The organism is Pseudomonas sp. WC1 (assembly GCF_050586565.1).
In the GTDB taxonomy this organism is placed as follows: Bacteria; Pseudomonadota; Gammaproteobacteria; order Pseudomonadales; family Pseudomonadaceae; genus Aquipseudomonas.
Genome location: NZ_JBOBDQ010000004.1, coordinates 111404 through 167456, shown reverse-complemented (window position 1 = coordinate 167456; position 56053 = coordinate 111404). Strand labels below are relative to the sequence as shown.

Below are 56053 nucleotides of genomic sequence, written 5' to 3'. Positions count from 1 at the left end.
CGTCACCACCATCGTCATGACCGTGACGATGACGATCGCCAGTACCGTGACCGCTACTACCGCTGAAGCGTCCTTGCAACCCTGACTTGCCGCGACCGTGCGGCAATCCCCCCCTGATGACTCCCCTGAGGTTCATAACATGCGTCTGACTCTGCCTTCCCTCGCCCTCGGCCTGCTGCTCTGCCAGGGCGCTTTCGCCGGTGACGGCACCGCGGCCATCGGCGGCGGCCTGGGTGGCGCCCTGGGCAACGTCGTGGGCAAACAGATCGGCGGCAGCACCGGTGCGGCCATCGGCGCCGGTCTCGGTGGCGCGGCCGGCAGCGCGGTCGGCGCGCGCAAGGGCAACCGTACCGAAGCGGCCATCGGTGGCGGCCTGGGCTCGGCGGGCGGTTCGCTGATCGGCGGCAAGCTTGGCGGCTCCAACGGTTCGACCATCGGTGCCGGCCTGGGCGGCGCGGCCGGTGGCGCCATCGGCAACCACATGGGTGACAGCAACCGCAAGCACAAGCGTCGCCACTGACCCCAACGGTCGAAGGCTCGAAGCGAAACAGCAAAAGGCGGCTGCCCCTTAAGGGACAGCCGCCTTTTATCTTGGCGCGATTCCAGCAAGCAGGCGGCGTAGGCAGGCCCCGCATAATTTCATGACTCAAAGGAATGACAGCAATCCAATAAATCGTTTGCGGATACCCCCGGCACGCTTCGATATTCACGCCATCGAATCACAGGCGCCGCGCACATGAATCAGCCAAGCATCAGCCAGTCCATTGCCATCGTTCACCCGATCACGCTTTCCCATGGTCGCAATGCCGAAGTCTGGGATATCACCGGCAAGCGCTACATCGACTTCGTCGGCGGCATCGGCGTGCTCAACCTGGGCCACTGCAATCCCGCAGTAGTCGAAGCGATCCAGCAGCAGGCCACGTGCCTGACCCACTACGCCTTCAACGCCGCGCCCCACGGCCCCTACCTGAAGCTTATGGAGCGCCTGCGTGAATTCGTCCCGGTCAACTACCCGTTGGCCGGCATGCTCACCAACAGCGGCGCGGAAGCGGCGGAAAACGCTTTGAAGGTCGCCCGCGGAGCCACCGGCAAGCGCGCTGTCGTCGCCTTCGACGGCGGCTTCCATGGCCGCACCCTGGCCACCCTCAACCTCAATGGCAAGGTTGCCCCGTACAAGCAACGCGTGGGGGAACTGCCAGGCCCGGTCTATCACCTGCCCTACCCCAGCCCGGACACCGGGGTGAGCTGCGAACAGGCGCTCAAGGCCATGGAACGCCTATTCAACGTGGAGTTGGCGGTGGAGGACGTGGCGGCGTTCATCTTCGAGCCGGTGCAGGGTGAAGGTGGTTTCCTCGCCCTCGATCCGAGCTTTGCCCAGGCCTTGCGCCGCTTCTGCGACAGCCACGGGATACTGATCATCGTCGACGAGATCCAGTCCGGTTTCGGCCGCACCGGGCAGCGTTTCGCCTTCCCGCGACTGGGGATCGAGCCGGACCTGCTGCTGCTGGCCAAGAGCATCGCCGGTGGCATGCCCCTGGGCGCGGTGGTCGGCCGCCGGGAGATCATGGACTCGCTGCCCAAGGGCGGCCTGGGCGGCACCTACTCGGGCAATCCGATCGCCTGTGCGGCGGCCTTGGCGAGCCTTGCGCAGATGACCGACGCCAACCTCGCCACCTGGGGCGAACGCCAGGAACAGGCCATCGTCGCACGCCATGCACGCTGGAAAGCCGCAGGCTTGTCCAGTTCGCTCGGCCGCCTGACCGGCGTCGGCGCCATGCGCGGGCTGGAGTTCGTCAACGGCGATGGCAGCCCGGCACCGGCGCAACTGGCCAAGGTGTTGGAGGCGGCGCGTGCCAAGGGGTTGCTGCTGATGCCCAGTGGCAAGGCGCGGCATATCATCCGCCTGTTGGCGCCGCTGACCATCGAGGCCGAGGTGCTCGAGGAAGGGCTGGATATCCTCGAGCAGTGCCTGGCTGAACTGGGGTAAGGCTTACAGGCCCAGCTCTTCGGGGGTGGGCATGTCGCATTCGAAGGCGATCCAGCCGCCTTCGAGTTCGGCATGACCGTTGACGATCAGGCCGTAGTAAGTAAGGCCATTCTCCAGCGTGACGCAGATGTGCGTGGCGCCTTTTTCCGGTGCCGCGAGCGTACCGACAAAATGCACCTTCTTCAGCACTTCGGTTACCGCCTCGAGGCCCACGCGCATGTTGCTGTTTTCCGAAGCCTCGGTGTCGCCCCCACGGTCTTCGGCGCTGACGGTCACGGTGGCGATGTAGGGGTACTTGCTGCTCAAGCGGGGTTACCTCGGGGTAGGGTGCGAAAATTGGCGCTAGGGTACGGCAGACGGTGGTTGTTGTCTCTAGCGGCCTCATGGATGGTACGGCATGGCCTCCCCCGCCCCGATCTGTTAGGGTGCCCGCCGATGCACGCCACACCACGCGAGGATACCGAGTGAGCGCAGAACTTCCCCTGATCGCCGACCTGTTCGAGGTCGACAAACGCCTGACCCTCAAGCCCGTCGTGGACTTCAATGCCTACCTGCGCAACGCTTTCGGCGACGGCCCCTGCCGCTGCCACCGCTGCATTGAGGGCAATGGTGACGAGAGCAGCTATAGCCACCGCCACAGTTTCGAACTGGAAGGCCGCACCTTGCACCGACGCTTCGCCAGCACCGCCGGCAGCGACGTGTTGATGGTGCTGAAGAAGGCCTGGCTGTCCTACACCAAGGCCGAACTGATCACCGTCGGCGCGCTGGACATGGCCACCCTCAAGGCCTTCACCGACGCGGCCCTGCACGAACGCCTGCTGGCCCTGTTGCCGGCCAGCGGCCTGGCGCGTGAAGCCGAGGGCCAGTGGCAGCTGCAGGTGCTCGCCGACTGACGGTCGCCCCGGCAGGATTCTCCCGCTCTGCTACCTTGGGAGAATCCTCACCCGCAGGTGACCCGCCATGGCCCGCACGACTCCCATCGAGCTGTACCGCAATATCGGCATTGTCGCTCACGTGGATGCCGGCAAGACCACCACCACCGAACGGATCCTGTTCTACACCGGGGTCAACCACAAGATGGGCGAGGTGCACGACGGCGCCGCGACCATGGACTGGATGGCTCAGGAGCAGGAGCGTGGCATCACCATCACCTCGGCAGCCACCACGGCCTTCTGGCAGGGCTCGACCAAGCAGTTCGAGCACAAGTACCGCTTCAATATCATCGACACCCCAGGCCACGTCGACTTCACCATCGAGGTGGAGCGCTCGCTGCGCGTGCTCGATGGCGCGGTGGTGGTGTTCAGCGGCGCCGATGGGGTCGAGCCGCAGTCCGAGACCGTGTGGCGCCAGGCCAACAAGTATCATGTGCCGCGCCTGGCCTACATCAACAAGATGGACCGCCAGGGCGCGGACTTCCTGCGTGTGGTGAAACAGATCGACCAGCGCCTGGGCCACCACCCGGTGCCGATCCAGCTGGCCATCGGCAGCGAGGAGAACTTCATCGGCCAGATCGACCTGGTGAAGATGAAAGCCATCTACTGGAACGATGCCGACCAGGGCACCAGCTACCGCGAGGAAGCGATCCCCGCTGAACTGCAGGCCCTGGCCGACGAGTGGCGTGCCCATATGCTGGAAGCGGCGGCGGATGCCAGCGAAGCACTGACCCTGAAGTACCTTGAAGGTGAGGAATTCACCACCGAGGAAATCAAGGCCGCCCTGCGCCAACGCACCATCGCCAACGAAATCGTCCCGACCATCCTCGGCTCGTCATTCAAGAACAAGGGCGTGCCGCTGATGCTCGACGCGGTGATCGACTACCTGCCCGCCCCGTCCGAAATCCCGGCGATCAAGGGCACTGACCCGGACGATGAAGACAAGCACCTGGAACGCCACGCCGACGACAAGGAGCCGTTCTCGGCCCTGGCCTTCAAGATCGCCACCGACCCGTTCGTCGGCACCCTGACCTTCGCCCGGGTATATTCGGGAGTGCTCAGCTCGGGCAATGCGGTGCTCAACTCGGTGAAGGGCAAGAAGGAGCGCATCGGCCGCATGGTGCAGATGCACGCCAACCAGCGCGCCGAGATCAAGGACGTGTGCGCCGGCGATATCGCCGCACTGATCGGCATGAAGGACGTGACCACCGGCGACACCCTGTGCGACATGGACAAGCCGATCATCCTTGAACGCATGGATTTCCCCGACCCGGTGATCTCGGTGGCGGTGGAGCCGAAGACCAAGGGCGACCAGGAGAAGATGGGCATCGCCCTGGGCAAGCTGGCCCAGGAGGACCCGTCGTTCCGGGTCAAGACCGACGAGGAAACCGGCCAGACCATCATCTCCGGCATGGGCGAGTTGCACCTGGACATCATCGTCGACCGCATGCGCCGCGAGTTCAACGTCGAAGCCAATATCGGCAAGCCGCAGGTGGCCTACCGCGAGAAGATCCGCAACACCTGCGAAATCGAAGGGCGTTTCGTGCGCCAATCGGGCGGACGCGGCCAGTATGGCCATTGCTGGATCCGCTTCGCCCCCGGCGACGAAGGCAAGGAAGGGCTGGAGTTCGTCAACGAGATTGTCGGCGGCGTGGTGCCGCGCGAATACATCCCGGCGATCCAGAAAGGCATCGAGGAGCAGATGAAGAACGGCGTGCTTGCCGGCTACCCGCTGATCAACCTCAAGGCGGCGGTGTTCGACGGCTCGTACCATGACGTCGATTCCAACGAGATGGCCTACAAGATTGCCGCCTCCATGGCCACCAAGCAGCTGTCGCAGAAAGGCGGCGCGGTGCTGCTGGAGCCGGTGATGAAGGTCGAGGTGGTGACGCCCGAGGAGTACCAGGGCGATATCCTCGGCGACCTGAGCCGGCGCCGGGGCATGATCCAGGATGGCGACGAAACCCCGGCCGGCAAAGTGATCCGTGCCGAGGTGCCTTTAGGCGAGATGTTCGGCTACGCCACCGCGATGCGCTCGATGACCCAGGGCCGGGCGAGTTTCTCGATGGAGTTCACCCGCTACGCCGAGGCGCCGGCGAGCATTGCCGACACCATCGTCAAGAAAAACCGCGGGGAGTAAGCCTTTCTCCTATAACGGCCCTATCGCCGGCAAGCCGGCGATAGGGCCGGTGCAGGCAACCATTGCCTTCAATGCTGCTCCCCTGCCCGCTTCAACAGCTTCTTGCAGCGCTCGGAAAGATGCACCACCCGCAACTGCTTGCCCGCCTTGGCATAGCGCTCGCGCAGGGTCTTGAGCGCCGCGATCGCCGAATAATCGACAAAGCTCAGGTGCTGGCAATCCAGCGTCACCTTGGCCGGGTCGTTGACCGGGTCGAACTGGTTGAGGAACGGCGTGGTCGAGGCGAAGAACAGCGTGCCGTGCACCTGGTAATGCTTGCCCCCCTCGGCGTCCTCATGACTGTCGGCATACAGCTCGCGCGCGTGCTGCCAGGCAAAATTGATGGCCGCGATGACGATACCGAACAGCACCGCCGTGGCCAGGTCGGTGAACACCGTGACCACGGTCACGGCGATGATCGCCAGCACATCGCTCACCGGCACCTTGTGCAGCACCCGCAGCGATGCCCAGGCGAAGGTCTGCTGGGCCACCACGAACATCACCCCGACCAGCGCCGCCAGCGGAATACGCTCGATCAACGGCGACAGGAACAGCACGAACAGCAGGATCATCACCCCCGCCACCACGCCCGACAGTCGGCCACGGCCATTGGAGCTGAGGTTGATCACGGTCTGGCCGATCATCGCGCAGCCGCCCATGCCGCCGCACAGGCCCGAGACCATGTTGGCCGCGCCCAAGGCCATGCACTCGCGGTCCGGGTAACCACGACTCTCGGTGACCTCGTCGGTGAGGTTGAGGGTCAGCAGGGTTTCCAGCAGGCCGACCATGGCCATCAGCACCGCGTAAGGCGCGATGATCTTCAAGGTCTCAAGGTTCCAGGGGATGTCCGGCAGCGCCAGTCTTGGCAGGCCGCCGGCGATGTGCGCCATATCGCCGAGGGTGCGGGTTGGAAGGCCAAGCAGGTAGACCAGCAGGCCGACGCCGAGGATCGCCACCAGCGCCGGCGGCACGGCGCGGGTCAGCCTGGGAAGCACGTAGACCACCAGCATGGTCAACGCCACCAGGCCGATCATCAGGTACAGCGGCGCGCCGCTGAGCCAGTGCTCGCCTTCCTTGAAGTGCTCCAGCTGGGCCAGGGCGATGACGATAGCCAGGCCGTTGACGAAGCCGAGCATCACCGGGTACGGCACCAGGCGCACCAGCTTGCCCAGGCGCAGGGCGCCGAACAGGATCATCACCAGCCCGCCCAGCAGCACCGTGGCCAGCAGGTACTGGACGCCGTGCTGCACCACCAGGGCGACGATGACCACCGCCATCGAACCGGCGGCGCCGGAGATCATCCCCGGGCGGCCGCCGAACAGCGCGGTCAGGGTGCAGATGATGAAGGCGCCGTACAGGCCCATCAGCGGGTTGAGGTGGGCCACCAGGGCGAAAGCGATGCACTCCGGTACCAGGGCGAACGAAGTGGTGAGGCCGGCGAGCAGGTCGGCGCGTAGGCGTGCGGGTTTCATGGAGTTCCTGTAAACAACCCCGGCATTACGCTGCGTGGGAGCGTAATACCGAGGGAATGAGCTCGAAATCGAGGATCGGGATGTTACGGAATTTGCCTGACTGCAACCACTGAAAAGCCGACCTGTGCATGCCGCTGTGATCCACAACCAGCAAGATGCCGACAAATTTGCCATCATGTCCATTCCACCCGCGGAGATCATGGACATGCCGCTACGCCCCCTCCTCGCCTCGCTGCTGCTGGCCGCCAGCCTTACGGCCCAGGCCGCCACCGAGGTCATTCCCTTGCAACACCGCAGCAGCGCCGAACTGCTGCCCGCCGCCCAGTCCTTCCTGGGCAAGGACGGCAGCGTCAGCACCTTCGAGGACAAGCTGATCGTCAACGCCAGCCAGGAACGCATTGACGATCTGCGCGCCCTGCTGCAACAGCTCGACACCGCGCCCAAACGCCTGCTGATCAGCGTCGACAACAACGACAGCAACTTCCAGGACAACCGCGGCAATGCCCGCGTGATCCGCTACGGCACCGCCAACCGCGAAGGCGGCATGCAGCAGGTACAGGCCAGCGACGGCCAGCCGGCACTGATCCAGGTGGGCCAGAGCATCCCCGTCACCAGTACTTCCACCGACGGTTACGGGCGCATCCAGAGCAACACCGAATACCGCAACGTTACCCAGGGCTTCTACGTCACGCCACGCCTGAGCGGTGATAACGTTCGCCTGCAAATCAGCACCAATAACGACCGAATGAGCCAGGAACGTGCCGATGTAGTGAAAGTGCAGAGCACCGACACGACCGTCACCGGCAAGCTCGGCGAGTGGATCACCCTGGCCGGATTCAACCAGCAGAGTCAGTCCGATCGCAGCGCGTCAAGCCTCAGTTACAGCACCCAGCGCGGTGAAAACATGACTTTGCGGGTCAAAGTCGACCTTCTCGACTGAACCCAGGCAATTCAAGGGCTCGACCAAGGGCCTTGAAACTGACCGCCAAGTCGCATTAGACCAAAGATGTAGTAAGCCTAAAAAAGCACTACAAAATGTTTGACAGGCTCTTTTCGCCAAGGGCATGATGGCCTCGCTCCCGCTAATCAGAGGCCCTGGCAAGGGTCTTCGAGGTGCGCTCCTCCCACCGTGGAGGCACCTCGTGTCCATACGGCCCACAAGGCGGTTCGACGGGATTGCGACTGCAACGAAGAAGTTGTCCCGAGGGACGGAAGCGCATCACCGCAGTTCTGGCAATCGCGTCGCACCGCAGCAAGGCATCCACGAGCCAACCTGCAGGGCACACCTTCGCCTGGCCTGCCCACCCTTCCCCTTCGCACTTCCCCGTTCGCCGCCGCACTCCCCCGGACAGCACAGCCTGGCCCTCTGACCCGCGTATCCGAGCATCAGCACAATTACACTCAAGATCGATGCGACGAGGTTTATTTCCATGGCACTGACACGCGAACAGCAAATTGCAGCCCTCGAGAAAGACTGGGCCGAAAACCCGCGCTGGAAAGGCGTGACCCGTACCTACACCGCCGCCGATGTCGTTCGCCTGCGTGGCTCGCTGCAACCAGAGCACACCCTGGCTCGCCAGGGCGCGGAAAAACTGTGGAAGCTGGTCACCCAAGGTGCCCACCCGTCCTTCCGCCCAGAAAAAGATTTCGTCAACTGCATGGGCGCCCTGACCGGCGGCCAGGCAGTGCAACAGGTCAAGGCCGGCATCCAGGCCATCTACCTGTCCGGCTGGCAGGTTGCCGCCGACAACAACTCGGCCGAGTCGATGTACCCCGACCAGTCGCTGTACCCGGTGGATTCGGTACCGACCGTGGTCAAGCGCATCAACAACTCGTTCCGCCGCGCCGACCAGATCCAATGGAAAGCTGGCAAGAACCCAGGTGACGAAGGCTACATCGACTACTTCGCACCAATCGTGGCTGACGCCGAAGCCGGTTTCGGCGGCGTACTGAACGCCTACGAACTGATGAAGAACATGATTGAAGCGGGCGCCGCTGGCGTGCACTTCGAAGACCAGCTGGCCTCGGTGAAAAAATGCGGCCACATGGGCGGCAAGGTACTGGTACCGACCCAGGAAGCCGTACAGAAGCTGGTGGCTGCCCGTCTGGCCGCCGACGTTGCCGGTGTACCGACCATCATCCTGGCCCGTACCGACGCCAACGCCGCTGACCTGCTGACCAGCGACTGCGACCCGTACGACCAGCCGTTCGTGATCGGCGACCGCACCCGTGAAGGCTTCTACAAAGTCCGCGCCGGCCTCGACCAGGCGATCTCCCGCGGCCTGGCCTACGCGCCGTATGCCGACCTGATCTGGTGCGAAACCGCCAAGCCGGACCTGGACGAAGCCCGTCGCTTCGCCGAAGCGATCAAGAAGGAATACCCGGACCAACTGCTGTCGTACAACTGCTCGCCTTCCTTCAACTGGAAGAAGAACCTGGACGACGCCACCATCGCCAAGTTCCAGCGCGAGCTGTCGGCCATGGGCTACAAGCACCAGTTCATTACCCTGGCCGGCATCCACAACATGTGGCACGGCATGTTCAACCTGGCGCACGACTACGCCCGCAACGACATGACCGCCTACGTGAAGCTGCAAGAGCAGGAATTCGCCGACGCCAGTAAAGGCTACACCTTCGTGGCGCACCAGCAGGAAGTCGGCACTGGCTACTTCGACGACATGACCACCGTGATCCAGGGTGGTGCATCGTCGGTAACCGCACTGACCGGTTCGACCGAGGAAGAGCAGTTCCACTGAGTCTGGTGAACTGAACAGAAAGCCCAGGTTCCGCAAGGTTCCTGGGCTTTCCGCTTTTTTTAGGGCGGCTTTAGCCGCGATGCAGGCAACGCGGTATCTGGCACCCGCTTCGCGGGTGATCGCGGCTGAAGCCGCTCCTACAGCAATCGCGTCGCACCAGCAAAGTTGCAGATCAGGTCTAAGCTTGTGGCTACCCCATAGCAAGGACTGCCCATGCCCCGCCCTGGCCACCTGCTCACCATCGCCGTCGCAGCCGCCACCTGCTATCTATATGCACTGGCGAGCGACAATGCCCTGCTTGGCCTGCTGGTCAAACCCATTCCGGTACTGGCACTGATCGCCTGGCTTAGGACCATGCCCACCACGCCCTACCGTCGCTGGATCATGATCGGACTGGCCTTCTCGGTACTGGGCGACATCCTCCTGGCCATCCCCCGCGATCTGTTCGTGTTCGGCCTGGCCGCATTCCTTTGCGCCCACCTGGCGTACCTTCGCGGTTACTGCAGCCTGACCCAGCGCCCGGGCTACCCGTCACTGGCCCTCGCACTGCTGGTGGGCGCCTCGCTGTTCGGCCTGCTCGCCAGCCACGGCCTGGGCCCACTGCTGATCCCGGTGGCGCTGTATGCCCTGGCGATCGGCTGCATGCTCTGGCGCGCCTTGGCCTGCGGCGGTGTCGCCGCACTGGGTGCCTGCGCCTTCGTCTTCTCCGACAGCCTGATCGGCATCGACCGCTTCGTCAGCCCGTTTGCCGCTGCCGAGTACCTGATCATCCTGTCCTACTGGCTTGGCCAGTGGCTCATCGCCGCGTCGGTCAGCCGCAGCACAAACGACAAAGCATTGATCCAGAGCGGTACGCGCTGCGCCGGAAGCTGCTAGAACGAGAGTTTTTCGCATTTGCAAGTGGGCAGATCGGCTGATGAACTTTGCAAGGCCCAGAACAGCTAAAACAATACAGCTCAGGTTAAATGATATTAATTATCATTACGCAACTAGCCAGTCATTACGCGAGGTAAGAAACATAATTAACAAATCCACGTGCAATGCCCGAAACTCAAGGCTTTCAGCCAGTTACGAAAGATTTTTGTTCTTAAACCTACGAATAAATTTGCAACGGAAATTTTACTTGCACTGGGTTTACCCATAAAATCAGCGCGATTGATTCAGCTGCGACATTTGGTCACTGCGTCTGCGACACCACGTCGCCGCTCTACTTATTTCAGACTGCAGAGCTGGGTCTCTGTATAAGGATTTCTAGCATGTCCGATTCGGCAGGACTCATCGCCCACAACTGGGGCTTTGCCATCTTCCTCCTGGGTGTCGTCGGCCTGTGTGCCTTCATGCTCGGCCTGTCCAGCCTGCTCGGTAGCAAGGCCTGGGGTCGCGCCAAGAACGAACCCTTCGAATCCGGCATGCTGCCCGTCGGCAGCGCCCGCCTGCGCCTGTCCGCCAAATTCTATCTGGTCGCGATGCTGTTCGTGATCTTCGATATCGAAGCCCTCTTCCTGTATGCATGGTCTGTGTCCGTCCGCGAAAGCGGCTGGACCGGATTCGTCGAAGCACTCGTTTTCATAGCAATTCTGTTGGCAGGTCTTGTCTACCTATGGCGCGTCGGGGCGCTCGATTGGGCTCCCGAAGGTCGCCGCAAGCGGCAAGCGAAGCTGAAACAATGAGGCTTTGGCATGCAATACAATCTCACCAGAATCGATCCGGACGCACCTAACGAGCAGTATCCGGTCGGTGAACGGGAAACCGTCACCGATCAACTGCTGGAAGACCAGGTCCACAAGAACATCTACATGGGGAAACTCGAAGATGTGCTGCGTGGCGCGGTCAACTGGGGTCGCAAGAACTCCCTCTGGCCGTACAACTTCGGCCTTTCCTGCTGCTACGTGGAAATGACCACGGCCTTCACGGCGCCCCACGACATCGCCCGCTTCGGCGCCGAAGTCATCCGGGCCTCGCCGCGTCAGGCCGACTTCATGGTCATCGCCGGTACCTGCTTCGTGAAGATGGCGCCGATCATTCAGCGCCTGTACGAGCAGATGCTCGAACCCAAGTGGGTCATCTCCATGGGCTCGTGCGCCAACTCCGGCGGCATGTACGACATTTACTCGGTCGTTCAGGGGGTCGACAAGTTCCTCCCCGTGGACGTGTACGTGCCTGGCTGCCCACCGCGCCCCGAGGCGTTCCTGCAAGGCTTGATGCTGCTGCAGGAGTCGATCGGCCAGGAGCGACGCCCGCTTTCCTGGGTGGTTGGCGATCAAGGCATCTACCGTGCCGAGATGCCCGCCCAGAAAGACCTGCGTCGCGAACAGCGTATCGCGGTAACCAACCTGCGCAGCCCCGACGAAGTCTGATCCAGCGACCTGCCGCCCGCTCCCCCAGGAGCCGGCGGCCTGGCTTCATTCTTAACGTTGACCCAAAGCGACCGAGACCATGACAGCGGACAACGCTATTTATATTCCGCCTTACAAGGCTGACGACCAGGATGTGGTCGTCGAACTGCACAACCGATTCGGCGCCGACGCTTTCGTCGCCCAGGAAACCCGTACCGGCATGCCGGTACTGTGGGTAAAGCGTGCCCAGCTCAAGGAAATCCTCACCTTCCTGCGCAACGTCGCCAAGCCGTACAGCATGCTGTACGACCTGCACGGCGTCGACGAGCGCCTGCGCACTCAGCGCCGCGGCCTGCCGGCCGCCGACTTCAGCGTGTTCTACCACCTGCTGTCGGTCGAGCGTAACAGCGACGTGATGATCAAGGTGTCGCTGAGCGAAGGCGACCTGAACCTGCCCACCGTGACCGGCATCTGGCCCAACGCCAACTGGTACGAGCGTGAAGTCTGGGACATGTTCGGCATCGACTTCGCCGGCCACCCGCACCTGAGCCGCATCATGATGCCGCCGACCTGGGAAGGTCACCCGCTGCGCAAGGACTACCCGGCCCGCGCCACCGAATTCGACCCCTACAGCCTGACCCTGGCCAAGCAGCAGCTTGAAGAGGAATCGGCACGTTTCAACCCGGAAGCCTGGGGCATGAAGCGTTCGGGCGCCAACGAGGACTACATGTTCCTCAACCTCGGCCCCAACCACCCTTCGGCCCACGGTGCCTTCCGTATCGTCCTGCAGCTGGACGGCGAAGAGATCGTCGACTGCGTCCCGGACATCGGCTACCACCACCGTGGCGCCGAGAAGATGGCCGAGCGTCAGTCGTGGCACAGCTTCATCCCCTACACCGACCGTATCGACTACCTCGGCGGGGTGATGAACAACCTGCCGTACGTACTGGCGGTGGAAAAGCTGGCCGGCATCCAGGTGCCGCAGAAGGTCGACGTGATCCGCATCATGCTCGCCGAATTCTTCCGCATCACCAGCCACCTGCTGTTCCTGGGTACCTACATCCAGGACGTCGGCGCCATGACCCCGGTGTTCTTCACCTTCACCGACCGCCAGCGCGCCTACACCGTGATCGAGGCGATCACCGGTTTCCGCCTGCACCCGGCCTGGTACCGCATCGGTGGCGTCGCCCACGACCTGCCGCGCGGCTGGGACAAGCTGGTCAAGGACTTCGTCGAATGGCTGCCCAAGCGCCTCGACGAATACACCAAGGCTGCCCTGCAGAACAGCATCCTCAAGGGCCGTACCATCGGCGTTGCCGCGTACAACACCAAGGAAGCCCTGGCCTGGGGCACCACCGGTGCCGGCCTGCGCTCCACTGGTTGCGACTTCGACCTGCGCAAGGCGCGCCCCTACTCCGGCTACGAGAACTTCGAATTCGAAGTACCGCTGGCCCACAACGGCGATGCCTACGATCGCTGCATGGTCCGTGTCGAGGAGATGCGCCAGAGCATCCGCATCATCGACCAGTGCCTGCGCAACATGCCGGAAGGCCCGTACAAGGCGGATCACCCGCTGACCACGCCGCCGCCGAAAGAGCGCACCCTGCAGCACATCGAGACCCTGATCACCCACTTCCTGCAAGTCTCGTGGGGCCCGGTCATGCCGGCCAACGAGTCGTTCCAGATGATCGAGGCGACCAAGGGCATCAACAGTTACTACCTGACGAGCGATGGCGGCACCATGAGCTACCGCACCCGGATCCGTACCCCGAGCTACCCGCACCTGCAGCAGATCCCTTCGGTGATCAAAGGCAGCATGGTCGCGGACCTGATCGCGTACCTGGGCAGTATCGACTTCGTTATGGCTGACGTGGACCGCTAAGCATGAACAGCACGCTTATCCAAACCGACCGTTTCGCCCTGAGCGAAACCGAGCGCTCGGCCATCGAGCACGAGATGCACCACTACGAGGACCCGCGCGCGGCGTCCATCGAAGCCCTGAAGATCGTGCAGAAAGAGCGCGGCTGGGTGCCGGATGGCGCCATCTACGCCATCGGCGAAGTGCTGGGCATCCCCGCCAGCGACGTCGAGGGAGTGGCCACCTTCTACAGCCAGATCTTCCGCCAGCCGGTCGGCCGCCACATCATCCGCGTATGCGACAGCATGGTCTGCTACATCGGCGGCCATGAGTCGGTGGTCAGCCAGATCCAGAGCGAGCTGGGCATCGGCCTCGGCCAGACCACCGCGGACGGGCGTTTCACCCTGCTGCCGGTGTGCTGCCTGGGCAACTGCGACAAGGCCCCGGCGCTGATGATCGACGACGACACCTTTGGCGACGTGCAACCTGCCGGCGTCTCCAAGCTGCTGGAGGGTTACGTATGACCATCACTTCCTTCGGCCCGGCCAACCGCATCGCGCGCTCGGCCGAAACCCACCCGCTGACCTGGCGCCTGCGCGACGACGGCGAGCCGGTCTGGCTGGCCGAGTATGAATCGAAGAACGGCTATGCCGCCGCGCGCAAGGCGCTGGCCGACATGTCCGCCGACGACATCGTGCAGAGCGTCAAGGACTCCGGCCTCAAGGGCCGTGGCGGCGCGGGCTTCCCCACTGGCGTGAAGTGGGGCCTGATGCCCAAAGACGAATCCATGAACATCCGCTACCTGCTGTGCAACGCGGACGAAATGGAGCCCAACACCTGGAAAGACCGCATGCTGATGGAGCAACAGCCCCATCTGCTGGTCGAGGGCATGCTGATCAGCGCCCGCGCGCTGAAGGCCTACCGTGGCTACATCTTCCTGCGTGGCGAATACACCACCGCGGCGAAGAACCTCAACCGCGCCATCGATGAAGCCAAGGCCGCCGGCCTGCTGGGCAAGAACATCCTCGGTTCGGGCTTCGACTTCGAGCTGTTCGTGCACACTGGTGCCGGGCGTTACATCTGCGGTGAAGAAACCGCGTTGATCAACTCCCTCGAAGGCCGTCGCGCCAACCCGCGCTCCAAGCCGCCCTTCCCGGCCGCCGTCGGCGTGTGGGGCAAGCCGACCTGCGTGAACAACGTCGAGACCCTGTGCAACGTGCCGGCCATCGTCGCCAACGGCAACGACTGGTACAAGTCGCTGGCCCGCGAAGGCAGCGAAGACCACGGCACCAAGCTGATGGGCTTCTCCGGCAAGGTGAAGAACCCGGGCCTGTGGGAGCTGCCGTTCGGCGTCACCGCCCGCGAGCTGTTCGAGGACTACGCCGGCGGCATGCGCGACGGCTTCAAGCTCAAGTGCTGGCAGCCTGGTGGCGCCGGTACCGGCTTCCTGTTGCCCGAGCACCTCGATGCGCAGATGTATGCGGGTGGCATCGCCAAGGTCGGCACCCGTATGGGTACCGGCCTGGCCATGGCGGTCGACGACAGCGTCAACATGGTGTCTTTGCTGCGCAACATGGAAGAGTTCTTCGCCCGCGAATCGTGCGGCTGGTGCACCCCTTGCCGTGACGGCCTGCCGTGGAGCGTGAAGATGCTGCGCGCACTGGAAAACGGCCAGGGCCGCGCCGAAGACATCGAGACGCTGCTGGGGCTGGTCAACTTCCTCGGCCCAGGCCGTACCTTCTGTGCTCACGCACCAGGTGCCGTCGAGCCGTTGGGCAGTGCCATCAAATACTTCAGGTCCGAGTTCGAGGCCGGTGTCGCGCCAGCAACTGCTACCGACACTCTGCGCCCGAACCTGGCGAAGCCGATTGTGGTCGGCGCATAAAAAGATAGAACGCGGGTGGTCCGTGCCACCCGCCAGCCTGCAGGCCGGCCCGCATGAAGCGTGGCGTGCCACAGGCGTACAGATTTCCATTAGCCACGCCCGCTCATGCGGGCCAACGAAGAACTTTGAACAATGGCCACTATCCACGTAGACGGCAAAGCGCTCGAAGTCAACGGTGCGGACAACCTGTTACAGGCCTGTCTGTCACTCGGCCTCGACATCCCCTATTTCTGCTGGCACCCGGCGCTCGGTAGCGTCGGTGCCTGCCGGCAGTGTGCGGTCAAGCAGTACACCGACGAGAACGACACCCGTGGTCGTATCGTCATGTCCTGCATGACCCCTGCCTCCGACGGCACCTGGATCTCCATCGAAGACGAAGAGTCCAAGGCGTTCCGCGCCAGCGTCGTCGAATGGCTGATGACCAACCACCCGCACGACTGCCCGGTGTGCGAGGAAGGCGGTCACTGCCACCTGCAAGACATGACGGTAATGACCGGCCACAACGAGCGCCGCTACCGTTTCACCAAGCGTACCCACCAGAACCAGGACCTCGGCCCGTTCATCGCCCACGAGATGAACCGCTGCATCGCCTGCTACCGCTGCGTGCGCTACTACAAGGACTACGCCGGCGGCACCGACCTGGGCGTGTACGGCGCCCACGACAACGTGTACTTCGGTCGCGTCGAAGACGGCGTGCTGGAAAGCGAGTTCTCCGGCAACCTCACCGAGGTCTGCCCGACCGGTGTGTTCACCGACAAGACCCACTCCGAGCGCTACAACCGCAAGTGGGACATGCAGTTCGCCCCGAGCATCTGCCATGGCTGCTCCAGCGGTTGCAACATCAGCCCCGGCGAGCGCTACGGCGAACTGCGCCGCATCGAGAACCGCTTCAACGGCTCGGTGAACCAGTACTTCCTGTGCGACCGCGGCCGCTTCGGCTACGGCTACGTCAACCGCAAGGACCGCCCACGCCAGCCACACCTGGCCGATGGCACCAAGCTGTCCCTCGACGCCGCGCTGGACAAGGCCGCCGACCTGCTGCGCGGCCGCACCATCGTCGGTATCGGCTCGCCACGCGCCAGCCTCGAGAGCAACTACGGCCTGCGCGAGCTGGTCGGTGCCGAATACTTCTACTCCGGTATGGAAGCTGGCGAACTGGCCCGCGTGCGCCTGGCGCTGAACGTGCTGAACGACAGCCCGCTGCCGGTGCCGACCCTGCGCGACATCGAAGACCACGACGCCGTGTTCGTGCTCGGCGAAGACCTCACCCAGACCGCCGCCCGTGTTGCCCTGGCCGTGCGCCAGGCCACCAAGGGCAAGGCCGAGGCCATGGCCGACGCCATGCGCGTGCAGCCTTGGCTGGACGCCGCGGTGAAGAACATCGGCCAGCACGCGCTGTACCCGCTGTTCATCGCTTCGCTGGCTGAAACCAAGCTGGACGACGTGGCCGAAGAGTGTGTACACGCCGCACCTGCGGACCTCGCCCGCATCGGTTTCGCCGTGGCCCACGCCATCGACCCAAGCGCCCCTGCCGTCGAAGGCCTGGACACTGAAGCCAAGGCCCTGGCCCAGCGCATCGCCGACGCCCTGGTCGCTGCCAACCGCCCGCTGGTGGTCGCCGGTACCTCGCTGGCGGATCCTGCGCTGATCGAAGCCGCCGCCAACATCGCCAAGGCCCTCAAGCTGCGCGAGAAGAACGGTTCGCTGAGCCTGGTCGTGCCTGAGGCCAACAGCCTGGGCATGGCGATGATGGGCGGTGAGTCCGTCGACGCGGCGCTGGACGCCGTGATCAGCGGCAAGGCCGACGCCATCGTCGTGCTGGAAAACGACCTGTACGCCCGCGTACCGGCCGCCAAGGTCGACGCAGCCATGGCCGCGGCCAAGGTGGTGATCGTCGCCGACCACTCGAAAACCCCAACAGTCGACCGCGCCCACCTGGTGCTGCCAGCCGCCTCGTTCGCCGAAGGCGACGGCACCCTGGTCAGCCAGGAAGGCCGTGCCCAGCGCTTCTTCCAGGTGTTCGACCCACAGTACCTGGACAGCAGCATCCAGATCCACGAAGGCTGGCGCTGGATGCACGCCCTGCGTGCGACCCTGCTGAACAAGCCGGTGGACTGGACCCAACTGGACCACGTCACCAGCGCCTGCGCCGAAGCCGCCCCGCAACTGGCCGGCATTGTCAACGCAGCGCCAAGCGCCGCATTCCGCATCAAGGGCATGAAACTGGCCCGCGAGCCGCTGCGCTACTCTGGCCGTACCGCCATGCGCGCCAACATCAGCGTGCACGAGCCGCGTACCCCACAGGACAAGGACACCGCGTTCGCCTTCTCCATGGAAGGCTACTCGGGCTCGGCCGAACCGCGCCAGCAGGTGCCGTTCGCCTGGTCGCCGGGCTGGAACTCGCCGCAAGCCTGGAACAAGTTCCAGGACGAAGTCGGTGGCCATCTGCGTGCCGGTGACCCGGGCGTGCGCCTGATCGAGTCGCAAGGCGATCGCCTGAGCTGGTTCAGCGCCATCCCGGGCGCGTTCAACCCGGCTCGCGGCACCTGGACCGCGGTACCGTTCTTCCACCTGTTCGGCAGCGAAGAGTCCTCCTCCCGCGCCGCCCCGGTGCAGGAGCGCATTCCGGCCGCCTACGTCGGCCTGGCCAAGTCCGAAGCCGACCGCCTGGGCGTCAACGACGGTGCGATGCTGAGCCTGAACGTGGCCGGCGTGTCACTGCGCCTGCCGCTGCGTATCAATGAAGAACTGGGCGCTGGCCTGGTTGCGTTGCCCAAAGGCCTGGCCGGCATTCCGCCCGCCATCTTCGGTGCAGCCGTCGAAGGCCTGCAGGAGGCAGCACAATGAGCTGGTTCACCCCCGAAGTGATCGATGTGATCATTCAGGTCGTCAAGGCCATCGTGGTGCTGCTGGCCGTGGTGGTCTGCGGCGCGCTGCTCAGCTTCGTCGAGCGTCGCCTGCTGGGCTGGTGGCAGGACCGCTACGGCCCGAACCGCGTCGGCCCGTTCGGCATGTTCCAGATCGCCGCCGACATGCTGAAGATGTTCTTCAAGGAAGACTGGAACCCGCCCTTCGTCGACAAGATGATCTTCACCCTGGCGCCTGTGGTGGCCATGAGTGCGCTGCTGATCGCCTTCTCGATCATCCCGATCACCCCGGGCTGGGGCGTGGCCGACCTGAACATCGGCCTGCTGTTCTTCTTCGCCATGGCCGGCCTGTCGGTCTACGCCGTGCTGTTCGCCGGCTGGTCGTCGAACAACAAGTACGCCCTGCTCGGCAGCCTGCGGGCCTCGGCGCAGACCGTGTCGTACGAAGTGTTCCTGGGCCTGGCGCTGATGGGCGTGGTAGTGCAGGTGGGTTCGTTCAACATGCGCGACATCGTTGACTACCAGGCCCAGAACCTGTGGTTCATCATTCCGCAGTTCTTCGGCTTCTGCACCTTCTTCATCGCTGGCGTCGCCGTGACCCACCGTCACCCGTTCGACCAGCCGGAAGCGGAACAGGAACTGGCCGACGGCTACCACATCGAATACGCCGGCATGAAATGGGGCATGTTCTTCGTCGGTGAGTACATCGGCATCATCCTCATCTCGGCGCTGCTGGTGACCCTGTTCTTCGGTGGCTGGCACGGCCCGTTCGGCCTGCTGCCGCAGGTACCGTTCCTGTGGTTCGCCCTGAAGACCGCGTTCTTCATCATGCTGTTCATCCTGCTGCGCGCCTCGATCCCGCGCCCACGCTATGACCAGGTGATGGACTTCAGCTGGAAGTTCTGCCTGCCGCTGACCCTGATCAATTTGCTGGTGACCGCTGCGATCGTGCTTTACAACACGCCAGCCGTCGCGGCCCAGTGAGGATTTGACCCATGTTCAAGTATATCGGCGACATCGTTAAGGGCACCGGCACCCAGCTGCGCAGCCTGGCAATGGTGTTCTCCCACGGGTTCCGCAAGCGCGACACCCTGCAGTACCCCGAAGAACCCGTGTACCTGCCGCCGCGCTACCGTGGCCGCATCGTCCTCACCCGCGACCCCGACGGCGAGGAGCGCTGCGTGGCGTGCAACCTCTGCGCGGTGGCCTGCCCGGTCGGCTGTATCTCGCTGCAGAAGGCCGAGACCGAGGACGGCCGTTGGTACCCCGAGTTCTTCCGCATCAACTTCTCGCGCTGCATCTTCTGCGGCCTGTGCGAAGAGGCGTGCCCGACCACCGCGATCCAGCTGACTCCGGATTTCGAAATGGCCGAGTTCAAGCGTCAGGACCTGGTGTACGAGAAAGAAGATCTGCTGATCTCCGGCCCCGGCAAGAACCCTGACTACAACTTCTACCGTGTTGCGGGTATGGCGATCGCTGGCAAGCCGAAGGGCTCTGCACAGAACGAAGCCGAGCCGATCAACGTGAAGAGCTTGCTCCCATAAGGACAGAAAGATGGAATTCGCTTTCTACTTCGCATCCGGTGTCGCCGTTGTCTCCACGCTGCGCGTGGTGACCGGCACCAACCCGGTGCACGCCCTGCTCTACCTGATCATCTCGCTGATTTCCGTGGCGATGATCTTCTTCTCCCTCGGCGCCCCCTTCGCCGGTGCCCTGGAAGTGATCGCCTACGCCGGTGCCATCATGGTGCTGTTCGTCTTCGTGGTGATGATGCTCAACCTCGGGCCGGCCTCGGTCGCCCAAGAGCGTGGCTGGCTCAAGCCGGGCATCTGGGCGGGGCCTGTGATCCTCGCCGCCCTGCTGCTGCTGGAGCTGCTCTACGTGCTGTTCGTCACCCCGTCGGGCGCCGCCATCAGCGGTACCACCGTCAGCGCCAAAGAGGTCGGCATCAGCCTGTTCGGGCCGTACCTGCTGGTGGTCGAACTGGCGTCGATGCTGCTGCTCGCGGCAGCCGTCACCGCCTTCCACCTGGGCCGCAACGAGGCGAAGGAGTAAATCATGGGTGCTATCCCTCTCGAGCATGGTCTGGCGGTCGCCGGCATCCTGTTCTGCTTAGGTCTGGTTGGCCTGATGGTCCGCCGCAACATCCTCTTCGTGCTCATGAGCCTGGAAGTCATGATGAACGCCGCTGCCCTGGCGTTCATCGTCGCCGGTGCCCGTTGGGTCCAGCCCGACGGCCAGGTGATGTTCATTCTGGTGATCAGCCTGGCAGCCGCCGAGGCCAGCATTGGCCTGGCGATCCTGCTGCAGCTGTATCGCCGCTTCCACACTCTCGACATCGATGCTGCCAGTGAGATGCGCGGATGAACCTTATCTTCCTGACGTTCGTATTCCCCCTGATCGGCTTCCTGCTGCTGTCGTTCTCGCGCGGCCGCTGGTCCGAGAACCTGTCGGCGCTGATCGGCGTCGGCTCGGTCGGTCTGTCGGCGGCCACCGCCGCCTACGTGATCTGGCAGTTCAACGTCGCCCCGCCTGAAGGCGGCGCTTACAGCCAGCTGCTATGGCAGTGGATGTCGGTGGACGGCTTCGCGCCGAACTTCACCCTGTACGTGGATGGCCTGTCGGTCACCATGCTGGGCGTGGTCACCGGCGTGGGCTTCCTGATCCACCTGTTCGCCTCCTGGTATATGCGTGGCGAAGCCGGCTACTCGCGCTTCTTCTCGTACACCAACCTGTTCATCGCCAGCATGCTGTTCCTGGTGCTGGGCGACAACCTGCTGTTCATCTACTTCGGCTGGGAAGGCGTGGGCCTGTGCTCGTACCTGTTGATCGGTTTCTACTACAGCAACCGCAACAACGGTAACGCGGCACTGAAGGCATTCATCGTCACCCGCATCGGCGACGTGTTCATGGCCATCGGCCTGTTCATCCTGTTTGTCCAGCTGGGTACCCTGAACGTGCAGGAACTGCTGGTACTGGCGCCGCAGAAGTTCCAGGCCGGTGACACCTGGATGGTCCTGGCGACCCTGATGCTGCTGGGTGGCGCGGTCGGTAAATCGGCCCAGCTGCCGCTGCAGACCTGGCTGGCCGACGCGATGGCCGGCCCGACCCCGGTTTCGGCACTGATCCACGCCGCCACCATGGTGACCGCCGGCGTGTACCTGATCGCCCGTACCAACGGCCTGTTCCTGCTGGCGCCGGACGTGCTGCACCTGGTTGGCGTCGTGGGCGGCGTGACCCTGGTCCTGGCCGGCTTCGCCGCCCTGGTGCAAACCGACATCAAGCGTATCCTCGCCTACTCGACCATGAGCCAGATCGGCTACATGTTCCTGGCCCTGGGCGTCGGCGCCTGGGACGCGGCGATCTTCCACCTGATGACCCACGCCTTCTTCAAGGCCCTGCTCTTCCTTGCCTCCGGTGCGGTGATCGTCGCCTGCCACCATGAGCAGAACATCTTCAAGATGGGCGGCCTGTGGAAGAAGCTGCCGCTGGCTTATGCCAGCTTCGTGGTCGGTGGCGCCGCCCTGGCCGCCCTGCCGATCCTGACCGTGGGCTTCTACTCCAAGGACGAGATCCTCTGGGAAGCTTTCGCCAGCGGCAACAGCGGCCTGCTGTACGCCGGCCTGGTCGGCGCATTCATGACCTCGCTGTACACCTTCCGCCTGATCTTCATCGCCTTCCACGGCGAAGCCAAGACCGAAGCCCATGCCGGCCACGGCATCAGCCACTGGCTGCCGCTGGGCGTGCTGATCGTGCTGTCGACCTTCGTCGGCGCCTGGATCCACCCGCCACTGGCAGGCGTGCTGCCTGAAAGCGCCGGCCACGCCGGTGGCGAAGCCAAGCACTCGCTGGAAATCGCCTCGGGCGCCATCGCCATCGCCGGTATCCTGCTGTCGGCCCTGCTGTTCCTGGGCAAGCGTCGCCTGGTCACCGCGATCGCCAACAGTGGTATCGGTCGCGTCCTGTCGGCCTGGTGGTTCGCCGCCTGGGGCTTCGACTGGATCTACGACAAGCTCTTCGTCAAACCTTACCTGCTGATCAGCCACATCCTGCGCAAGGATCCGGTTGACCGCAGCATCGGCCTCATTCCTCGCCTGGCTCGCGGCGGTCACGTCGCCATGAGCAAGACCGAGACCGGCCAGCTGCGCTGGTACACCGCTTCGATCGCCGTCGGTGCCGTACTGGTACTCGGTGCCGTGGTAGTGGCCGCGGTATGACCATGAATCTTGCGACTTTGCCAAAGGAAACCAACCCGTCATGATTTTGCCTTGGCTGATCCTGATCCCCTTCATCGGCGGCTTCCTGTGCTGGCTGGGTGAGCGCTTCGGCTCCACCCTGCCGCGCTGGATCGCGCTGCTGACCATGTCCCTGCTGCTCGGCATCGGCCTGTGGCTGTGGGCGAACGGCAACTACACACTGGCCCCGGCGCCGGGTGCCGAACCGGCCTGGGCCCTCGAATACAAGGTCGAGTGGATCAAGCGCTTCGGCATCAGCATCCACCTGGCCCTCGACGGCCTGTCGCTGCTGATGATCCTGCTCACCGGCCTGCTCGGCGTGCTGTCGGTGCTGTGTTCGTGGAAAGAGATCCAGCGCCACGTCGGCTTCTTCCACCTCAACCTGATGTGGATTCTCGGCGGCGTGGTCGGTGTGTTCCTGGCCCTGGACCTGTTCCTGTTCTTCTTCTTCTGGGAAATGATGCTGGTGCCGATGTACTTCCTCATCGCGCTCTGGGGTCACAGCTCGTCGGACGGCAAGAAGACGCGGATCTACGCGGCGACCAAGTTCTTCATCTTCACCCAGGCCAGCGGCCTGATCATGCTGGTGGCGATCCTCGGTCTGGTGCTGGTCAACTACAACAGCACTGGCATAATCACCTTCAATTACAGCGACCTGCTCAAGGCCGAACTGCCGGCCGGCGTCGAGTACATCCTGATGCTGGGCTTCTTCATCGCCTTCGCGGTGAAACTGCCGGTGGTGCCGTTCCACTCCTGGCTGCCGGACGCCCACGCCCAGGCGCCGACCGCCGGTTCCGTGGACCTGGCCGGTATCCTGCTGAAGACTGCGGCCTACGGCCTGCTGCGCTTCGCCCTGCCGCTGTTCCCGAACGCTTCGGCCGAGTTCGCGCCGATCGCCATGACCTTGGGCCTGATCGGTATCTTCTACGGGGCCTTCCTGGCCTTCGCGCAAACCGACATCAAGCGCCTGGTGGCCTTCTCCAGCGTCTCGCACATGGGCTTCGTGCTGATCGGCATCTACTCCGGCAGCCAGCAGGCCCTGCAGGGCGCGGTGATCCAGATGCTGGCCCACGGCCTGTCGGCCGCCGCGCTGTTCATCCTGGCCGGCCAGCTGTACGAGCGCCTGCACACCCGTGACATGCGCGAGATGGGTGGCCTGTGGCACCGCATCGCTTATCTGCCAGCCATCAGCCTGTTCTTCGCCGCCGCCTCACTGGGCCTGCCGGGTACCGGCAACTTCGTCGGCGAGTTCCTGATCCTGATCGGCAGCTTCGCCCACGTCCCATGGATCACCGTGATCGCCACCACCGGCCTTGTGTTCGGCTCGGTGTACTCGCTGATCATGATCCACCGCGCCTACTTCGGCCCGGCCAAGGCCGACACCGTGCTGGCCGGCATGGACAGTCGCGAGCTGATCATGGTGCTGGGCCTGGCTGGCCTCTTGATCCTGCTGGGCGTGTATCCGCAGCCGTTCCTCGACACCTCTGCCGCCACCATGAGCGGTGTGCAGCAGTGGCTCGGTTCCGCTTTCACTCAACTCGCTTCGGCCCGGTAAGAGCGCTATGGAATTCACCACTCAACACTTCATCGCATTGGCGCCGATGCTGATCACCACCATCACCACGGTGGTGGTGATGCTGGCGATCGCCTGGAAGCGCAACCACTCGCAGACCTTCCTGCTGTCCACCGTGGGCCTTAACCTGGCCCTGCTGTCGATCCTGCCGGCGCTGAAGGTCGCGCCCCTGGCGGTGACCTCGCTGGTGACCATCGACAAGTTCGCCTGCCTGTACATGGCGATCATCCTGGTGGCCACCCTGGCCTGCGTCACCCTCGCCCACGCCTACCTCGGCGAAGGCTCCAAAGGCTTCCCAGGCAACCGTGAAGAGCTGTACCTGCTGCTGCTGATGTCGGCACTGGGTGGCCTGGTGCTGGTCAGCGCCAACCACCTGGCCGGCCTGTTCATCGGCCTGGAGCTGCTGTCGGTGCCGGTCTACGGCCTGGTGGCGTATGCGTTCTTCAACAAGCGCTCGCTGGAAGCCGGCATCAAGTACATGGTGCTGTCGGCCGCCGGCTCCGCCTTCCTGCTGTTCGGCATGGCGCTGCTGTATGCCGACGCCGGCGCCCTGACCTTCGACCAGCTGGGCAAGGCCCTGGCCGCTACCAGCATGCCGAGCCTGCTGGCGCAGCTGGGCCTGGGCATGATGCTGGTGGGCCTGGCCTTCAAGCTGTCGCTGGTACCGTTCCACCTGTGGACCCCGGACGTGTACGAAGGCGCCCCGGCGCCGGTCGCCGCGTTCCTGGCCACCGCCAGCAAGGTCGCGGTATTCGCCGTGGTCGTGCGCCTGTTCATGCTCTCCCCCGCCGCCAGCAGCGGCGTGCTGAGCACCGTACTGGCAGTCATCGCCGTGGCGTCGATCATCATCGGCAACCTGCTGGCGCTGACCCAGAGCAACCTCAAGCGCCTGCTCGGTTACTCGTCCATCGCCCACTTCGGCTACCTGGTCATCGCCCTGGTCGCCAGCAAGGGTCTGGCCCTGGAAGCCATGGGCGTGTATCTGGTCACCTACGTGATCACCAGCCTCGGCGCCTTCGGCGTGATCACCCTGATGTCCTCGCCATACGCCGGCCGTGACGCCGACGCCCTGTACGAGTACCGCGGCCTGTTCTGGCGCCGTCCGTACCTGACCGCGGTACTGACCGTGATGATGCTGTCGCTGGCCGGTATCCCGCTGACCGCAGGCTTCATCGGCAAGTTCTACATCATCGCCACCGGCGTCGAGTCGCACCTGTGGTGGCTGGTCGGCGCCCTGGTGATCGGTAGCGCCATCGGCGTGTACTACTACCTGCGTGTCATGGTCACCCTGTACCTGGTCGAGCCGAACTTGCGTCGCCACGACGCCCCGCTGAAGTGGGAACAGCGCACCGGCGGCGTAATGCTGCTGGCCATCGCGATCCTTGCCTTCGTGCTGGGCGTGTACCCGCAGCCGCTGCTGGAGATGGTGCAGCAGGCTGGATTGCAACTGATCGGTTGATCGGCTGACAGCAACACAAGACACCCCGCCTCGGCGGGGTGTTCTTTTTTGGGGCCGCTTTGCGGCCCTTTCGCCGGCAAGCCAGCTCCCACAGAACAACAGCGATCCCTGTGGGAGCCGGCTTGCCGGCGAAAGGGCTGCAACGCAGCCCCATGGCTATTACAGATCGACCACTGTGCTTCGTCTGCCCTTTGCAGCGTCAGACTCCCGCACCCGATCTGGAACCTCGTCCCCATGCGCCCCACCCTGCCCTACTCCCTGCTGGCCCTGTTCGTCGCCAGCTCCGCCCAGGCCGCCAACCGCGTCGAACTCGACCAGGTGCTGATCCAGGACCATCAACAGTCCGAGTTGGAAGCCGCCGCCGATCACCTGCGTGAAATCCCCGGCGCCAGCAACCTGGTGGACATGGACAAGGTGGGCCAGGGCCGGGTGGCGACCAATCAGGATGTGCTGGCCTACCAGCCGGGAGTGTTCGCCCAGTCGGCGGGCAACGACGGCATCAAGCTGTCGATCCGTGGTTCGGGCATCAACCGTGCGCCGGGTGCCCACGGTTCGGGCGTCTACACGATGTTCGACGGCCTGCCGCTGACAGGTCCCGGCGGCACGCCCTATGAGCTGTTCGAACCGCTGTGGCTGAGCCGCGCCGAAGTGCTGCGCGGTGCCAACGGTTTCGCCCAGGGCTCGCTGGCGCTGGGCGGCGCGATCAACTACGTGACCCACACCGGCTACGATGCCGCGCCCTTGCAGGTGCGCTACGAAGTCGGCAGCCGTGGCTACCAGCGCCGGCACATCAGCTCCGGGCAGGTGCTGGGCAACCTCGACTATTACGTAGCGCTTACCGACGCCGAGTACGACGGCTTCCAGCGGCACAGCAGCGGCAGCGCCAAGGGCATCGCCGCCAACGTCGGTTACCGCTTCAACCCGAACCTGGAGACGCGCTTCTACCTGCGCTACCGCGAGACCGAGAACGACCTGGCCGGGCGCCTGACCAAGGACCAGATCAAGCACGATCCGCGCGCGGCAAACCCGGCCTACCTGGCCCGCGATGACAGCCGCCCGCAACCGGGCAGCACCTGGGTGGGCAACAAGACCACCTTTTTCCTGGATGACGACTCGCGCCTGGAGGCGGGGCTGGTCTATCACGACTACCCGATGGACCTGCGTGAAGGTCCGATGCGCCTGAAGGTCGCCTACACCGATGTCAGCGGCACGCTGAACTACTTGCGTCGTGACACCCTGTTTGGCCATGAGAGCAAGACCACGCTAGGCTGGCGCACCACCAAGCACCTGCCCAACAGCGGCGCCTCGCAGTTCGCCCGCCCCGGCGGCGACAACTTTGGCGCCCGCACCCGCGACTTCAGCTACCAGGGTTCAGATACCGTGCTGCATGCAGGCAACGACCTGGAGCTGATTCCGAACCTGTGGCTGAGCACGGGCCTGGCGATGATCTACACCCGCCGCGAAAGCGACGTAACCTACCCATCCAGTGGCGGCAAGGTCAGCCAGCATGACTGGGACTACGCCCCACGCCTAGGCCTGCGCTACGACATCCGCCCGGACCTGCAGGTCTACGGCAACCTCAGTCGCTCGGTGGAGCCACCACACCCGTGGTCGCTGGTCTGGAGTGCGCCAGTCGCCAACCAGCCGATGAAGATGCAGAACCAGACCGCCACCACCCTGGAACTGGGTGCCCGCGGTGATTCGGCGCTGGGGCGCTGGGACCTGGCCTGGTACTACGCCCAGGTACGTCATGAGCTGCTGAACGTTGAAGTCGTACAAGGTTTGCCGTTCAAGGAATTCAATGCCAGCCCCACCGTGCACCAAGGTATCGAAGCCGGCCTGGACAGCCTCCTCTGGGATCAACCCGGCACCGGCAAGCTCAGCCTGCGCCAGGCCTACACCTTCAGCGATTTCCACTACCGCGACGACGACCGCTTCGGCGACAACCGCCTGCCCGGCATCCCCATGCACTACTACCAGGCCGAACTGCGCTACGACTGGCCGGCGGGCTTCTACGCGGGGGTGAACACGCAGATGGCCTCCAAGGTGCAGGTGGACTATGCCAACAGCTACCACGCCGACGCCTACGCCCTGCTCGGCGCGCGGCTGGGCTGGGACTCGCCCAAGCGCGACTGGCAGACCTGGCTGGACTTGCGCAACCTGACCAACAAGCGTTACGCGGCGACGGTGACGCCGGGGTACAACGATGCCGGGCAGGACATCGCCCGCTCGACGCCGGGGGAAGGGTTCGGGGTTTATACCGGGGTTTCCTACAGCTTCCGTTGACCCCGGGGGGGCGCCTTGCGCCCCATTCAAGACGGCAACTGCACCTGCGGCTTGGTCGAGGCGAAGATCGCCCAACTGGAAATGAACAGCGCCGCGATCAACGGCCCGATCACAAACCCGTTGAGCCCGAACACCGCCAACCCGCCCAGGGTCGAAACCAATACCAGGTAATCCGGCATGCGCGTGTCCTTGCCCACCAGGATCGGTCGCAGAAGATTGTCCACCAGGCCGATCACCAGCACACCGAACGCGGTCAGCACGATCCCTTGCCAGATCGCCCCGGTCAGCAGAAAGTACAGCGCCACCGGCCCCCAGACGATCCCCGCGCCCACTGCCGGCAGCAATGACAGGAACGCCATCAGCACCGCCCACACCAGCACGCTGGGAATGCCCAGTATCCAGAAGATCAGCCCGCCCAGCGCACCCTGGGTGATCGCCACCAGCAGGTTGCCCTTGACCGTGGCCCGCACCACGCGCTTGAACTTCAGCTGCAGACGGCGTTTCTGCTGCTCGGGCAGTGGCACCGCCTGGCGCACCTTGCGCGCCAGCTCCGCCCCCTCGCGCAGGAAGAAGAACAGCAGGTAGAGCATGATGCCGAAGCTCACCAGGAACTCGAAGGTGCCCTGGCCGAAGCTGAACGCCTGGCCGGCGAGGAACTGGCTGCCCTGGGTCGCCCACTTGGTGATCTTGTCGCGCAGGCCATCGAGGTTGCCCATGCCCATGCGGTCGAGGAAATGCTGGGCATAGGCCGGCAACATGTCCTTGCCCCGTTCGATATAGCCGGCGATATCCAGCTGGCCACTCTCGATGCGCTGGTACAACGCTGCCCCCTCCTGCACCAGCAGGGCGCTGATGATGATCACCGGCAGCACCGCCACCAGCAAGCAGGTGGCCAGGGCCAACGCCGTCGCCAGGTTGCGTCGCCCGCCACAGCGCAGCAACAGGTGGCGTTGCAGCGGTGCGAAGAGGATGCCGAGGATCACCGCCCAGAAGATCGCGCCGGAATACGGCAACATGATCCAGATGAAGGCGATGGTCACCAGGGCCAACAACACGGTCAGGGCTTTGTTCTGCAGTACGGTTTCGTTCATCGGCGTTCCTCGAGGGCTCAACCATTTAGTGCGCTGCGCATCGGTAAAAGTGCCGTTGACCCAGATCAATACTTGCAAGGCGCCGCCGCCTTAGCATCCGCGCCTTTTGCCCCGGTGCGCACCATGACCTCTCCCGCCAAGCCCGAACTGCTCGCCCCCGCCGGTACTCTCAAGACCATGCGCTATGCCTTCGCCTACGGCGCCGACGCGGTCTACGCCGGCCAGCCGCGCTACAGCCTGCGGGTGCGCAACAACGAATTCGACCATGCCAACCTGGCCCTCGGCATCCAGGAGGCGCAGGCCCTGGGCAAGCGCTTCTACGTGGTGGTCAACATCGCCCCGCACAATGCCAAGCTCAAGACCTTCCTCAAGGACCTGGCGCCGGTGATCGAGATGGGCCCGGATGCGCTGATCATGTCCGACCCTGGGCTGATCCTGCTGGTGCGCCAGCATTTCCCGCAGATGCCCATCCACCTCTCGGTGCAAGCCAACACGGTGAACTGGGCCAGCGTGAAGTTCTGGCAGGGCATGGGCCTGACCCGGGTGATCCTGTCGCGGGAGCTGTCGCTGGAAGAGATCGAGGAGATCCGCCAGCAGGTGCCAGAGATGGAACTGGAGGTGTTCGTGCATGGCGCGCTGTGCATGGCCTACTCCGGGCGTTGCCTGCTGTCAGGCTACCTGAACAAGCGCGATGCCAACCAGGGCACCTGCACCAATGCCTGCCGCTGGAAGTATGAGGCGACCCCGGCCACCGAGAACGCTACCGGCGACATCGTCCGCGAATTCGAACCCACGCTGGGCATAGGCGCCCCCACTGACCAGGTGTTCCTGTTGCAGGAGTCCAACCGCCCGGGCGAAGAAATGCCGGCGTTCGAGGACGAGCACGGCACCTACATCATGAACGCCAAGGACCTGCGCGCCATCCAGCACGTCGAGCGCCTGGCACATATGGGCGTGCATTCGTTGAAGATCGAGGGCCGTACCAAATCGCACTTCTACTGCGCCCGCGCCGTGCAGTCCTACCGCCAGGCCATCGATGACGCCGTGGCCGGACGGCCGTTCGACCGCGGCTTGATGGCCAGCCTCGAATCCCTCGCCCAGCGCGGTTACACCGAAGGCTTCCTGCGCCGCCATGTGCACGACGAGTACCAGAACTACCAGCGCGGCAACTCGGTGTCCGAGCGCCAGCAGTTCGTCGGCGAGCTGACCGGGGCGCGGGTCGATGGCCTGGCCGAGGTCAAGGTGAAGAACCGTTTCGCCGTGGGCGATCACTTGGAACTGATGACTCCGCGTGGCAACTACCATTTCGACCTGCACCGCCTGCGCAACCGTCAGCAGCAGGCCATCGAAGTGGCGCCGGGCGATGGCCATGTGGTCTACCTGCCGATCCCCGAGCAGGTATCCCTGGAGTTCGGCTTGCTGATGCGCGACCTGGAAAGCGCCGAGACGGCTGCCTGACAAATCTGTAATCCGCGCCTCAGCCAGCTGACAGGCACTGGCGGCGAGGATGGTGGCAGTTTCGTAGCGAGAGCACGCCATGCCACCGACTCCAACCCGCCGCACCTTCGTCAAGGGCCTGGGCGCCGCCACCGCCCTGGCCGGCCTCGGCCTGTGGCGCCCGCTGGCCCAGGCAGCAGAGGGGCGCTTGCCGCTGCACGACCTGAGTGGCCAGCAGTTCGAACTGTTCATCGGCCAGACCCCGGTCAATATCACCGGCCGCCCACGCACCGCGCAGACCATCAACGCCAGCCTGCCCGGCCCGCAGCTGCGCTGGCGCGAAGGCGACATCGTGACCCTGCGCGTGCGCAACCGCCTGGACCAGCCCACCTCGATCCACTGGCACGGCATCATCCTGCCGGCCAACATGGACGGCGTGCCGGGGCTGAGCTTCGCCGGCATCGAACCGGGCGGCGACTACCTCTACCAGTTCACCCTGCGCCAGAGCGGCACCTACTGGTACCACAGCCACTCCGGCTTGCAGGAGCAGGCCGGCGTGTACGGCGCCATCGTCATCGAACCCCGCGAGCCTGAGCCGCACAGGTACCAGCGCGACCATGTACTGCTGTTCAGCGATTGGTCGGACCAGGCGCCGGAAGCGCTGATGGCTACGCTGAAGAAACAGTCCGACGCCTTCAACTACCACAAGCGCACGGTGGGTGACTTCATAAACGATGTCGCCGAAAGCGGCTGGCGCAACACCCTCGACAACCGCTGGGCCTGGGCGAAGATGCGCATGAGCCCCACCGACCTCGCCGACATCAGCGCTGCCGGCTACACCTACCTGCTCAACGGCCAGCCACCGGACGGCAACTTCACCTGCCTGTTCCAGCCCGGCGAAACCGTGCGCCTGCGCCTTATCAACGCTTCGGCGATGACCTATTTCGACTTTCGCATCCCCGGCCTGAAGCTCACGGTGATCGCCGCCGACGGCCTGCCGGTGACCCCGGTTACCGTGGACGAACTACGCATCGCCGTGGCCGAAACCTATGACGTGCTGGTCACCGTGGGCGACCTGCCCGCCTACACCTTGTTCGCCCAGAGCATGGACCGTACCGGCTTCGCCCGTGGCACCCTGGCCCGCGCCGCTGGATTGCAGGCTCCAGTACCCGAGCCGGATCCACGCCCGGTGCTGAGCATGGACGACATGGGGCATGGCGGCATGGGCCAGATGGACCATTCGAACATGCCGGCGATGCACCACGGCAGCATGGCGGGCATGGACCACTCGGCCATGGCCGGCATGCCCATGATGCAAAGCCACCCCACCAGCGAGACCGACAACCCGCTGGTGGACATGCAGACCATGGCCCCCCGCGCCAACCTCGCCGACCCCGGCATCGGCCTGCGCGGCAATGGCCGCCGGGTATTGACCTACGCCGACCTGCGCAGTCCCTATCCCGACCCGGACGGGCGCGAACCGTCACAGGACATCGAACTGCACCTGACCGGACACATGGAACGCTTCGCCTGGTCGTTCGACGGCATCAAGTTCAGCGATGCCGAGCCGCTGCGTCTGAAGTATGGCGAGCGGGTGCGCATCACCCTGGTCAACGACACCATGATGACCCACCCCATCCACCTGCATGGCATGTGGAGCGACCTGGAAGATGAACATGGGCGCTTCCTGGTACGCAAGCACACCCTCGACATCCCTCCCGGCAGCCGGCGCAGCTACCGTGTGACCGCCGACGCCCTGGGCCGCTGGGCCTACCACTGCCACCTGCTCTACCACATGGAGACCGGCATGTTCCGCGAGGTACGGGTCGATGAATGAGAACTGCAACCGCCGTATCGTTACCGGTGTCGCACTGATGGCCTTGCTGGCCAGCGAACGGGCCCTGGCTGCGGGCATGGACCATAAGAACCACGGCGCCATGCCAATGGACCACGGCCAGATGAACCATGGCAGCATGCCCATGGACCACAGCCTGATGAACCACGCGGCGACGCCCCCCGACCAACCACGCACACCCTTGCCGGTAGTCACCGACGCCGACCGCCGCGCCGCCTTCCCGCTCCTGCCAGGGCATCAGGTGCACGACCGGGCAACCAACTGGGCAGTGATCGTCGACCAGCTGGAGTACCAGAACTTCGAAAACAGTGGCGCCCTGAACTGGAACGCTACCGCCTGGGTCGGCGGCGATATAGACCGCCTGTGGCTGCGCAGCGAGGGTGAGCGTGAACAGGGCAAGACCCACAAAGCTGAGCTGCAGGCGCTCTGGGGCCATGCCATCAGCCCCTGGTGGGAACTGGTCGGCGGTGTGCGCCAGGACTTCAAGCCCGCCAGCGGCCAAAGCTGGGCAGCCTTCGGCATCCAGGGCACGCCGCTCTACGGCCTGGAGCTGGAAGCCACCGCCTATGCCGGCGAGCGGCAGCAGACCGCGCTGCGCCTGGAGGCCGGTTACGCTATGCTGCTGACCAATCGCTGGATCCTCGAACCGACCGTCGAAGCCAACTTCTTCGGGCGCAACGACGGCGGGCGCGAACAAGGCGCGGGGCTGGCCGAAAGCGAGGTGGGCCTGCGCCTGCGCTACGAGATCACGCGCGCGTTCGCGCCCTACGTCGGGGTCAGCTTCAACCGCCTGCACGGCAACCGCGCCGACCAGGCCCGAGAAAATGACGAGGACATCGGCCAGACCCGGTTGGTGGCCGGGGTCCGCCTGCGTTTCTGAAATTTGACGCCGGTCCTTTATGAGCTGCCAGTGTCCCTGCAGGAGCGGCGCTGATCAACCAGATATGTTTAGTTTCACAGGAGCTTCACCATGCTGCGCAAACACCTGCTCACCCTTGGCCTGCTGGCCATCACCGGCCTGGCCCAGGCCGCCGAGACCATCGACGTCTACCGCGACCCCAACTGCGGCTGCTGCAAGGCGTGGATCAAGCACCTGGGCGACAGCGGCTTCACCGTCAACGACCATGTCGAGCCGAACATGAGCGCGGTCAAGCAGCGCCTGGGCGTGGCGCCACGCCTGGCGTCGTGCCACACCGGCGTGATCAACGGCAAGTTCGTCGAAGGCCATGTGCCGGCCGAGCAGGTGCGCCTGCTGGCCAGCCGCGCCGACCTCAAGGGCCTGGCCGTGCCCGGCATGCCCATGGGCTCGCCGGGCATGGAGATGGGTGACCACAAGGACGCCTACCAGGTCATCGGCGTGACCTTGGACGACCGCGACACCGTGGTCGCCAACTACTGATGCTCAGCCTCTGGGCGCTGTTCCTCAGCGCCTTCGGCGCCGCCACCCTGCTGCCACTGCAATCGGAGGCGGTGCTGGTCGGCCTGCTGCTGCGCGACCCGCAAGCCTGGGCAACCCTGCTGCTGGTCGCCACGCTCGGCAATGTGCTGGGGTCCATCGTCAACTGGCTGCTGGGCCGGGCCATCGAGCACCTGCGCGACAAACGCTGGTTCCCGTTCAGCGCCCGCCAGCTGGAGCGCGCCCAGCAGCGCTACCAACGCTGGGGGCAATGGTCGTTGCTGCTGAGCTGGATGCCGGTGATCGGCGACCCACTGACCTTGATCGCAGGGATCATGCGCGAGCCTTTCTGGCGCTTCGTGCTGCTGGTCACCGTGGCCAAGGGCGGGCGCTATCTCGTGGTGACGATGATCACCCTGGGTTGGTTTCACACGGGGTGAGCGGGCGGGAGTTCGAAGAGCTGGCTGAAGCCCGAAGCCCCCAGCCAGCGTTGCACTCAAGCCGCGTGGGCGGCTTGCAGGTCACCTAGCAGGCGTGCTGCCACGTCCAGCTTCTTCTGCAACGTGTCCACGAACGAGTGCGCGGAGTGGGCCTGCAGCAGATTGGGCTCCAGCTTGCGCTGCCCGAAGAGATCGCCGTAAGAGTGGGACTGCCCTATTGCCTGGTGGTCCAGGACCATTGAAGCGATTGCCTTCTCGGCAGCACTGCCATGTTCGGCAAGATGCTCCAGATGCTCAAACGACTCGGAGAGCGGACTGGTCGGCCGCTGCAGCGAATTCATGGTCGCGTAGAAGTCATTGCGCGTTGGCAAAGCGACCTCGTCGTCAATCTTGACAAAGCCGAGCTTGATGGCCTTCAACGACGTTACCGGATCTGGCTGACTGACAGTCGTCGTGTCGTAAACTTCTTCAGGTTTCACACGCTGAGCATCGCTCGCTCCGCCCAAAGTGTCGGCCTTCACCGAAGGGTCATCTTCGCGTGTATCCACCACGACGGCTGGTACCTGCATCCCAGGCTTCTGGGCGAACAACTCAATGAACTCGGCATCAACCTCTTTGACGAACGCCACCATCGCTTCAGGTCCCACCTGCTCGGGGTCCGGAAACTCGGCAAATCGCGAGGCCAGGAACATTACCGCATCGAGCACCCTGGCGGCAGCCTTCGGGTCGCTCTGCATCAGTGCGATATTGTCCGGGAACTGGGCTTCCTTCAAAGAATATCCGCCGACGATATCGACCTCGTTGATGCTCGTCGCAACCTTCAGCGCAGGTACAAGCTCGCCCAACTTGACGACATTCGACAGCAGGCAGTTGGCGTTACGCATGATGTTGCTGCCCGTGAGCTGCTCCGTATAGCTGGCCATGAACTGCTCGGTTGGCAGGCTTTCCTGCTTGGCCAGTATTCCGCTTGCCTGCGACCTCATGACATCCGGGAGTCCCTTGGCCATCTGTTCGTTGAGTGAGCGCATCACGTACGGCGCCGAGGCCGTGGCCTGCGTCCCACCCGCCAGGCCACCGGTGCGAAAGCCGAAGAACGCGGCAATCGTAATGAACAGCCGCATCAGGATGCCATGTTTCTGCGGCTCCTCGTGACGGGCCAAGCGCTGCGCGGACTCGCTGGTCTTGACCTGTGCGCAGTCAGTACGCTCATTGACTGGATTCAGGCTGGCACCAAATACCCAAGCCGTGGAAACCGATTCAATCATTCTGCAAACCTCTATCAAAATACCGGAAGAAAAGACCGCGGCCTCTGTCGATGTTCATGCTGCGCGACGCGCTCATACCATCACGCCCGCGGCCCTGAATCCTTGGTTGTCGTTACGCAGGATCTCCTGGATGAGCTGGCGAAGCTGGTCGATCACTTTCGCCAGGTCATCGGTGCCGCGCTGGAACAGTTCCTTCTGGTTGTCGGCAACCGTTGCTTCAAGCTCCTGCTCCTTGGCCCACACATCCTGCAGCGACTTGATGGCGAGGGCGATGCCGGTGCCGAATGCAGCCCCGCTTTGTGCCACACCATTGAACGTGTGCAGGGTGGTGTTGCGGGTATCGATGCCGTTCTGCAGATGCTTGACCTCGATACGATTCGAGTCGATCTGTTTTTTCGAGGCCATTGTCACCTCGCCAGACTGACCATATCTGGCGGTATGGTTGGCTTGTTCCAGGCTTTTGATCATGCGCGCATCATCCAGGTTTCGGCTCATGCCGATGGTGCCACTGGCCAACGTGAAAACACTCAACGCACCACTGACAGCCGCCGAGGCGAACAGCGCGTTGCTGGCGGTTCTCATCCAGCCGATCTGTTCCTTGCTGGCCTGCACGCTGACCTCAGCCTGGGTCCTGCGCCCTTGCGCGTTACCGTCGCGCACCTGCATGGCAGCGCGGAGAATGGCCAGCAGGCTCTGAAGATCCTGGCTGCAAGGCATCGCCTGTGGCGCATCCAGGTCGACTTGCCCTGGCCGTGCGCAGATCTTCGCTCTCGCTGCCGGACACGGCATTGCCAGCATCGCCCACAACGGCTGCGCGGCATTGTGTCCCTCGATCAGCGGTGATGGGGAATCCAGGGCGGGCATATGATCGATGTTGGTAATAGACAGATTCATGATTGCTCCTTGATCAAGCGATGACGTTTCGACAGGCGATGTCCGCGCAGGCTTTGTGGCGTGCGCTCAACATTTCCAGCAGTTGCTCGAAGCGTTGCTGCTTCTTTGCGAGTAGTTGTTCAAGTTCCTTGGCCAGTTGCTCGAGATAGCCATGGCCCTGCTCCAGCACCAGGCGCATTTCGGCCAGTTGGGCCTCGCTGCGCAGCGCCAGCCCTTGCATCACCGAACTGGCCGCCTCACCGGCGCCCGACAGCGTGGCGGTCGCCATGCCGGTACCGGTCAAGGTCATCTGCAGCTTGGCCTGGGTGCCCGCGCTGGCAACCGAGGAGCCCCCGCTGGAGGCCACACTCTGGATTTTCTGGCCCACCGACAGGGCAACCTGCGCAGCCTTGCCACTCACCCTGCCGGCCACTTTGGCCGCGACCACTGCAAGGCTGCCGCCACAGGTGAGCACCACCGAGGCAAGGGCCAGGGCGACTTCCACCGCCATCAGCGCAGGCCCGAGGTACTTCATCACTTCTTTGGAGATATGCCCGTCCTCGGCTGCCTGGTTCAACGACATGGACACGACCCCCATGACGCCACCGGCGATCATCAGGGCGCCCGCCACGGCGCCCAGGCCCGTCGCAACCATCACCGTGCCGACCACGATGGACACGATGGCCGCTGCCCAGCCGAAGACCTTGGCAAAAACACTCGCCGTGCCGGCGTCCTGATGGCGCTGGCTCACCTCTGCCATTTTCTGTGCGTTGAGCGCCATCTGCTGGCGGTTCTGCTCGGTCATCTGCCGAACTTGCTGCAGGTTGAGTTCGGTCTGGCGGGCGCCCAACCGGCTCAGCAGTTCAGTGAGGCGGATATCCAGCTCGGCATCGGAAATCTCTCCGGCGAGCTGCCCGAGTATCAACGCTCCGACATCGGGTAGCGTGGCCAATGCCGGCTGCATGGAGCGCCCGGGGTCGACACTTTTATCGAGCAGGCCGTGAAGGTCGCGTCCGGTTGCCAGGGATTCCTGAATCACCGGAGGGTCCAACCTGACATTACGATCAGGCCGGGATGGCGTGGCTACCGAGGCCATACCGGTATCGCCAGGCAAGCGGACGGCCGTGCCCGTCATTGGCGTTTCAATCTCGCTTGCAGCCGCGATCACCCGCGCTTCAGTGACGAAGTGTTCAGTTCGCATGGCTCGCAGCCTCCTTCTGTCGCAATGCCTCAAGTAGCCCCTGTGCCCTGCTCGCCAAACCACCCTGTTCACCGTTCTCTGCCAACGCCTGCGCGTGTTCGTAGCCGCTGCGGGCCGAAACCAGGTCACCCAGATGCTGTTGGCATTCAGCGGCATGCAAGCAGAAACGTGGGTCGTGCGGTGCAAGCATTGCGCCGTAGGCGTAGGCCGGTAACGCCTCCTGATAACGCTGCAACGCCTGGTAGCAGGCTGCCACCCCGAGAAATGCCCGGGCGTCGTAGTGGTCGAGCGCCGCCAGCCCCTTGAACATCGTCAAGGCATCCTCCAACCGCCCCGCCTGGTAGAAGCCGACTGCCTGGGCATAGAGCGTTTCAAGCTGTGCCGCGCCAATCCCGCGCAACATGGCGAACGTGCCGCCCTCAGCGAAGAAACCTTCGATCGCCTCGGCCTCGATGGCATCGGCGCCTGTCTGTTGTGCTGCAGTCATCAATCACCTCAGTTCTGCATAATCTTCGACAGCATCGAGAACCACGTCTCGACGAACTTCATCATCACCTCGGTGGAGGTGGTGTACCGCGACCCCACGTCATTGAGCAGCGTGGTCTGCTCGGTCACCTTGTCGTTGACGATGCGGGTGCGATCGCTCAAGGCCTGGGAGAAGTTGGCCAGCGGGTTGTTGTCCTTGTGCCAGGTATATTGCGATTCCAGGCCATCCATCGGTCCGCTGACCCTGTGTGGACGACGATCACTGCCGTTGGGCGAAATGCCAGTGGGCGTGTCTGCCAGGAACTGCCGCACCGTCACGGCTGCATTGCCGTACGACGCAAGCAATCGGCGTTCAGGGCTGGTTTCCCAGGCAGCCGCATCCAGGTCGTACAACTTCGGGTCGAAGAGGTTGAAGCCCGGGTCCTGAAGATCGAAGGTGCCCTTGGCTGCCATGACCACGTTGACCTTGGACTGGATCACGCTGAAGATCTTCAGCTCCGCGGTGAGGCTCTTCAGTTGCTCGCTGAGCTCGGTACGCTCGGCTTTCTGCTTGCGCATGCGCAAACCCATCGCCGCCATTACCAGCTCGTCCATGCGTAGCCGTTCGCCCAGGTTCACCAACTGCACGGGTGCGCCCGGCAACCACGCCGCATAGGCTTCCAGCAACTGGATCAGCGCATCGACAGGCTGGTCGGACAGCGGATGCGGCAGCAGGCTGTCGAAGTAGGGTCGGCTCTGCGCCAATCGCGCCTGCCCCTCGGGGCCCAGCAAGGTCTCTATGACCTGGCGCCGGTACTCGCGGCTCAAAGGCAGGCCTTGACCATCCGCTGCCGTGATCGCGTTTTGGTCGAGAAACCGCTCCACCCTCTGAATGTCCACCCAGATCGGCGGGGGGGCCACGCGATCGACAGGCGGCAAGGGCGCAGGGCGATTCAATACATCGATAGAACTGCTCATCATCTGCTTCCGATTGGCTGGTTACCCCGTCTCGAGGTGAGCCTGGCCATGACCAGGTCGAGGTACCGACAGATGCAGTCTAATGAGGCGGTGGCGGTCGTTCCGTCAGGCCCGGCCGCGATTTTGTAGTTCAGGGGTACGGTTTCTGACGCCAGAATGGCGTCAGCCAATGCGCCCCAGTGGCTGGATGTTGATCTGCGTGGTGAGTTCCTGAAAGGACAGCACAGGCAAGTCGGAATAAACGCCTTCGACCAACTTGCGCACATAGCGCCGGATGTCCATGGACACCACGAGCACGGGCCTTGCCTGGGCGTCATGCAGGTTGCCCACCGCAGCTTTGACCTGGGCGAGAAAGGCATCGCTCTGCGCAGGTTCCAGGGCCAGGTAGCTGCCGGCGCTGGTCTGGCGGATGCCGTTGCGGATCATCTCCTCGACCGCCGGGTCGAGCAGGTAGGCCGGCAGCAGGTTGTGGCCACTGGCGTACTTGTAGCAGATGTAGCGCTTGAGGTTGCTGCGCACATATTCGGCCAACTGCACCACGTCCTTTTCCTTCTGCCCCCATTCGACCAGGGCCTCGAGGATCGAACGCATGTTGCGGATCGAGATGCCCTCGCCCACCAACCGCTGAAAGACCTCGTTGATTCGCTGCAACGGCAGGATCCGCTGTACCTCCTTGACCAGCTCGCCATAGCCCTGCTCCATCTGCTCCAGCAGGTAGCGGGTCTCCTGGATGCCGATGAAATCCCCGGCGTATTCGCACAAGACATGGGACAGGTGCCAGGCAAGTACCTGGTCGACTGCCAGGAAGGCACAGCCGGCACGCTCCAGGCAATCACGCAGGTCCTGCTCCACCCAAAGGCTGGCACGCCCAGGCAACAGCGCCTGGCCCTCTACGTAGGGCACGCCGACAAGCGCCAGCTGAGCTGGCTGCTCCTGAACCAGCAGATACCCAGGCATCAGTTCGCCTCGCGCCACCGGCACTTCCTGCAACAGGATGCGGTACTCCCCAGGGCCAAGCGCGCTGTTGAAACGCAGGCGGATACCAGGGAACGGCACGCCATGGTCCAGGTAGAGCGCCTGGCGGACCCGTGCCAGTTCATCGTTCAACGAGGCGGCCTCCAGGGCGGCTTGCAACTCGCTGTCCACATCGATGAGCAAGGGCACCGTCAGGGCAAAGGCCTGCGGGTCGGCGCCCATCTTCGCCTTGCCTGCGGGTTTCAGCGCTGGCGCACCGGCACCATTGGCCAGCAACGCCGGCAGACCGCCACTGTGCTGCTGGTCAGCCTCTTCGACACGCCGCTGGCGGAGCGCCCACCAGCCACCGCCCCCGACCATCAACGCGAGAATGAAGAACGTGACTGTCGGGAAGCCCGGGATGAGACCGAACAACCCCAGCAAGGCGCCACCGATCAGCAGCGCCTTGGGCTGCGCCATGACCTGGCTGCCGATATTCGCCCCCAAGTCATGGGCGCCTTGACCGTCACGGGTGACGATGATTCCCGCCGTGATGGCGATCAACAACGCCGGCACCTGGCTGACCATACCGTCACCGACGGTGAGTACCGCGTAGAGCTGCAGCGCGTCACCCGCGCTCATGCCCTTCTGCATCACGCCGATGGCCAGCCCTGCCAGCAGGTTGACGATGATGATCAGCAACCCGGCGATAGCGTCGCCCTTGACGAACTTCATCGCGCCATCCATGGCACCGAACATCTGGCTGGCCTTCTCCACCTCGCCGCGGCGCTCACGGGCTTCGTTGACGTCGATGACGCCGGCGCGCAGGTCGCCGTCGATGCTCATCTGCTTGCCCGGCATGGCGTCGAGGGAAAACCGCGCGCTGACTTCCGCCACCCGCTCGGCGCCCTTGGTGATGACCAGGAACTGCACGATGGTGATGATCAGGAACAGGATGCAGCCCACCACCAGGTTGCCGCCCACCACGAAGTCGCCGAAGGTCTGCACGATCTGCCCGGCATCGGCCTCCAGCAGGATCATCCGCGTGGTACTGATCGACAGCGCCAGGCGGAACAGCGTGGTGACCAGCAGCACCGAGGGGAACACCGAGAAATGCAGCGGCGAGACCACGTACACCGACATCATCAGCAGCACTACGGCGATGGTGATGTTCAGGGCGATCAGCAAGTCCAGCAGCAGGGGCGGCAGCGGCAGGATCATCATGAACACCACCGCCAGCAACATCACGGCCAGCATCAGGTCCTTGCGTGCGCCGATCTGGCCAAGTATTCGGGGCAGCTGATTCATGGGCATGCCTTGCGCCGCTGGTACTCGGCATAGGTGGCCTGGGCCTGCTCCAATCGGCCGGCCATTTGCTGTGCCTGGCTCAGGCACAGCCACAAGGGCGGCTGCAGCTCGCCCGCGTCACGCAGCGCCAGGCACTGACGTTCGGCCCCCGCCCAATCGCCCAGCTCCAGCGCCACCACCACTGCGGCTCGACACCCGGCGCGATGCTGGGGATCGGCGCGCAACAGCACCTCCAGCAACACCCGCGCCCGTTCGGGCCAACCGCATTGCAGATGCAACCAGGCCAACAACTGCAAGACATCCTGCTGTTCGTTCGACAATTTCATGTATTCACACCTTGAGCAGGACGTTAACGCAGCACTCCAGCGTACGGCGGTCGGCCAGTAGCGCTTGCACCAGTGCCGCCGCCTCTGGGCACCCGGGGGCCTGCGAGGCAAGCAGCTGTTCCACCAGCGAGCCCAGTGCTCGGGTGAAATGCTGCGGGTTGTAAAGGCTGCGCAGTTCATGTTCGGGCCTGGCGTACGCCAGACGCAGGCGTGCCGCCTGATGCTGCGGGTACAGCTCACGCAAGTGCGCCTGCACCGGCTGCCCCGGCATAGGCAGAGCGTCGCATTCTGGCTGGGCAAGCGCCGCGTCGGCTGGCGCCCACGGCAGCGAGAAATCATGGGCCTGCCCGGCCAGCTCGATAACGCTCATGCTGCCAACACCTCGGTGCGTACCCGCGTCAGCAAGCGATAGGCCCGATGCAAGGCCTGCTCGGTCAAACCGTGTTCGTCGAGGCCTGCCAGCAGCACCAGATGATCGTTGGCAAGCAGACCACAGCGCAGCAGGCAACCACAGGCCTGGTGTTCGTACACCTGCCTGAGCGCACACCGCATGGCGCGCTCGAACATCGCCCCGTGCACGGAAAAATCCAGCCACAGCGTCAACTGCCCTGCTAGCCGTTCGAGCTGCAAAACGCCTGCACCTGGCAACTCCAGGCGCAGCAAAGGTTCCTGCGGTTGCGCTGGCGCCACACCCAAGTCGCGACAGAACTGGGCCACGGCTGCCGTGCAAAAGCCCATGCTCATGCCTCCCGCGCGCCGCACAGCATCGCCTCCTCATCGTCGACGGCCTGGTCCATGGCCAACTGCCAGACTGCCAACAGATGCTCGCGTTGCGCCTCGTCGCTGAATACTTGCACGGGCAGCAGACGGAAGATCCGCTGTAACTCCCGCAGGCACTGGATACGTTGCACCTGCGGGCCAAGCGGCAACGCCGCGAGCAGGCGCTGGATGTCCTGCACCGTTGCCCAGCGTTTGTCGATCAACGCCAGCAAGTCGCTGACCAGGTCAGAAGGTCCGTACGCCACTGGGCTCTCCGGCAAGCTGGCGGAACAGCGCGACAGTGTCGCCTTCCAGTTTCTTGAGCGCCTGCACCAGCTTCATGTCGCTGATGACCTGTTGCAGCCGGTTACTGTCCAGGCTCGAGGACGGCCCATTGATATGGCTGGCCAGGCCGTTGAGCATGAACTGCGCGATGTCGTCGATGGCGGCATCGCCAAAGCGCGCACGCAGCTCATCCCAGGCATGCCTGAGCCCGCGATAGTCGCACAGGAAATCGCAGTACACGCCGCGCAACGCCACCACTTCGGCCACCCCCTGCGCCTGCGTTGCCTGGGCCAGCGGACCGATCTCGATGCCCAGCTCGATCGCCTGGCCATGGGTCTGCGTCAAGGCTGCCATGGCCTGGTCCAGCTGGCCGGCCAAGCCATGCGCATCGACCGTCGTGCCCAACGCGTCGCGGGCATAGGCCAACGCCAGGTAGCGATGACAGGCCTCAGCAGAAAATCCATCCAGGCGGGCCTGCAGCTCACCCGGAGTCAGCTGAGGGTGCTGGCGCAACCAGGCCACCAGCTCATCCAGTGATCGACGCTGCACATCCGGCACCTTGGCCAGCATGGCCTCGGCCTCCTGGCCCGCGCGCAAACCCAGCTGGCGCGCATCGGTGACGCGGCTGCGGGTACTGAGCCGCGCGTTGGCCAGTGACGAGAACGCCATGGACACCTCCTCCGCCATGCTGGCCTGCTGCGCCATCGGCGCCACCTGCCGCGCTTGCAGGACCGACTGCCCCTGCGCCTCCCAACCGGGCAGCATGGCCAGTCCCGGTTCACTGCGTAAAAAGCCGACGCCTTCGCTCATCCCCACCTCGTCGTCGCATCAAAGAATGAGCGCCATGCTAGAGGTAAGCCCTGCGCCCCTCTGTTGCCACTGGCCGCTTCTTTTTAGCCTGTCGCCAAGCGCGACAGCGTCCGACCGAAAACTAAAAACATGCGCCTCACAGTGAAATCCGCTGCGCGGCAGGCTACCTAGAATGGCGCCCATCATTCGCGCTGCAACCTTTCCCATGCCGCCATCGCTGCTCCAGACTCCCCAGGCCCTGCTGGCCGCCGTGAACAACGCCACACTGGTGCAAGCCAACGGCAAGGTCACCCAGGTCACCGGCACCTTGATCCGTGCACTGGCGCCCGGCGTGCAGGTCGGCGAACTGTGCCGGCTGCGCAGGCCGGGCGGCCTGCCTGAACTGTTGGCCGAAGTCATCGGCCTGCAGCAGGACCAGGCGCTGCTCGCTCCGCTGGGCGACATGCAGGGGCTGTGCACGCGCACCGAGGTATGCCCCACCGGCGGCATGCACCGCGTGGGTGTAGGCGAGCATTTGCTGGGGACGGTGCTGGATGGCCTGGGCAACCCGCTCGACGGCAGCCCGCCGGCTGCACCACAAGCCTGGTACCCCGTGCATAGGGACGCGCCATCGCCACTGAGCCGCAAGCTGGTCGATACCCCCTTGAGCCTGGGTGTGCGCTGTATCGATGGCCTGCTCACCTGTGCCGAAGGGCAACGCACAGGCATCTTCGCCCCCGCCGGTGGCGGCAAGAGCACCCTGCTGGCCACGCTGCTGCGCAACGCCGAGGCAGACGTGATCGTGCTCGCCCTGATCGGCGAGCGCGGTCGCGAGGTACGTGAATTCATTCACCACGAACTCGGCGAGCACGGCCTGCGGCGTGCGGTGCTGGTGGTCGCGACCTCCGACCGCCCGGCCATGGAGCGCGCCCGGGCGGCCTTCGTCGCCACCAGCGTCGCCGAATATTTCCGCGACCAGGGCAACAAGGTCCTGTTGCTGATGGATTCCCTGACCCGCTTCGCCCGGGCCCAGCGGGAGATCGGCCTGGCCGCGGGCGAACCGCCGACCCGGCGCGGCTTTCCGCCTTCGGTGTTCGCCCAGTTGCCGCGCCTGCTGGAACGCGCCGGGCAATCGGCCAAGGGCTCGATCACCGCACTCTACACGGTGCTGGTGGAAGGCGATGACCTGAACGAACCGATCGCCGAGGAAACCCGCTCGATCCTCGATGGCCATATCGTCCTGTCACAGGCCCTGGCAGCCGCCAACCACTACCCGGCCATCGACGTGCTGCGCTCGGTCAGCCGGGTCATGCACCAGGTCGTCAGCCCGGAACACCGTGCCGCCGCCGGACTACTGCGCGAATGGATGGCCCGGTATGAGGAAGTCGAACTGCTGCTCAGGATCGGTGAGTACACGCAGGGCCAGGATCCACTCGCGGACCAGGCCATCGGCAAACGCGAAGCCATCCGCGCCTGGCTGTGCCAGCCCCCCAACGAAAACGTCTCGCTGCGGCAGAGCCTCGACCAACTACTGGAGATCACCCGGTGCCCCTGACCGCCCTTGCGAAAATCAAGCAACGCAGACTTCAGCGGGCCGAGCGTGAAGCGCGAAGCCAGCTGGCCCTTCTACAGGCGACAGAGCAAGCCGAGGCACAGGCCGTCGATGCGCACCTGGCGTTTTGCCGCGGGTCCCGCGAAGAACAACAACGCCTGTTCGCCGCGCATGTCGGCCAGTTGACCGACTGTCGTGCCTTGGAGCACTGGCGCCGGCAGGTCGGCCTGCTCGGTGAGCGCGAAGCGAGCCTGCATGGGCAAGTCGTTGCCTGCAAGGCTGCACTGGCGCGCCAGTACACGGCACATCAGCAGGCCCAAGCGCAGCTCGCCCAGACCCGAAAAAAAAGGGACAGTTTCGTCCAACTGCGGGACCAGGCACACCTGCGTGCCACTCGATTGGCGGAGCGCAGGCAGGAGTTCGAGTTGGAGGAGCACTGTTTACACGGTGGCTTGCAACCATGAAGACCCTGCCTGTGCCTGCCTTACTACCCCCCTCGACTGACACGCCTCGCTCGCCTCCCCGGAACAGCCAGCGGCTGTTGTTCGAACAGCTGCTGCTACCCCCGCCAGACAGGCAGGGCATCCCTCGGGAGCCTTACCATCTGGGCCTTGGCTACCCATTGGTGCCCGCCCTGGCCCGGGCAGACCACTACCCACCTGTGCTCGAACCACCCGCGCTAACCGAGGACTCGGTCAGTCATCCGTTCACCTCGACGAAGCCCGAGGAGACCGAGACGCACCAGCCGACCGGCCCAAGTTTGCCCGAGGCCAGGCATCAAGATGTTCGCGAGCACACCGACAGCCTGCCGGGTCGTCTGCAACCCCATGAAAGCGCCATGCCAACCCCGGTTCATGCCATGACCTGTGAACGTGCAGTGGTTGAGAGGGTACTGTCCTGCCCAGGCGTATCACCCACCCAAGATCTGCAGGCACTGGTGGATCGTCTGCAGCTGCAAGTGCTCGGTTGCAAAGCCGACAACCGCGAACTGACCCTGCTGCGTGCTCGGCTGCCGCAGTTGGGCCCTGTCGAGGTGCAGATGCGCCATGTCGGCTCAGGCTTGCAGGTAGAGGTCCAGGCCGCGCCAGCGAGTCTGCGACAGTTGCAGGTGGCCTGCGCGGACCTGCTTGATCGTCTGCAACGGCTGGATCCTGCGCAGCAGGTCAGCCTCGGTTTTGCCGCCAATGGCGGCGGTGAGCAGGGCTCACGCAACCGGCGCCACGTGCTCGACGAGTGGTGGCCCGAACCATGAACCCTGCGAATTTCCCATCCGCTGCCCAACAGGAGCTGCACCTGCAGCGACTGCTGAGCCATCGCCAACGCAACTATGGCGACGCAGAGCGCCAGGCCTTGCTGGACATCGCCGCTTGCGAGGGCGACCCCGACCTGGCCGTGCTGGTCGATTGGCAGGGCGTGCCGGTGCGCCTGCTTTGCCGGCGGCAGCATCTGGCGCAATGGCTGGCGCCGCATTTGCAGGAAGCCGACTTCGCCAGCCTGCCGGCGCCAGTGCAACTGGCGTTGCTGCAACGGGACAGCCCTTGGCTTCCTGGCTTGCAATGCCTGGGTATAGAACCGGCAGGTGTCTGCCAGGGCACGCCCTGCCTGCAAGTATCGCTGAAGCATGCCGCCAGCACGCTGACCTGCTGGCTGCAGGGCGATTCTGAGCGCCTGCTGGCCACCTTGCCGAGACGCCCAATGCGCGAACGTCTGAACATCGCGCTGAACCTCTCGTTGCAATGGCGCCCCCTCGAACTGTCGCTGCACGAGCTGCGTGGCCTCGGCACCGGCGACATCCTGCTGCTACCCGCCGCCGCGCCAGTATCACCCCGGTTGCTCGGCGTGCTCGACGGCCACCCCTGGGCAGAACTGCTGCTCGACGACACACATCTGGAGCTAGTCCGCATGCACGATTCGTTACCGCTGCCCGATACCGCACTGGGGGAACTGGAGCAATTGCCCATTGCGGTCAGTTTCGAAGTCGGTCGCCAGACCCTGGACCTGCACACACTGTCGACCCTGGGGCCAGGCGCCCTGATCGAGCTGCACAGCCCGCTGGCGGCCGAGGTGCGCATTCTTGCCAATCAGCGCTGTATCGGCAGCGGCCTGCTGGTGCGCATCGACGGTCGTCTCGGGGTGCGTGTGACCCGGCTGCTGGAAAACGACCCGACATGATCCAGCTGCCGGACGAACTGAGCCTGATCCTTGGCCTGGCGCTGCTGTCGCTGGCCCCTTTCATCGCAGTCATGGCTACCTCGTTCCTGAAGATGACCGTGGTCTTCTCGCTACTGCGCAACGCCCTGGGTGTGCAGCAGATCCCACCCAACATGGCCTTGTATGGCCTGGCGATCATCCTCAGTATCTACGTCATGGCGCCGGTAGGCATGGCCACCTACGACTACCTGAATGCCCATGAGACGACCCTCGGTGACGCACCCTCGATCGAACGTTTTCTCGACGAGGGCCTGGCACCGTTTCGCGCGTTTCTCGACAAGCATGTCAATGAACGCGAACGCGCCTTCTTTCTCGACAGCACCCGCCAGTTGTGGCCCAGCCGCTACGCCGAACAGGTCGATGGCAACAGCCTGCTGGTCCTGCTGCCCGCGTTCACCATCAGCGAATTGACCCGGGCCTTCGAGATCGGCTTCCTGATCTACCTGCCGTTCATCGCCATCGACCTGATCATTTCCAACATCCTGTTGGCCATGGGCATGATGATGGTCTCGCCAGTGACCATCTCGCTGCCGTTCAAACTGCTGCTGTTCGTCCTGCTCGATGGCTGGGGGCGCCTCTCCCACGGCTTGGTGCTGAGCTACGGGGGCTGAGATGAGCAGTACCGAAGTCCTGCACTTCGCCAGCCAGGCGCTGTGGCTGATATTGATCCTGTCCCTGCCGACAGTGCTGATGGCCGCGCTGGTGGGCACCCTGGTGTCGCTGGTCCAGGCGCTGACCCAGGTGCAGGAACAGACCCTGGGCTTCGTCGCCAAGCTGGTCGCGGTGGTCGTTACCCTGTTCGTCACGGCCGACTGGATGGGCAGCGAGCTCTACCGCTACACCGACCTTGTGCTCGAGCGGGTCCTGTGGGTGCGATGACTGCCCAGGCCCTAGAACAGGCCCTGCTGAACTTCAGCCTGATCCTGCCCAGGCTGTTCAGCTGCTTCATCGTGCTGCCGATCCTCGGCAAGCAGGTACTGGGCGGCGCATTGGTACGCAATGGCGTGGCATGCTCATTGGCACTATTCATCTACCCCAGCGTGGCGGGCACGCTGCCGCCAGGCCTGGATGGGCTGCAACTGGGGCTGCTCATCGGCAAGGAAGTGCTGCTCGGCTTACTGCTCGGTTTCATCGTGTGCATCCCGTTCTGGGCGCTGGAGGCCTGCGGCTTTCTCATCGACAACCAACGCGGCGCGACCCTGGCGTCCACCCTCAACCCGTTGCTGGGCAGCCAGACCAGCCCCACCGGAGCACTGCTGCTGCAGACCCTGGTCACTCTGTTCTTCACTGGCGGCGCCTTCCTGGGACTGCTCGGCGCATTGCTGGGCAGCTACGCCAGCTGGCCGGTGGCAAGCTATTACCCACAGATCAGCGGACAGTGGAACGCGTTCTTCCTGGCCCAGTTCGGCTACCTGATGATCCTGTGCATGCTATTCGCCGCCCCCTTGCTGATCGCCATGTTCCTCGCCGAGTTCGGCCTGGCGCTGGTCAGCCGCTTCGCCCCGTCGCTGAATGTGTTCATCCTGTCCATGCCAATCAAGAGCCTGGTCTGCAGCGCATTGCTGGTGCCTTACCTGTACCTGCTGATGGAGCAGGCCCAGGATCAGCTGTTCAGCGCGCTGCACGCGGTGCGCCTGCTCGGTCCCTTGCTGGAGCAGCCATGAGCACGGAGAAGACCGAACATCCCACTCGGGCCAAATTGCGCGATGCACGGCATAACGGCCAGGTGGTCAAGAGCAAGGAACTGGTATCCAGCATGCTGATCCTGAGCCTGGCCGTGCTGCCCCTGGGCTTTCCCAACTACTTCCTCGGCCACCTGCAAGCGCTGATGCTGCTACCCGATCCCCTGCTCCACCTGCCTTTTAGCCAGGCATTGGAGCTGATGCTGCAGCAGTTGCTGCACGAACTGCTGTGGCTCACCCTGCCGTTCCTGCTGACCACGTTGATTGCCGCCAGCGCGGGCAATCTGCTGCAGACCGGCTGGGTGTTCAGCACGCAATCGCTCTCACCCGACCTCAAGAAGGTCAGCCCGGTGGAGGGGATGAAACGAATCTTCTCGGTCAGGAACCTGCTCGACTTTTTCAAGTCTTTGCTCAAGGTGCTGTTGCTCGGCGCACTGGTGCTCGGCCTGCTCAGCGACAACCTGCACGCGTTGCTGAGGGTCCCACTGTGCGGCATCGGCTGCATCCTGCCTGTGCTGGGCAGCCTGCTGGGCCAACTGATCGGCGTCTGTGCCATTGGCCTCATGGCGATTTCAGCGGCCGACTACGGACTGGAGCGCAGGCAGCATCACCGGCAGTTGCGCATGAGCAAGGATGAGGTCAAGCGTGAGCACAAGGAGATGGAAGGCGCGCCGGAGCTCAAGCGCGAGCGCCGCAAACGCCACCGTGAACTGCAGCAGGGGACGTTGCGTGCGGACGTCAGGCGTTCATCGGTCATCGTCACCAACCCGACCCACATCGCCGTGGGCCTGCGCTACAAGGCCGGGGAAACCCCGTTGCCGCTGGTCACCCTGAAGTACACCGACGAGCAGGCCCTGCGGGTGCGCCGGATCGCCGAGGAAGAAGGCGTACCGGTGCTGGAACGCATCCCCCTGGCGCGGGCGCTGTTCGCGGACAGCCTGGAGGAGCAATACATCCCCGGCGAGCTGATCCAGCCGGTCGCCGAGGTGATCCGCTGGTTGCAGGCGCAAGAGCAGGCGCCGCCGGTCTGAGCAGGTTTTGCCCGTTCCCGCAGGCTTTGGGGGCAGGTGCTATACCAAGATCCCACGCTGCGGCAATGGCCGGCGCACGGGCAAGATGTCCTCCCGCACAGACGTTCGAGCAGGCTGACGAAACTGCGCCCAGAATACCTGGAGCAGCGCATCACGCTCCTGGTCATCGCGGATAGCCCGCGCAGCGGCGGCCAGCACCGCCCCATTGCCATGTTCGAGCGGGTTCATGCGTATGCAGCCTCATTTTCAGGAACTCCTTGCAACAACGCCCGCTGCAAAGCGCTCAGTTGCCCCTCGATGCTGGCGTCGATGACGCAACCTTCGGTTTCCAGTCGGCAACCACCGCGTGCAAGCCGAGCATCACCGCAGATTTCCAGGGGGCCCGTGTCGGGAAACTGCGCGAGTATTTCATCGATACGCAGGCGAACCTCGGGCACCTGGTCAGGGCGCACGTGCAGGATCAGCTCCTCCCGTGGGCGAACCTGAGCCAACGCCTGACGTGTGGCCGCGAGCGTCAGCTCGATGTCCGGGTATGCCCCCAGCACCTTGGCCACCGCCTGGTACACCACCTCGCTCATCTGCCGGTCGGCCCGGCGATAGAACTCGGCACAGCGCAATCGCACAGTGTGCATCAGCGCCGCCTGCTCGACCGCGGCCATTTCCAGCCCGACCTCCCGCCCAAGCCGTTGCTGTGCCTCAAGCACTGCATCGGCCTGGGCATCGATGTCGCTGGCCCGCTGGTGGGCGCTTTCGGTCAATGCGCCGGCGTCGAGAAAGCGCTGGTAGTCGGCGCCGCGCAACACGGTACAGCCTGGTTCGACCATCGGCCGGCAATCATTCAGTTCAATAAATGGCAACATTCCGGGCTCCTGTCTCGGGCCACTTTCAGGCAAAGGGTGCGCGCCAGGACGCGCTGATCGTCGCTCATCGGACAGGTCGGCAATGCCCCGGTGCCAGGCAGTCGCAGGGCCAGGCGCCGGGCAAAACCGGGATCGGTACACCCGCAGGCCTGTAGCCAGAACGCCAGGCCCTGCACGGGCAGCTCCACGTCCAGGGCGCCGCTTGGCAGCGCCTGCTGCCAGCCTGGCGGCCATGGGCCGATGATCAGCCGCCATTTCTCCAGGCAATAGCGCTGGCCTTGATCGTCGAGCACCTGGCGCAAGCGCATCTGGCCGGCTCGGTCGAGAAGGCGCACAATGGCCTGGCCATGCAACAAGCCGCCAACAGTGGCCAGAACACGTTCGAATGCTGGCTGCGGATAGAGGGCCAGCCCACCCAGCCGTTCCGGTATTTCAAAGGGTTCGGCCAGGTCCAGCGCCGACAGCAACCAACCATTGATCGAGCTGTCCCGACGCCAATGTGGCAAGACCTGGGCCACCTGCCGCAACGGTTCCGGGCAATGAGCCTGGTGCAGGTAACGCGCCGGGCAGTAGCGAAGCTGAAACGGGGTCATGCTCATGCCCGCTGGCGCCACCACAGGTACTGCGCGAGATTGCTCAGTACCAGCACCCCCAGCAATGTCCCAATCAGCGCAAGAAGACGCAGGCGCGAACCCTCCATCACATGAATCGACAACAGCGTCGCATGACGCTCCCCCGGCCACAGCTGGCGAGCCTGCGTGGAAGGCACCAGCACCACACTGATGCGGTCGTAGTCGAGGCCTTCGATGCTGTTGCTCAGCAGCTGCTTCATCTGCCCGATGTACAGGTCCAGCGCCGCGTCCGCCGCATGCTTGATGAAGATCGACGCCGAGGCCGCACGGGCCGTTGCACGCAGGCTGTCGCGGGGCTCCGGCAATACCACATGCACCCGCGCCACCAGCACGCCATCGATTTCCGACAGGGTGCGTGACAACTCCTGGGACTTCACATAGGCCAACCGCGCGTGCTCCTCCAGCGGCGACGAGATCAGGCTATCCCGGGGGAACACATCACTGACCGTGGAGAACATCTCCCGTGGGTAGCCCTGGCGCTTGAGCGCGGCTACCGCATGGCCGATGTCAGCCTCATCGATCAGGATCTTCACCTTGCCGTCCTTGTCCTGCGCCTTCACCGCATCGATGCCCTCGGCATCCAGCACCGCGAGCATTTCGTTGGCTTCGCGCTGGCCGAGGCCCAGGTACAGCTCGACCTTGCACCCGCCCAGCAGCAGTACCGTCACAAGCAGCAAGCACTGCCATGGATTCTTCACAGTGCACCTACTGGGCTTTCATCAGGGTTTCGATGTTCTGCGTGGTGCGTCCCACGCCCTTGGCAATCAGCTCGACCTGCAGGTTGGTGCGTATCAGTGCCCAATGGGCATCCATCAATGCCACCGGATCACCCACCCCCGAGACCAGGCTGGCATGCGCGCCCTGCCTGGCTTCGGCATGCTGCTGGCCGAGCTGTGCGACTTTGTGCAACACCCCCTCCTCAGGGCTGCCGGCACTGCTGGATAGCGCCTGCTCGAACTCGGCCACTTGGCGGGAATCGACGGACGGTGCCGCCAGGGACTGCAGATCGGTGACCACTCGAGTCACTTCAGCAATGCCATTCATGAGTCGCCCTCCACCTTGAAGGAATCGTTGAGCAGGTCCATTGCCATGGCGAGCACTTGCAAGCGCTGTTGCTGTGCCAGTGCCGGCACCTGCACGAACTCCAGAGCACCTGCGCCCTGCTCGACCAGGCATGCCTGGAATACAGCAGCGTCCCGAGCGACATGGACGGGCTGCGGGATCGGCGCTATTGGCTCACTCGTCAACAATGAGGTGGTCAACCCGTTCATGCCACCACCTGGGCGCGCATACCCTCGGCAAACCGGATCAGATCGCAATCCTCGCTCTGCGCCATACGCTCAAGGCGCCTTTCCAGCGCCGCCATGTAGCCCAGCTGGCGCTCGCACAGCGCCAGCCACGGGCCGAGGGATGGCCAGGAGGCCTGATTGCCTTCTGCCAGGGCCTCCTCGCAGCGTCCCGCTCCCATCAGGCCGGCGATACGTATCGCACAGGCGGCTTCCCTGGTTTCCGGCTGCCGGGCCAGCCAACGCGCAATCGCCATCGCTTCGTCATGGTGATGGTGCTCGACACCCAGCAAGCCCAGGCGCGCCATCAGATTGTTCACCGAGTACTCCATGCTCAGAACTTCTGCAGGATGCTGCTGATGGTGTTCTTGAAGGTCTGGCCCAAGGTCGCATCGACCTGGAACACGTTGGACCAGATGTTCGAACGGTGGCGCATGTCGGCCAGCAACGCGGGGTCGTCGCTTTTCTCGTTGAGTTTACTGAGCGACTCGAGGACGGCCTTGTTGGCCTCTCGCGCCTGCTTGACCATGCCTTCGTGGACCATGTCCATGGTGTTGCTGGTACCATCGTGGAATCCGCTGCTGATGCCTGTCATTTCAATGTTCCTTCAGTTTTTTCAGGATGTTCAAGGCCGCTTCAAGGGCCGTTCGCTCGTCGTGCGCTGCCTGGAATGCCGTGGGCGGCAAAGGGCGCGACATCTGCTCGGCGCGGACTTGCCGCGCTTGCTCCAGCACCCTGTACATCCAGGCGCGTGTTTGTGGGTCACGTGTTTCCTGCAACAGTTCATCCATCATTAATGGGGCGCTCCTTGAGATTGATCGAGTAGTCCTGCCCCCCCTTGCGCAAAGTGATCGCCTGACCATCGATCGCCAGGATGCGGATACCGGAAGGCATCAGCGCGCCTACCGGATAACGGCGGTTGTCCGTCAGCGTCACATAGGGCACGCGCCCCAGCGACACCGCGCGCACCGGGAAATCGAGTTTCCCGGGCACAGCGGCCCTGCCCTCATCGACCAGCTTCAACAGCGGATGCTCGGCGAATGCCTTGCGGAACTGGCGTTGCAGGTTGAGAAAGTCCTGATGCTGGCGGTCATGCAGTGCCCCACGCAGCACCAGGGTGTCACCGCGGTCCTCCAGGGTCAGGGCATCTTCCAGGCGCCATTCGCGCAGCAGTTGGGCCAGGCGCGTCCGGGCCTGTGGAACGGGCAGGCTGTGTGGCATGACCTGGGGATCGGCTGTGTCCGCTTTGCCCTGTGCTTCGGCCTCTGGACTCAGCAATCGAGTGAGCAACGCCAGCAACAGCAGCACCCCGGCGCCGGGGACCATGAACCAGCCGGCCCGCAATCCGGGCCGGGGGATCGACTCGGGAAGCCGCTCGGCAAAGACCTCGCCCTCTGTACAGAATGCCCAGCACAACGGACCACAACGCTGGATGGCAAGTGCCTGCAACTCGACGTCTGCCGCTAACGTCACCCCGGCCTGTGTCGGTGGTTCGCTGGCGCCCCACTCCAGCAGGCGTACCCCGCCAGGCCCGACCATCAGCACCAGGTGGATAGCGGCGATCCCTGCGTCCACCAGCACCAGATCCGCTTGCACCGGGTCGGCGCCGATGACTACCCGGCCAGGTGCCAGGGACACCTCGGCCCCCGCATTCAGGCCACTGTAGACCCGCAGTTTCCAAGTCATTTCAAGAGCGCTCATCACGGACAGGACCTGACTTCAAGCCATTGCCGACACTTGCGAGCCCCGGGTCAATCAGCTTCGGCTCGATCAGGAACAGCCGAACCGATCGGCGCGTGCTGCTGGACTGATAACGAAACAAGGCGCCCAGGAACGGAATGTCCCCCAACAGCGGGACCTTGCGCAGGCTCTCGCTCGACTCGTCGCGGTGGATGCCACCAATCATCAGGCTCTGCCCCAGGTCGACCCGGGCCAGCGTGTCGATGACCGTGCGACTGATGGTGGGTATACCATCGGGCCCTGTACTGTTGGGTTTCTGGCTGCCGTCCTCGATATGCAGGCTCAGGCTGATTTCCGGCCGGTCCGCACTGCGGATCAGACGTGGGGTCATCTTCAACAGGGTGCCGTAGGTGATCGCCTTGAGCTCGGCGACGCGTTCTCCCAGCACTCGCACATAATAGGTTTCGCTGTGGTCTATCACCGCCAGGGTGTTCTCCTGGGTCAGCAAGGTCGGCCGCGACACCACCTGGGCGCGCCCCTCGCCCTGCATCAACGTGACCTTGGCCAGCAGCCGGTCCACGCCCCGGCTGTCGACCAGGCTGCCGGCAAGCGTGCCCTGCGCCTGGCCTGCGCTGGTGCGAATGTCGATCAACTGGTGCTTGCCGGTACCTATGCCAACCTGCCACTCCACCCCCAGCTCCGCCAGGTGCTCGGCGTTGATGTCGAGGATCGTCAGCCCCACCTCGATGCGCGCCGCCGGACGGTCCAGCGCCGCCACCAAACGCCGGTACATGGGCATGCGCTCTGGGTGGTCACGCACGATGATGGCATTGAGCGACGCTTCGGCCTGGACAACGGCTTGACTGGAGCGAACGGGCGCCCCCTGTGCCACAGCCTGACCTTCGACCGCGCGTACATCGGCGTTCGTCAGTACCCGAGAGAGGAGCGTGGCCACCCCGGGTACCGCCACCTTCTGGTCGCGATAATCGATTTCACGGTCTTCGGCTACCGCATGCCTGAGCGCGATCACCTCGACGCTCAGGCTGCCACCGCGTTCGTCCTGCAACACAGCCTGCTGCTCCAGGACCTTGGCGGTCTGCTCGACGCGATCAAGGTAACGCGGCGGGCCCGAGACATACACCAGCTGCCCACCCGCCGCGGCGCGCCAGGCGAAGCGCGACGTCCAGCCGCCAGCCTCCTGCAGGGCGGCGCGCAATTGTGGCTCGCGCACTTTGTCCAGGTGAACAAGGCGGGTCTGTAGTTCGCTGGACTTGCCGACATGCAGCACTGCGCCGTCGTAGTACCAGGCCAGGTTGAACAGTGCGGCGACCTGCTCCAGAAACGCCTCCGGGTCCGGCTGCTCGAACGTGGCGCTCACCTGGTCCCTGACCTTGTCGCTGACCACCACCGCCCCCTGGTAGTTGGCGGCGAAGTTGCCCAGCAGGTCACGCAGGCTCTCGCCCTGGGCAACGTAGTGGAAAGGCTCCTGGGGCCAATCCAGTGACTCGCCCTGGGCCGCAAGGCTGGCCAACAGCGCCGTCAAACCGGCGGCAAGCGACCTCAAGGCAGCCATACGCGAGCTCCCCGGTGGGTCGCAGGCACTGGATCGGCATGTTGCTCGCACAGGAGAGCGAGCAGGTCGACCTGAGCACCCAGCACGTGATCCACGATGTCGAGATCGCCCTGGGCCAGGTCTACCTGCGCTTCAAGCAGCGGCTCTCCCGCGGGTGTCAGCGCCAGTCGCTGCGGACAGTGCTGCGCCCACACTGTCAGCATGCTCATCAAGCGGCGCAAGGCTTGCGGGTCGAGGCTGGCGCCATGGCCCGCCAGTGACGACAGCGAGCTGCGAACAACCAGTTGCGTGCCTTGCGG

At 64.2% G+C, this 56053-nt stretch carries 60 protein-coding genes (2 of these 60 cut by a window edge); 35 read left to right on the top strand and 25 right to left on the bottom strand.

Features of this window, described 5'->3' with window-relative positions; genetic code table 11:
* The 3 genes from ACQ4OD_RS03315 to ACQ4OD_RS03305 form a co-directional block, all read left to right on the top strand.
* Positions 1–66 carry the end of a hypothetical protein gene (locus ACQ4OD_RS03315; protein WP_110700782.1) on the top strand. The gene continues 114 nt to the left of window position 1, outside the view, so only the last 66 of its 180 coding nucleotides appear in the window; its start codon lies beyond the left edge, outside the window; the stop codon is at positions 64–66.
* Positions 67–139: 73 nt separating this feature from the next.
* Positions 140–520, top strand: coding sequence for a glycine zipper domain-containing protein (locus ACQ4OD_RS03310; protein ID WP_110700784.1), 381 nt, complete (start codon positions 140–142; stop codon positions 518–520).
* A gap of 216 nt (positions 521–736) precedes the next feature.
* Entirely contained in the window at positions 737–1987 is a 1251-nt protein-coding gene (locus tag ACQ4OD_RS03305; RefSeq protein WP_430943876.1) for a 2-aminoadipate transaminase, read from the top strand.
* 3 nt (positions 1988–1990) lie between these two features.
* On the opposite strand, the gene ACQ4OD_RS03300 is transcribed toward ACQ4OD_RS03305, so the two are convergent.
* The gene (locus ACQ4OD_RS03300) at positions 1991–2293 is read right to left on the bottom strand and encodes a hypothetical protein (protein ID WP_046855047.1); all 303 of its coding nucleotides are present in this window, start codon (positions 2291–2293) and stop codon (positions 1991–1993) included.
* Positions 2294–2451: 158 nt separating this feature from the next.
* On the opposite strand from ACQ4OD_RS03300, the gene ACQ4OD_RS03295 reads away from it, so the two are divergent.
* The gene (locus ACQ4OD_RS03295; RefSeq protein WP_430943875.1) at positions 2452–2880 is read left to right on the top strand and encodes a hypothetical protein; all 429 of its coding nucleotides are present in this window, start codon (positions 2452–2454) and stop codon (positions 2878–2880) included.
* Between the two features lie 67 nt (positions 2881–2947).
* Positions 2948–5059 (top strand): elongation factor G, encoded by a 2112-nt coding sequence (fusA, locus tag ACQ4OD_RS03290; protein ID WP_198753964.1) that lies wholly within the window; start codon positions 2948–2950, stop codon positions 5057–5059.
* Positions 5060–5127: 68 nt separating this feature from the next.
* Here the strand turns inward: fusA and ACQ4OD_RS03285 are convergent, their stop codons facing one another.
* Positions 5128–6570, bottom strand: a complete 1443-nt coding sequence (locus ACQ4OD_RS03285) for a SulP family inorganic anion transporter (protein ID WP_198753963.1) — start codon at positions 6568–6570, stop codon at positions 5128–5130.
* Between the two features lie 175 nt (positions 6571–6745).
* On the opposite strand from ACQ4OD_RS03285, the gene ACQ4OD_RS03280 reads away from it, so the two are divergent.
* The 17 genes from ACQ4OD_RS03280 (at position 6746) to ACQ4OD_RS03200 (ending at position 27825) form a co-directional block, all read left to right on the top strand.
* A complete protein-coding gene (locus ACQ4OD_RS03280) occupies positions 6746–7510 on the top strand; it encodes a secretin N-terminal domain-containing protein (RefSeq protein WP_173862476.1) in 765 nt (254 codons plus the stop codon).
* Between the two features lie 490 nt (positions 7511–8000).
* Entirely contained in the window at positions 8001–9326 is a 1326-nt protein-coding gene (gene aceA / locus ACQ4OD_RS03275; protein ID WP_023630475.1) for an isocitrate lyase, read from the top strand.
* Between the two features lie 213 nt (positions 9327–9539).
* Positions 9540–10202 carry a lysoplasmalogenase gene (locus tag ACQ4OD_RS03270; protein ID WP_430943874.1) on the top strand — a complete coding sequence of 221 codons (663 nt, stop codon included), beginning with the start codon at positions 9540–9542 and terminating at the stop codon, positions 10200–10202.
* Between the two features lie 380 nt (positions 10203–10582).
* A complete protein-coding gene (locus ACQ4OD_RS03265; RefSeq protein WP_011534614.1) occupies positions 10583–10996 on the top strand; it encodes an NADH-quinone oxidoreductase subunit A in 414 nt (137 codons plus the stop codon).
* A gap of 9 nt (positions 10997–11005) precedes the next feature.
* The gene (locus tag ACQ4OD_RS03260; protein WP_008096180.1) at positions 11006–11683 is read left to right on the top strand and encodes a NuoB/complex I 20 kDa subunit family protein; all 678 of its coding nucleotides are present in this window, start codon (positions 11006–11008) and stop codon (positions 11681–11683) included.
* A gap of 79 nt (positions 11684–11762) precedes the next feature.
* On the top strand, positions 11763–13544 hold the full coding sequence (nuoC, locus tag ACQ4OD_RS03255) for an NADH-quinone oxidoreductase subunit C/D (protein ID WP_023630474.1): 1782 nt from the start codon (positions 11763–11765) through the stop codon (positions 13542–13544).
* A 2-nt stretch (positions 13545–13546) separates the two neighbouring features.
* Complete coding sequence (gene nuoE / locus ACQ4OD_RS03250; RefSeq protein ID WP_012313767.1) at positions 13547–14044, top strand: NADH-quinone oxidoreductase subunit NuoE; 498 nt, start codon at positions 13547–13549, stop codon at positions 14042–14044.
* Complete coding sequence (nuoF, locus tag ACQ4OD_RS03245; RefSeq protein ID WP_139670024.1) at positions 14041–15405, top strand: NADH-quinone oxidoreductase subunit NuoF; 1365 nt, start codon at positions 14041–14043, stop codon at positions 15403–15405. Before nuoE ends, nuoF begins: the two co-directional genes overlap by 4 nt.
* A 132-nt stretch (positions 15406–15537) precedes the next feature.
* Positions 15538–18252 carry an NADH-quinone oxidoreductase subunit NuoG gene (gene nuoG, locus ACQ4OD_RS03240; protein WP_111533048.1) on the top strand — a complete coding sequence of 905 codons (2715 nt, stop codon included), beginning with the start codon at positions 15538–15540 and terminating at the stop codon, positions 18250–18252.
* A complete protein-coding gene (gene nuoH / locus ACQ4OD_RS03235; protein ID WP_046855038.1) occupies positions 18249–19256 on the top strand; it encodes an NADH-quinone oxidoreductase subunit NuoH in 1008 nt (335 codons plus the stop codon). The genes nuoG and nuoH overlap by 4 nt, the downstream gene beginning before the upstream one ends.
* Positions 19257–19267: 11 nt before the next feature.
* A complete protein-coding gene (nuoI, locus tag ACQ4OD_RS03230; protein ID WP_003251442.1) occupies positions 19268–19816 on the top strand; it encodes an NADH-quinone oxidoreductase subunit NuoI in 549 nt (182 codons plus the stop codon).
* Positions 19817–19826: 10 nt separating this feature from the next.
* The gene (nuoJ, locus tag ACQ4OD_RS03225) at positions 19827–20327 is read left to right on the top strand and encodes an NADH-quinone oxidoreductase subunit J (RefSeq protein ID WP_023631348.1); all 501 of its coding nucleotides are present in this window, start codon (positions 19827–19829) and stop codon (positions 20325–20327) included.
* A gap of 3 nt (positions 20328–20330) precedes the next feature.
* Entirely contained in the window at positions 20331–20639 is a 309-nt protein-coding gene (gene nuoK, locus ACQ4OD_RS03220) for an NADH-quinone oxidoreductase subunit NuoK (protein ID WP_023631349.1), read from the top strand.
* Complete coding sequence (gene nuoL / locus ACQ4OD_RS03215) at positions 20636–22489, top strand: NADH-quinone oxidoreductase subunit L (protein ID WP_102685133.1); 1854 nt, start codon at positions 20636–20638, stop codon at positions 22487–22489. The genes nuoK and nuoL overlap by 4 nt, the downstream gene beginning before the upstream one ends.
* Positions 22490–22529: 40 nt before the next feature.
* Positions 22530–24062: an NADH-quinone oxidoreductase subunit M gene (gene nuoM / locus ACQ4OD_RS03210; RefSeq protein WP_139670022.1), complete on the top strand. Its 1533-nt coding sequence runs from the start codon at positions 22530–22532 to the stop codon at positions 24060–24062.
* A 7-nt stretch (positions 24063–24069) separates the two neighbouring features.
* Positions 24070–25539, top strand: coding sequence for an NADH-quinone oxidoreductase subunit NuoN (gene nuoN / locus ACQ4OD_RS03205; protein WP_102685131.1), 1470 nt, complete (start codon positions 24070–24072; stop codon positions 25537–25539).
* Positions 25540–25773: 234 nt separating this feature from the next.
* The gene (locus tag ACQ4OD_RS03200; RefSeq protein WP_430943873.1) at positions 25774–27825 is read left to right on the top strand and encodes a TonB-dependent receptor family protein; all 2052 of its coding nucleotides are present in this window, start codon (positions 25774–25776) and stop codon (positions 27823–27825) included.
* A gap of 26 nt (positions 27826–27851) precedes the next feature.
* Here ACQ4OD_RS03200 and ACQ4OD_RS03195 read toward each other — a convergent pair whose 3' ends face one another.
* Positions 27852–28916 (bottom strand): AI-2E family transporter, encoded by a 1065-nt coding sequence (locus ACQ4OD_RS03195; protein WP_430943872.1) that lies wholly within the window; start codon positions 28914–28916, stop codon positions 27852–27854.
* Between the two features lie 123 nt (positions 28917–29039).
* Between ACQ4OD_RS03195 and yegQ the strand changes: the two genes are divergently transcribed.
* The 5 genes from yegQ (at position 29040) to ACQ4OD_RS03170 (ending at position 34044) form a co-directional block, all read left to right on the top strand.
* Positions 29040–30374, top strand: a complete 1335-nt coding sequence (yegQ, locus tag ACQ4OD_RS03190; protein WP_139670018.1) for a tRNA 5-hydroxyuridine modification protein YegQ — start codon at positions 29040–29042, stop codon at positions 30372–30374.
* A 79-nt stretch (positions 30375–30453) separates the two neighbouring features.
* Positions 30454–32190 (top strand): copper resistance system multicopper oxidase, encoded by a 1737-nt coding sequence (locus ACQ4OD_RS03185; RefSeq protein ID WP_430943871.1) that lies wholly within the window; start codon positions 30454–30456, stop codon positions 32188–32190.
* Positions 32183–33088: a copper resistance protein B gene (locus ACQ4OD_RS03180; RefSeq protein ID WP_198753959.1), complete on the top strand. Its 906-nt coding sequence runs from the start codon at positions 32183–32185 to the stop codon at positions 33086–33088. The genes ACQ4OD_RS03185 and ACQ4OD_RS03180 overlap by 8 nt, the downstream gene beginning before the upstream one ends.
* Before the next feature lie 90 nt (positions 33089–33178).
* On the top strand, positions 33179–33607 hold the full coding sequence (locus ACQ4OD_RS03175) for a DUF411 domain-containing protein (protein WP_139670011.1): 429 nt from the start codon (positions 33179–33181) through the stop codon (positions 33605–33607).
* Positions 33607–34044, top strand: coding sequence for a YqaA family protein (locus ACQ4OD_RS03170; protein WP_139670009.1), 438 nt, complete (start codon positions 33607–33609; stop codon positions 34042–34044). Before ACQ4OD_RS03175 ends, ACQ4OD_RS03170 begins: the two co-directional genes overlap by 1 nt.
* Before the next feature lie 56 nt (positions 34045–34100).
* On the opposite strand, the gene ACQ4OD_RS03165 is transcribed toward ACQ4OD_RS03170, so the two are convergent.
* From ACQ4OD_RS03165 to sctW, 11 genes are all read right to left on the bottom strand, one after another.
* Positions 34101–35309: a hypothetical protein gene (locus tag ACQ4OD_RS03165; RefSeq protein WP_430943870.1), complete on the bottom strand. Its 1209-nt coding sequence runs from the start codon at positions 35307–35309 to the stop codon at positions 34101–34103.
* A gap of 72 nt (positions 35310–35381) precedes the next feature.
* A complete protein-coding gene (locus ACQ4OD_RS03160) occupies positions 35382–36203 on the bottom strand; it encodes a hypothetical protein (RefSeq protein WP_430943869.1) in 822 nt (273 codons plus the stop codon).
* A gap of 13 nt (positions 36204–36216) precedes the next feature.
* Complete coding sequence (gene sctE, locus ACQ4OD_RS03155) at positions 36217–37221, bottom strand: type III secretion system translocon subunit SctE (protein WP_430943868.1); 1005 nt, start codon at positions 37219–37221, stop codon at positions 36217–36219.
* Between the two features lie 151 nt (positions 37222–37372).
* Positions 37373–37870 (bottom strand): SycD/LcrH family type III secretion system chaperone, encoded by a 498-nt coding sequence (locus ACQ4OD_RS03150; protein ID WP_430943867.1) that lies wholly within the window; start codon positions 37868–37870, stop codon positions 37373–37375.
* An 8-nt stretch (positions 37871–37878) separates the two neighbouring features.
* Positions 37879–38676, bottom strand: a complete 798-nt coding sequence (locus tag ACQ4OD_RS03145) for a virulence-associated V antigen (RefSeq protein WP_430943866.1) — start codon at positions 38674–38676, stop codon at positions 37879–37881.
* A gap of 312 nt (positions 38677–38988) precedes the next feature.
* A complete protein-coding gene (sctV, locus tag ACQ4OD_RS03140; RefSeq protein ID WP_430943865.1) occupies positions 38989–41088 on the bottom strand; it encodes a type III secretion system export apparatus subunit SctV in 2100 nt (699 codons plus the stop codon).
* Positions 41085–41414 carry a type III secretion protein gene (locus ACQ4OD_RS03135; RefSeq protein WP_102684891.1) on the bottom strand — a complete coding sequence of 110 codons (330 nt, stop codon included), beginning with the start codon at positions 41412–41414 and terminating at the stop codon, positions 41085–41087. The genes sctV and ACQ4OD_RS03135 overlap by 4 nt, the downstream gene beginning before the upstream one ends.
* Before the next feature lie 4 nt (positions 41415–41418).
* Positions 41419–41784 carry a hypothetical protein gene (locus ACQ4OD_RS03130; RefSeq protein ID WP_177486010.1) on the bottom strand — a complete coding sequence of 122 codons (366 nt, stop codon included), beginning with the start codon at positions 41782–41784 and terminating at the stop codon, positions 41419–41421.
* Positions 41781–42152 (bottom strand): hypothetical protein, encoded by a 372-nt coding sequence (locus ACQ4OD_RS03125; RefSeq protein WP_198753951.1) that lies wholly within the window; start codon positions 42150–42152, stop codon positions 41781–41783. The genes ACQ4OD_RS03130 and ACQ4OD_RS03125 overlap by 4 nt, the downstream gene beginning before the upstream one ends.
* A gap of 2 nt (positions 42153–42154) precedes the next feature.
* Positions 42155–42439 (bottom strand): TyeA family type III secretion system gatekeeper subunit, encoded by a 285-nt coding sequence (locus ACQ4OD_RS03120; protein ID WP_102684889.1) that lies wholly within the window; start codon positions 42437–42439, stop codon positions 42155–42157.
* Complete coding sequence (gene sctW, locus ACQ4OD_RS03115; RefSeq protein ID WP_198753950.1) at positions 42420–43268, bottom strand: type III secretion system gatekeeper subunit SctW; 849 nt, start codon at positions 43266–43268, stop codon at positions 42420–42422. The genes ACQ4OD_RS03120 and sctW overlap by 20 nt, the downstream gene beginning before the upstream one ends.
* Before the next feature lie 205 nt (positions 43269–43473).
* On the opposite strand from sctW, the gene sctN reads away from it, so the two are divergent.
* From sctN to sctU, 8 genes are all read left to right on the top strand, one after another.
* Complete coding sequence (sctN, locus tag ACQ4OD_RS03110) at positions 43474–44802, top strand: type III secretion system ATPase SctN (RefSeq protein WP_258600377.1); 1329 nt, start codon at positions 43474–43476, stop codon at positions 44800–44802.
* Complete coding sequence (gene sctO, locus ACQ4OD_RS03105) at positions 44793–45263, top strand: type III secretion protein (RefSeq protein WP_258600376.1); 471 nt, start codon at positions 44793–44795, stop codon at positions 45261–45263. Before sctN ends, sctO begins: the two co-directional genes overlap by 10 nt.
* 77 nt (positions 45264–45340) lie before the next feature.
* Positions 45341–46051: a type III secretion system needle length determinant gene (locus ACQ4OD_RS03100; protein ID WP_430943864.1), complete on the top strand. Its 711-nt coding sequence runs from the start codon at positions 45341–45343 to the stop codon at positions 46049–46051.
* A complete protein-coding gene (sctQ, locus tag ACQ4OD_RS03095; protein ID WP_139669985.1) occupies positions 46048–46971 on the top strand; it encodes a type III secretion system cytoplasmic ring protein SctQ in 924 nt (307 codons plus the stop codon). Before ACQ4OD_RS03100 ends, sctQ begins: the two co-directional genes overlap by 4 nt.
* Positions 46968–47621, top strand: coding sequence for a type III secretion system export apparatus subunit SctR (gene sctR, locus ACQ4OD_RS03090; RefSeq protein ID WP_139669983.1), 654 nt, complete (start codon positions 46968–46970; stop codon positions 47619–47621). The genes sctQ and sctR overlap by 4 nt, the downstream gene beginning before the upstream one ends.
* 1 nt (position 47622) lies before the next feature.
* On the top strand, positions 47623–47889 hold the full coding sequence (gene sctS, locus ACQ4OD_RS03085; RefSeq protein ID WP_023629663.1) for a type III secretion system export apparatus subunit SctS: 267 nt from the start codon (positions 47623–47625) through the stop codon (positions 47887–47889).
* The gene (gene sctT, locus ACQ4OD_RS03080) at positions 47886–48674 is read left to right on the top strand and encodes a type III secretion system export apparatus subunit SctT (protein WP_198753944.1); all 789 of its coding nucleotides are present in this window, start codon (positions 47886–47888) and stop codon (positions 48672–48674) included. Before sctS ends, sctT begins: the two co-directional genes overlap by 4 nt.
* A complete protein-coding gene (gene sctU / locus ACQ4OD_RS03075) occupies positions 48671–49723 on the top strand; it encodes a type III secretion system export apparatus subunit SctU (RefSeq protein WP_139669979.1) in 1053 nt (350 codons plus the stop codon). The genes sctT and sctU overlap by 4 nt, the downstream gene beginning before the upstream one ends.
* Before the next feature lie 224 nt (positions 49724–49947).
* Here sctU and ACQ4OD_RS03070 read toward each other — a convergent pair whose 3' ends face one another.
* The 11 genes in view from ACQ4OD_RS03070 to ACQ4OD_RS03020 are tightly spaced (at most 7 nt apart) and all read right to left on the bottom strand, a layout consistent with a single transcriptional unit that may run on beyond the window.
* Positions 49948–50583 carry an HrpE/YscL family type III secretion apparatus protein gene (locus ACQ4OD_RS03070; protein WP_258701468.1) on the bottom strand — a complete coding sequence of 212 codons (636 nt, stop codon included), beginning with the start codon at positions 50581–50583 and terminating at the stop codon, positions 49948–49950.
* Positions 50562–51176, bottom strand: coding sequence for a SctK family type III secretion system sorting platform protein (locus ACQ4OD_RS03065; RefSeq protein ID WP_430943863.1), 615 nt, complete (start codon positions 51174–51176; stop codon positions 50562–50564). Before ACQ4OD_RS03065 ends, ACQ4OD_RS03070 begins: the two co-directional genes overlap by 22 nt.
* A gap of 2 nt (positions 51177–51178) precedes the next feature.
* Complete coding sequence (gene sctJ, locus ACQ4OD_RS03060; RefSeq protein ID WP_102684876.1) at positions 51179–51913, bottom strand: type III secretion system inner membrane ring lipoprotein SctJ; 735 nt, start codon at positions 51911–51913, stop codon at positions 51179–51181.
* A 7-nt stretch (positions 51914–51920) separates the two neighbouring features.
* Positions 51921–52259, bottom strand: a complete 339-nt coding sequence (gene sctI, locus ACQ4OD_RS03055; protein ID WP_177486006.1) for a type III secretion system inner rod subunit SctI — start codon at positions 52257–52259, stop codon at positions 51921–51923.
* Positions 52256–52486, bottom strand: coding sequence for a hypothetical protein (locus ACQ4OD_RS03050; protein ID WP_177486005.1), 231 nt, complete (start codon positions 52484–52486; stop codon positions 52256–52258). The genes sctI and ACQ4OD_RS03050 overlap by 4 nt, the downstream gene beginning before the upstream one ends.
* Positions 52483–52833, bottom strand: coding sequence for a YscG family type III secretion system chaperone (locus ACQ4OD_RS03045; RefSeq protein WP_139669971.1), 351 nt, complete (start codon positions 52831–52833; stop codon positions 52483–52485). The genes ACQ4OD_RS03050 and ACQ4OD_RS03045 overlap by 4 nt, the downstream gene beginning before the upstream one ends.
* A gap of 2 nt (positions 52834–52835) precedes the next feature.
* Positions 52836–53096: an EscF/YscF/HrpA family type III secretion system needle major subunit gene (locus ACQ4OD_RS03040; protein WP_046855008.1), complete on the bottom strand. Its 261-nt coding sequence runs from the start codon at positions 53094–53096 to the stop codon at positions 52836–52838.
* A 1-nt stretch (position 53097) separates the two neighbouring features.
* Positions 53098–53295: an EscE/YscE/SsaE family type III secretion system needle protein co-chaperone gene (locus ACQ4OD_RS03035; RefSeq protein WP_430943862.1), complete on the bottom strand. Its 198-nt coding sequence runs from the start codon at positions 53293–53295 to the stop codon at positions 53098–53100.
* On the bottom strand, positions 53285–54187 hold the full coding sequence (locus ACQ4OD_RS03030) for an FHA domain-containing protein (RefSeq protein WP_258600367.1): 903 nt from the start codon (positions 54185–54187) through the stop codon (positions 53285–53287). The genes ACQ4OD_RS03035 and ACQ4OD_RS03030 overlap by 11 nt, the downstream gene beginning before the upstream one ends.
* A gap of 1 nt (position 54188) precedes the next feature.
* The gene (gene sctC, locus ACQ4OD_RS03025; RefSeq protein ID WP_430943861.1) at positions 54189–55754 is read right to left on the bottom strand and encodes a type III secretion system outer membrane ring subunit SctC; all 1566 of its coding nucleotides are present in this window, start codon (positions 55752–55754) and stop codon (positions 54189–54191) included.
* Positions 55742–56053, bottom strand: partial view of a CesT family type III secretion system chaperone gene (locus ACQ4OD_RS03020; RefSeq protein ID WP_198753939.1) — the 3' portion only. 111 nt of this gene lie beyond the right edge of the window; the window shows 312 of its 423 coding nt (coding positions 112–423); the start codon falls outside the window, past its right edge; the stop codon is at positions 55742–55744. The genes sctC and ACQ4OD_RS03020 overlap by 13 nt, the downstream gene beginning before the upstream one ends.

Bases quoted from the DNA above. Each gene is read 5' to 3' on its own strand.
- ACQ4OD_RS03310 (WP_110700784.1), top strand. From the start codon at position 140: ATGCGTCTGACTCTGCCTTCCCTCGCCCTCGGCCTGCTGCTCTGCCAG.
- ACQ4OD_RS03305 (WP_430943876.1), top strand. From the start codon at position 737: ATGAATCAGCCAAGCATCAGCCAGTCCATTGCCATCGTTCACCCGATC.
- fusA (WP_198753964.1), top strand. From the start codon at position 2,948: ATGGCCCGCACGACTCCCATCGAGCTGTACCGCAATATCGGCATTGTC.
- ACQ4OD_RS03285 (WP_198753963.1), bottom strand. From the start codon at position 6,570: ATGAAACCCGCACGCCTACGCGCCGACCTGCTCGCCGGCCTCACCACT.
- ACQ4OD_RS03280 (WP_173862476.1), top strand. From the start codon at position 6,746: ATGTCCATTCCACCCGCGGAGATCATGGACATGCCGCTACGCCCCCTC.
- aceA (WP_023630475.1), top strand. From the start codon at position 8,001: ATGGCACTGACACGCGAACAGCAAATTGCAGCCCTCGAGAAAGACTGG.
- ACQ4OD_RS03270 (WP_430943874.1), top strand. From the start codon at position 9,540: ATGCCCCGCCCTGGCCACCTGCTCACCATCGCCGTCGCAGCCGCCACC.
- ACQ4OD_RS03265 (WP_011534614.1), top strand. From the start codon at position 10,583: ATGTCCGATTCGGCAGGACTCATCGCCCACAACTGGGGCTTTGCCATC.
- ACQ4OD_RS03260 (WP_008096180.1), top strand. From the start codon at position 11,006: ATGCAATACAATCTCACCAGAATCGATCCGGACGCACCTAACGAGCAG.
- nuoC (WP_023630474.1), top strand. From the start codon at position 11,763: ATGACAGCGGACAACGCTATTTATATTCCGCCTTACAAGGCTGACGAC.
- nuoE (WP_012313767.1), top strand. From the start codon at position 13,547: ATGAACAGCACGCTTATCCAAACCGACCGTTTCGCCCTGAGCGAAACC.
- nuoF (WP_139670024.1), top strand. From the start codon at position 14,041: ATGACCATCACTTCCTTCGGCCCGGCCAACCGCATCGCGCGCTCGGCC.
- nuoG (WP_111533048.1), top strand. From the start codon at position 15,538: ATGGCCACTATCCACGTAGACGGCAAAGCGCTCGAAGTCAACGGTGCG.
- nuoH (WP_046855038.1), top strand. From the start codon at position 18,249: ATGAGCTGGTTCACCCCCGAAGTGATCGATGTGATCATTCAGGTCGTC.
- nuoI (WP_003251442.1), top strand. From the start codon at position 19,268: ATGTTCAAGTATATCGGCGACATCGTTAAGGGCACCGGCACCCAGCTG.
- nuoJ (WP_023631348.1), top strand. From the start codon at position 19,827: ATGGAATTCGCTTTCTACTTCGCATCCGGTGTCGCCGTTGTCTCCACG.
- nuoK (WP_023631349.1), top strand. From the start codon at position 20,331: ATGGGTGCTATCCCTCTCGAGCATGGTCTGGCGGTCGCCGGCATCCTG.
- nuoL (WP_102685133.1), top strand. From the start codon at position 20,636: ATGAACCTTATCTTCCTGACGTTCGTATTCCCCCTGATCGGCTTCCTG.
- nuoM (WP_139670022.1), top strand. From the start codon at position 22,530: ATGATTTTGCCTTGGCTGATCCTGATCCCCTTCATCGGCGGCTTCCTG.
- nuoN (WP_102685131.1), top strand. From the start codon at position 24,070: ATGGAATTCACCACTCAACACTTCATCGCATTGGCGCCGATGCTGATC.
- ACQ4OD_RS03200 (WP_430943873.1), top strand. From the start codon at position 25,774: ATGCGCCCCACCCTGCCCTACTCCCTGCTGGCCCTGTTCGTCGCCAGC.
- ACQ4OD_RS03195 (WP_430943872.1), bottom strand. From the start codon at position 28,916: ATGAACGAAACCGTACTGCAGAACAAAGCCCTGACCGTGTTGTTGGCC.
- yegQ (WP_139670018.1), top strand. From the start codon at position 29,040: ATGACCTCTCCCGCCAAGCCCGAACTGCTCGCCCCCGCCGGTACTCTC.
- ACQ4OD_RS03185 (WP_430943871.1), top strand. From the start codon at position 30,454: ATGCCACCGACTCCAACCCGCCGCACCTTCGTCAAGGGCCTGGGCGCC.
- ACQ4OD_RS03180 (WP_198753959.1), top strand. From the start codon at position 32,183: ATGAATGAGAACTGCAACCGCCGTATCGTTACCGGTGTCGCACTGATG.
- ACQ4OD_RS03175 (WP_139670011.1), top strand. From the start codon at position 33,179: ATGCTGCGCAAACACCTGCTCACCCTTGGCCTGCTGGCCATCACCGGC.
- ACQ4OD_RS03170 (WP_139670009.1), top strand. From the start codon at position 33,607: ATGCTCAGCCTCTGGGCGCTGTTCCTCAGCGCCTTCGGCGCCGCCACC.
- ACQ4OD_RS03165 (WP_430943870.1), bottom strand. From the start codon at position 35,309: ATGATTGAATCGGTTTCCACGGCTTGGGTATTTGGTGCCAGCCTGAAT.
- ACQ4OD_RS03160 (WP_430943869.1), bottom strand. From the start codon at position 36,203: ATGAATCTGTCTATTACCAACATCGATCATATGCCCGCCCTGGATTCC.
- ACQ4OD_RS03150 (WP_430943867.1), bottom strand. From the start codon at position 37,870: ATGACTGCAGCACAACAGACAGGCGCCGATGCCATCGAGGCCGAGGCG.
- sctV (WP_430943865.1), bottom strand. From the start codon at position 41,088: ATGAATCAGCTGCCCCGAATACTTGGCCAGATCGGCGCACGCAAGGAC.
- ACQ4OD_RS03135 (WP_102684891.1), bottom strand. From the start codon at position 41,414: ATGAAATTGTCGAACGAACAGCAGGATGTCTTGCAGTTGTTGGCCTGG.
- ACQ4OD_RS03130 (WP_177486010.1), bottom strand. From the start codon at position 41,784: ATGAGCGTTATCGAGCTGGCCGGGCAGGCCCATGATTTCTCGCTGCCG.
- ACQ4OD_RS03125 (WP_198753951.1), bottom strand. From the start codon at position 42,152: ATGGGCTTTTGCACGGCAGCCGTGGCCCAGTTCTGTCGCGACTTGGGT.
- sctW (WP_198753950.1), bottom strand. From the start codon at position 43,268: ATGAGCGAAGGCGTCGGCTTTTTACGCAGTGAACCGGGACTGGCCATG.
- sctN (WP_258600377.1), top strand. From the start codon at position 43,474: ATGCCGCCATCGCTGCTCCAGACTCCCCAGGCCCTGCTGGCCGCCGTG.
- sctQ (WP_139669985.1), top strand. From the start codon at position 46,048: ATGAACCCTGCGAATTTCCCATCCGCTGCCCAACAGGAGCTGCACCTG.
- sctR (WP_139669983.1), top strand. From the start codon at position 46,968: ATGATCCAGCTGCCGGACGAACTGAGCCTGATCCTTGGCCTGGCGCTG.
- sctS (WP_023629663.1), top strand. From the start codon at position 47,623: ATGAGCAGTACCGAAGTCCTGCACTTCGCCAGCCAGGCGCTGTGGCTG.
- sctT (WP_198753944.1), top strand. From the start codon at position 47,886: ATGACTGCCCAGGCCCTAGAACAGGCCCTGCTGAACTTCAGCCTGATC.
- sctU (WP_139669979.1), top strand. From the start codon at position 48,671: ATGAGCACGGAGAAGACCGAACATCCCACTCGGGCCAAATTGCGCGAT.
- ACQ4OD_RS03070 (WP_258701468.1), bottom strand. From the start codon at position 50,583: ATGTTGCCATTTATTGAACTGAATGATTGCCGGCCGATGGTCGAACCA.
- ACQ4OD_RS03065 (WP_430943863.1), bottom strand. From the start codon at position 51,176: ATGACCCCGTTTCAGCTTCGCTACTGCCCGGCGCGTTACCTGCACCAG.
- sctI (WP_177486006.1), bottom strand. From the start codon at position 52,259: ATGAATGGCATTGCTGAAGTGACTCGAGTGGTCACCGATCTGCAGTCC.
- ACQ4OD_RS03050 (WP_177486005.1), bottom strand. From the start codon at position 52,486: ATGAACGGGTTGACCACCTCATTGTTGACGAGTGAGCCAATAGCGCCG.
- ACQ4OD_RS03045 (WP_139669971.1), bottom strand. From the start codon at position 52,833: ATGGAGTACTCGGTGAACAATCTGATGGCGCGCCTGGGCTTGCTGGGT.
- ACQ4OD_RS03040 (WP_046855008.1), bottom strand. From the start codon at position 53,096: ATGACAGGCATCAGCAGCGGATTCCACGATGGTACCAGCAACACCATG.
- ACQ4OD_RS03035 (WP_430943862.1), bottom strand. From the start codon at position 53,295: ATGATGGATGAACTGTTGCAGGAAACACGTGACCCACAAACACGCGCC.
- ACQ4OD_RS03030 (WP_258600367.1), bottom strand. From the start codon at position 54,187: ATGACTTGGAAACTGCGGGTCTACAGTGGCCTGAATGCGGGGGCCGAG.
- sctC (WP_430943861.1), bottom strand. From the start codon at position 55,754: ATGGCTGCCTTGAGGTCGCTTGCCGCCGGTTTGACGGCGCTGTTGGCC.